The sequence below is a fragment of the Brevibacillus migulae genome (genome assembly GCF_004521915.1).
Lineage (GTDB): Bacteria > Bacillota > Bacilli > Brevibacillales > Brevibacillaceae > Brevibacillus_F > Brevibacillus_F migulae.
This window is the reverse complement of record NZ_SDKD01000007.1, coordinates 56302-113423: the sequence shown is the minus strand read 5'-3', so window position 1 is coordinate 113423 and position 57122 is coordinate 56302. Positions and strand designations below refer to the sequence as shown.

The window sequence follows — 57122 nt, the reverse complement described above, 5'->3', positions numbered from 1 at the left end:
CACGAGGGTTTTGGCTGTATCGTAGGGATATCGCTTTTCACTATCATATACAGATCATTCAAAGGGGTAGAAACCAAAACATGTTGGCACAAGAAATGGGCACGATCCTGACCAAGCACGCGGACTGTATGACCGCAAAGCACTGGACGGAGATTGTCCAGCAGCTGGAGAGCAAAGGGTTGTATGTTGTCATTGAGACAGATACGAATGGCAAGATGATGAGCCCATTCGGCGGATTAATGCCGATGCCTTGCAAGAAAGAGACATTTTCCATTTTGACCGAAGAAGAGTTGGCCGCTAAGGGATTGCCGGTCGGTCACCATATTTTGACCAAAGCAAAGGAAAAAGTGGCAACGCTGTAAGAACAACTAGATGAGGTCCCTTCCAGTGGAATATGGAAGAGGACCTTTTTTCATGAGAACCCGATTACAACGGAGCGCGGCAGGGGCGGAGCCGATGCTCCTCAGCCGTGAGCCGTTTCGCCTTGAAATCAGTAACGCGCCAACCGGCTGCATCATCATTGCGGAAGCGGATGGTCACAAGGTCATAAGGTGGATTGTGAGGTCCTTCAAACGTCTCGACCTCGATCGTGATTTCAAACAGATAGGATAATGAGCGATCATCGCCTGGGTGATCGGAGGAAAAAAGCTGGCGAAAACCAAATCTTCCAGCAGTTGCTCACGGTTCTCTTCGCGGGCCTCTAACCCGCTGGCAGTCAGGGAAAACACGATGAGAAAAGAACAAAGGAGAAACAGCCGCTTCATATCGTCACCTGCTTTTGAGAGATGGGAAGGTTTTCTAGTTATTTTCCCGCAAATACAGGGAATTAATCCTGTGTAAACAGCTGAATGTGAGCGGCAGTCCAAAATCCGGATCATCGAATGGATATCAATGGTAATCAGGAGAAGGTACATAGCCCTAGGGCATTGGCAGTGGAGTCGAAAAATGTCGGAAAAGATGTTTTGTGAAAATAAGAAAATATTACTATAATCATTACTAGTTGAAGTTAATTTCTGCTTAAAAAATTTACAATCACATTACTTTCGACAATGGCAAACCCTTTGAAAATGGGGGGCGCAAAGCTATGGGTCTAAGGTTCCAAGAACTATGACAGCCAGTTTACCGAAAAAGTACCTCGGTGCACTTTTTTATGTGGTATCACTAAGGCTAGTTCCATCTTTCATGGAAGTAGCCTTTTTCTTTTATTTATTTATCGATACTTACTCAAGAAAGAAGGAATGCACACCCATGTTTTATCGAGTAGCCTTTAGTGCGATCAGCAGTATCCTGCTGGTGACCCTGTTTTTCGGGCAGTTTGCCAACGCAGCGGGAACAACTCAAACGGCCGTAACCTACGATATACCCGGAGTGATCCAACGCACTTCACCGAGCGTGGTAGCCATCATCGGAAAACCAACGGGAACGGATTATGAAAAGGAACGGTTTAATCTTGCGCATGGCACCGGAGTGGTTGTCAAAGCAGATGGCTGGATTGTGACGAACGCCCACGTTGTCAAAGATATGGCCAATCTGACTGTCGTTACTTTGGACGGCAGGCAATTCGATGGAAAAGTGACACATATGGATGAAGAAAGCGATCTGGCTTTGGTCAAAATTCAAGCGTATGGCTTGGTGCCAGCCAAATTTGCCGCACCGAACAATTTCAAGCTCGGTGAGACGGTCGTCGCCATTGGAACACCGATCTCCTTCACATTGCGAAATTCTGCATCAGCGGGAATCATCAGCGGGGCAAACCGTTCGGTGAATTCAACCTATCGGCTTTTGCAGACCGATGCAGCCGTAAACCCGGGAAATAGCGGGGGGCCATTGGTCAATCTGAGAGGAGAGGTTGTCGGGATCAACTCGCTCAAGTTCGTATCAGTCGGGATAGACAATCTAAGCTTTGCGATTCCTTCCGACACGGTTCAATACGTAATGCGCCACTTCTTTACCTATGGAAAAGTGAAGCGCCCTTATTTTGGAGCGGATCTGGAAGAAAGCTGGGCTGCTGTGGTAGGGCTGCCCACAAAGGAACCGCTTCGTGTCACGCTTGTAGAGGAAGGGTCACCTGCCGCTCTTGCTGGCATCCAGCCGGGCGATGTCATTTATTCGATCAATAATCAGGCGGTTACCTCTCTCGTCGATTTTAATGAGCTGCTGAAAAAGTATCTGCCCGGTCAGAAAGTGGAGATGGTCACACAATCACAGGGTGATATCGTCAAGAGATCGGTGCAATTCGGTGAAATGAAAAAATAAGAAAAGAGGATTCATGATGACCAAAAAAATATGGAAGAACGCATTGATTGCCAGCTGTATGATCCCAACGCTCGTATTTGGAACACCGGTATTCGCAAATACTTCGGCTGCAGGCCAAGTTGAGGTGAAGGTGAAGATAGGCGTAGCGAATGCGACAGTAAACGGGAGTGCAACCCCGATCGAAAAGCCCTATGCAACCAATACCGCCAAAATGATCCCGCTAAGTCTTCTCACATCGGCATTCGGCGCAAAGCAGCAATGGGACAACCAGACGCAAACCATCACCGTATCGTACGGCGGCAAGTCGATGACGTTAAAAGCAGGCAATAAAAATAGTACGGTAAATGGAAAAGCAGTGGCGCTTCCTGCCGCACCGGAAATCAAGAATGGAAAGACGATGGTGCCTATTGCTGTAGCGACACAATTAGGGATTACGGTTACCGAAAACGCGCAATCCGGTGAAATCATGCTGGTAGGGGCAAGTCAGGAAAGCAACAGCCAAGCGACGACAAAGCTTGATTCCGATTTAGGGAAAACCAAAATCGGCGACAGCTACATGGGCTGGTCCATGAAGTATCCGACCGGCTTGATCAAAAGCTATCAAAGCCATGAAGGAGATCAAATCTCTTTTAAAGACAACAAAGATAGCTACTGGCTGGACATCAGCATCTTCAAAGACCAGCCGGAGAACATGTCCAATGATGGCTTGGTGAAGTGGCTGACGGAGGACGAATATTACACGATATTGTCCAAAGGCTACGTGACAGAAGGAAGCCTGTCTTATGCCAAATCCGTCACCAAGGATGAAGATGGGTATATCAGTGAGAATCGTGCATACAAAATGGGCGACAAGATCTTTCATGTGATGTTAACGGTCAAGGATGAAGCTGATTATAAAAATCCTGCGAAATACAGAAGCTTCAAGGACTTGCTGGACAGCTTTGTTACCAGCTACAATCAAGCGGATCATTCGATCAAAGATTTGTCCAACGTGGAAAATGGTTATCGCTGGTTCGATTACGAAGACTTTGGCTTGCGAGTCAAAGTTCCTGTGGAGTGGATCAAAAACGATCGGAATGATTATGCCCATTTTTACAGTGAAGATCACATGGAGTGGCTTCGAATCAAGGTGAGCTCGTATAACGAAGGGGATACCCTGGACGACTGGGTCGCCAAGCATGAGCAGCTGTACCGGGAGCTTTTTGTGGATAAGTATCTGGAAGTCGACAGCAACATCGAGACGACTACCGTCGCCGGCGTGACAGCGAAAGAAAGAGAGTATGAGACGCCAGATGGTGTCAACATGTATCCGGAGCACGATATCTATTTGTATAAGGGCAAGTACAAGTTTTATATCGAGATTGGCTACAACAAGAACGAAGATCCGGCAAAAATCAAGGCAAGGATCAATACCATCAAAAACTCGCTTTCGATCAATGAAGCGAAAATGAACCCTTCCCTGGGGACGATTCAGGACGATGATCTGTTTAACAGGGAGAATGTGATTACGGTAAAAGACAGCAAATATAAATATTCCATTGATGTTCCTGAATATTGGAAAGAAGACAGAAGTTCCAATGGCGAAGGATTTACAACGTTTGTTTTTGACGGTGGAAATTTCAATGTGTTCCCTACACCGGAGAGTTACTCAGAAGTCCGGGATGGTTTTCTCAAGATACTTCAAGAAGAGAAAAGTGAACATTTTTCAATAGTAAAAAACGAAAGAGTCACGATCCAAGGGGTTGAAGGGACTCATTACGTTTTTCATTTCGAAATAGCAGGCGTCGATATTGTGAGAGAAGGGTATATCTTCCGCAAAGGAAAATATACGTATTTGTTCGGATGGAATGTGAAGGAAGTAATGAATACGGAAGTCCTTAAAAAGAGAATTGAAAACGCACTTAACTCCTTTAAGGTATTGGAATAGTTCAAAACAGCCAGGGGGACTCTTCGTGAAAACGAGGAGTCCTTTTTGACATCCTAACTGCCAGCCAGCCATAGCTTTTCCCCTCTCCTTACGAAGGATTTGGTTGTATTGATAAAGAAAAAAGATATACAGGTCAAGCATCCCATACGAAACCGTAGAGTGAAGAGGAGCTATCATCGTGAAAAACTTTATGATCGGACAATATGGAGGTTTCGATCAGCAAAAATTCCAGCGAGATTTCAAGCGGGGCTTTTACGGGGTTGAAGCCTGTCTCTCCATTCCGAACAAGATATATCTATGAAACGGATTTTTTGGAAAAACCGCTTCGTACCTATGATCGGATCAAGCTTTGCTTGGATACAGCGAGACTCCATTTGCAGGATACAATCGACCTCATTTCGATGCAAAACAGGTGATCAAGAGATATGCCAAGTACACCGAGATCCTTCATTTATCCAATGTCCGTGTACAGGAAAGAGCGGAATTCAATCATCATCCGGTATTGCCCGAATTGCGAGGGGAGGAAGGCTGGGCGCCCATTGAGAGTATCTAACGCTAATTGCCCGTGAAAACAGAGAAGTGAAAATCCTGTTTGAGCATCGTTCTGACTGGATTAGTGATGAGCAGCTGGATCGATTCTACGAGTGGGTATGCAGTTTGTTGCGAAAGGGAGAGGGAGAAAACCATGCTTGAGACGGAACGCCTCTATTTAAAATCATACAAAAAGGAAGACCTCGATTCTGTACTTCCCATCTTGTCTGATCCCCACACCATGAGTTTTTGGCCAGCGCCGTTTACAAGAGAACAGGCGGAGGCTTGGGTAGACAAACAAGTGATGATGAACAAGCAGATTGGCTTTGGCAGATTTGTGGTCATTGAAAAGAAAACCAATCAAATAATCGGTGACTGCGGAATCATGCGAGCGTTCATAAACGGAAAAGAAGAAAACGATCTGGGATATATCATCGACGCGAAAAAGTGGAGACAAGGGTACGGCTACGAGGCTGCAAAGGCAAGTCTGGACTATGCGATTCATCAACTGGGTCTGAGCAGAATATGCGCAAACATGGCGTACAATCATTCAGCGTCGATTCGTCTTGCGGAAAAGCTCGGGATGATAAAAGAAGAGGAGTATAGAAATGAACGAAATCGAAATCTGCTGACGTATGTATATGTTTGGAAAAGATGAAAACGAAACACTTGCAAACTTGCAAAGAAAGGAATATACTCACATAGTGATTGGTCAATCAATAATGAAAAACAAACCAGGCAAGGTGGAGATCAAGAAGCATGAGTAAAGGAAACGCATCCTCCGTCAATCGGCGTACCGAGATCGTATCTGCGGCTATTGAAGTATTTGCGGAGATTGGCTACTATCGGGCGACGACGGCACAAGTCGCGGAGCGGGCATCCATTTCACAGCCATACGTGTACCGCTTCTTCACAAAAGAGTCGCTGCTGGTGGAATCGCTGGAAGTGTCGTGGCAGCGCATTGTGCATGAATTTCAGCGCGTGATTGAAACAACGGTCCCAGAGCAGCTCGAGGCAAGGCTGATCCGTGCCTACGAGGAGATTATGGACTCCCATCGCAATGAAATTCTGCTGCAAATGCAGGCACAGACGATCCGGGACGAACCGATCCGGGAGGCGATGCAACGGGGAATGAAGCAGGTGAAAGAGCTGGTTCAGCAGGCTTTTGAACAGGCAGGCTTTGCCAATGCACATGAGCGGACATCGGATTTTCTGGCGAGAGGCATGCTGTGCAACGTAGCGATGGCCATGGATATGCCGGAATTGATGGCAAAGAAAAAGTAGAGAGAAATTTTTTTTTAAAGAATAGTAATTGATCAATCAATAACTAAAAGAATGGAGTTGGAGAGAATGAAAAAAGCAATCGTATTAGGCGCGACAGGCGGAGTAGGGAAGCCATTGGTGACAGAATTAATCCGACGGGGTGTTGAAACAGTAGCATTTGGCAGATCCGCAGCAAAACTGGAAAGTCTGGCCAGAGAACTCGGGAATCCAACATTGCTGAGGCTTGAAACCGGTGATGCGTTCAAACCCGGAGATATTGTTCGCGCTGCCCGAGGAGCGGAAGTCATGTTTCATAGCGCAAATATCCCTTATCACGAGATGGAGTCGCGGCTGCTGCCGCTCGGAGAGGCTGTCATGCAGGCTGCGGAAAAGCTGGAAATGAAAGTGGTTGTGGTGGATGGCATCTATCCGTACGGAAGAAAGACGGTGGAAAGGGCAACGGAGGACCATCCGAAACGCCCTCATACGCGAAAGGGAAAGGTTCGCTTAGCATATGAGCAGCTGATCTTTCATCCTCGTTGGCAAAAAGCGAAGCCTCTGATCGTACGGCTGCCCGATTACTACGGACCTTCCGCGCAAGCGTCTTATTTAAACGTGACGATGGAAGCCATCGCAGCAGGAAAACCGACTGCGTTTATCGGCAACATGAAGATTCCACGCGAGTATGTGTATCTTCCGGACGCGGCGCATATGATCGCAGAAATCGCTGAACGTCCCGAATCGTATGGACAGAATTGGCACATCCCCGGTCCAGGAGTCATCTCCGGGCATGAACTGGTACGCATCGCGCAGCGGGCAAGCGGAAAAAGAAAGCTGGTTGTTCCTCTTGGACGCATCGGTCTTTCGCTCATCGGTTTGTTCAATCCGGTCATGAAGGAAGTAGTGGAAATGCTTTATCTTACAGAGGAGCCTTTTATCCTGAGCGGAGAAAAGTATGAACGTGAGATTGGACCGATCAAGTGGACCCCGCACGAGCAAGCGATCACCGAAACGATTCACACCTTGATGGAACACAATCAAATCATCAAATAGAAGTAGCGAAGAGCACGGCAAAAGATACGGTTTGCCGTGCTTTTTTTGCATATGTCGCACCTTCATATGAAATTTTGTCAACAAGAGGTGTGACGAATATGCGTTTTCATTTTGTTGAACCTATCATGTAACCGCTTTATATTTAAGCCAGAACAGAAATTTATTCTTATCCTTCATCCTAAATAGATGAAAAGGGAGGTATGGAACACATGGAAATGAAAGCGGACTCTTCCGTACGTGTAGGGATTCAAAAGTTTGGCCGCTTCCTCAGCGGGATGGTGATGCCGAATATCGGGGCGTTCATCGCATGGGGACTCATTACAGCACTCTTTATCCCGACGGGTTGGATCCCGAATGAAAATCTCGCAAAGCTCGTAGGACCGATGATCACTTATCTGCTGCCGCTCTTGATCGGCTATACAGGAGGAAAATTGGTTCACGATGTGAGAGGGGGCGTGGTCGGTGCAGTCGCTACGATGGGGGTCATCGTGGGGACCGACATCCCGATGTTTTTGGGAGCCATGCTCATGGGACCACTCGGCGGTTGGGTTATCAAAAGATTTGACAAAGCCATTGAAGGAAAAGTGCGTTCCGGCTTTGAAATGTTAGTGAACAACTTCTCAGCAGGCATTATCGGGGGACTGCTCACCCTGTTGGCCTTCCTCGCCATCGGACCGGTTGTTGCCGGTTTGAGCAAAGCGCTGGCAGCAGGAGTGCAGGTAATCGTGGATGCAGGGCTGCTTCCACTCGCAAACATCCTCATCGAACCAGCAAAAATCTTGTTCCTGAATAATGCGATCAACCATGGTATTTTAAGCCCGCTGGGTGTAGATCAAGCAGCGCAAACGGGTCAATCGATCTTTTTCATGCTGGAAACGAACCCGGGTCCAGGTCTGGGTATACTAATGGCATATTGGCTGGTCGGCAGAGGCTCTGCGAAGCAATCCGCTCCGGGTGCTGTAATCATTCACTTCCTCGGGGGGATTCACGAGATCTACTTCCCGTACATTTTGATGAATCCACGTTTGCTTTTGGCTGTGATCGCGGGCGGTATGGCCGGTGTATTCACATTCGTACTGTTCGGTGCCGGATTGGTCGCACCACCTTCACCAGGCAGTATCTTCGCCTTGATGGCGATGGCTCCAAAAGGCGGCCTTCTCCCGGTACTCGCTGGTGTGCTCATCGCGGCAGCTGTCTCCTTCGTTGTGGCAGCGCTGCTGTTGAAAACAAGCAAACAGGACGCTGAAGAAGGCGATCTGGAAGAAGCGACAGCGAAAATGAAAGAGCTGAAAGGCAACAAGCAAGAGGTGGCAGCAGCATCTGCAGCAGCACCTGTAAAATCCGCAGCTGAAGTGAAAAAAGTCGTCTTTGCCTGCGATGCGGGAATGGGCTCCAGTGCGATGGGCGCCTCTACGCTGCGCAAAAAATTCAAGGATGCTGGCTTGGATATCACCGTAACGAACACGGCAATCAATGAGATCCCGGCTGATGCGGACATCGTCGTCACACATAAAAACTTAACAGAGCGCGCCAAACAAAAAGTGCCACAGGCTGAACACATTTCCATCGAGAATTTCCTCGGCAGCCCGGAGTATGACAAATTGGTACAGCGCCTGAAATAACATGTCGTGACGCTAGTTTGTGCAAAAACTAGCGTCCACTTTTCATTACCCAAGGGGGAATGTCCGATGCGTTTCTCCTCAAGACAAAAGATGATTTTGGCCAAATTGCTGCAGGAACCTAAAGAGATCACCATCCGTGAGATCGCTGATGAGATCGAGGTGAGCACACGTACGGTTCACCGTGAATTGGATGAACTGGAGCCGGCGCTCGGTGCGTATAAGCTTGCCTTGCGCAAGAAAATCGGGATAGGGGTACAGCTTCATGGAGAGCCTGAAAGCAAGGAAGCGCTCCGCCAGGACCTGTTTCAAACCACCCCTGGCGATTTTTCGCCCCACGAACGGAAAATGGTTCTTTTTTGCACCCTGCTTGGAGCCAATGAGCCTGTCAAGCTGATCTCACTGGCCCATGATTTAAAAGTAACGACGGCCACTGTCAGTCATGACCTGGACGAATTGGAGGAGAAGTTTCATCAGTACGGCCTGCAGCTGGTACGGCGCAGAGGCTATGGGATCGAGCTGCAGGGCAATGAGGCAGCCAAAAGGGTCGCGATCACCAGTCTGATTTCAGAGAATCTCAATGAATATGAAGTGATAGCGGCCATCAAAGATTCCATTCAGCAAAAGACCCATCAACGGATCAATTCGGTATCCGAACGGCTGCTGGGATTGATTGAAAAAGAAAAGCTGATCGTAGTGGAAAAGGCTTTGCGCGATCTGGAACAGGATCTTCCCTACCCGTTGGCGGACAGTGCGTTTATTGGATTGGTGATCCATCTGGCTTTGGCAATCGAACGGGTGGAAAAAGGGGAGAATATTCAATTTCATCAAGAATATTTGAAGCAGCTCGTAGACACACAGGAATACCAGGTCGCCGAAAAGATCCTGCAGCGTTTGGAAACATTGCTGCAATGGGAGATTCCCAAAGACGAGATCGGCTACATTACCATGCATTTGCGCGGTGCCAAGATGCGCAACGCATACGGGGAAACCCATCTTTCCGCCAATGTCGAGCTGATGACGAAAGTCAAGCAGCTCATCACCGTCATGGAGGAAAAACTGCAAGTCGATTTTGCCGATGATCAATCGCTGCTGCAGGGGCTGTTAACCCATATGGAGCCGGCTCTGTTCCGGATTATCCGGGAAATGCGGATCCGCAATCCGTTGGTGGAGCAGATCAAAAAGGACTACGAGGTCGTTTTTGCCGCGTTGACAGAAGCCGTTCAGCAAGTTTTTCCCGAATTTGCGATCCCGGAAGCGGAAATCGGCTACTTGGTGATGCATTTTGGAGCGGCGCTGGAGCGGCTGCATTGGCACAATGAACGCTATCGCGCCTTGATTGTCTGCTCCAGCGGAATCGGCTCGTCGAAAATCCTGGCCAGCCGGATCAAGAAGGAAATTCCCGAGATCACCGCACTGCGCAACATCTCCTTATTCGAGATCAGCCAGGTGCCCCAGCAAGAGTATGATGTGATCATTTCGACCATACCGCTTCCGAATCATCAGGAGGACTATATCTTGGTCAGTCCGCTGCTGGCCAAGGACGATATCCAAAAGATCAAGGGATTCCTAAAAGGAATTCAACGCAAGCTTTCGCCGAAGCGCAGAACGGTCAGAACCGAAACAGCTGCCCAGACTGCCATCCTGCAGCTGAAGGCAGTACACACGTATGTGACAGAAGCGTTAGGCCTGATCGACCGGTTTCATCATGGTGTGGTCAGGGATACCACAGCAGGCTTGGAAGCGACTTTGCGAGAGATCTGCGAAGACGTGCAGGCAACGGGATCGATTGCGGATGCAGCACTCGTGGTCAAACAGCTGCTTGATCGCGAGAAATTGGGTGGACTGGGCATACCGGGCACGTCGCTTGCCTTGTTCCATTGCCGCGGCGATCAGATTGAAGTTCCAGTTTTTGCGGTTTATCAGCTTCCGGGGCCTCTTCGCATTCGTTCCATGGAAAATGATTGGATCGAGATCCGGACGATTCTGCTCCTGCTCGGGCCGCAGAAGATCAACAAAGAAGCATTGGAGCTGATGAGTGAAATCAGCTCGCTGTTTATCGAGGAAGAAGCGATTCGCCTGTTCGGTTCAGGTGAGGAAGCAGAGATGAAAGCCTATATGGCGAAAAGACTCAGAGACTATACGAGTAACAGGATAAGAGTGGAGGAATAAAAACCATGGCACAAAACATACTGTCAACCGATAAAATCGTGCTGAACGCTGCGGTAGCGAATAAAAAGGAAGCCATCGAGCTTGCAGGAAAATTGTTGGTGGATGCGGGTCACGTAGAAGCTGAATATGTAGAAAAAATGCTGGAGCGTGAGCAGCTGTTAACGACGTATCTGGGAAATGGGGTAGCGATTCCGCATGGCACCAACGAATCGAAGCAATGGATCAAGTCCACAGGCATATCCATTGTGCAGGTGCCAGGGGGTGTTGACTTTGGCGAAGGGAACACCGCATATGTGCTGATCGGGATCGCAGGTGTCGGCGACGAGCATCTGGAGATCCTGTCCAACATTGCAGTCGTCTGTTCCGAGGAGGAAAATGTAAAACGACTGATTGAGACGTCCTCGAAAGAACAGATCATCGCGATCCTGGCAGAGGGGGAATAATCATGCGCGCGATTCATTTTGGAGCAGGGAATATCGGCCGGGGCTTCATTGGTCTGTTATTGCAGCAAGCCGGGTATGAGGTCATCTTTGTCGATGTGAATAAAGAGCTGGTGGATGAGATCAATCGCAGGCAGGAATATACGATTCGTCTCGCGGAAGAAGGGGAAAGCTCCTTACGCGTGACAGGGGTTCGGGCTATTCACGGGCAAAACGAAGAGGAGGTGGCCCAAGCAATCAGCCAGGCGGATTTGGTCACGACGGCTGTGGGACCTAACATCTTACCTTACATTGCACCGGTGATCGCCAAAGGCATTGCCCTGCGCTTACAAGAAAATCAGACACCGCTCAATGTGATCGCGTGCGAAAATATGATCGGCGGCAGCACGAAATTGAAATCCCTCGTCTACGAGACGTTGCAGGAAACCGAACGAGACGCCGCCGAGCCGCTGATAGGCTTTCCAGACGCAGCGGTGGACCGCATCGTACCGCTGCAAAAGCATGATGACAAGCTGCTGGTGACGGTCGAGCCTTTCTACGAATGGGTCATCCATCGCGCTCAAATAAAAGGGGCGGTGCCACAGATTGACGGGGCGACCTTTGTCGATGATTTGCATCCGTACATCGAGCGCAAGCTGTTTACGGTCAACACCGGGCACGCCATCATTGCTTACCTTGGCTATTTCTTCGGGATTCCTACAGTGGATCAGGCGATGCGCAATGATTACATCTACCAGATGGTAAAAGGAGCGCTCAACGAATCCGGCGCTTTGCTGGTTGCCAAACACGGCTTTGATCGAGCCGATCATGATCGGTATATTCAAAAAATCCTGAGCCGCTTTCAAAATCCGTATATTTCGGATGACGTGATCCGTGTGGGCCGTTCCCCGCTGCGCAAGCTGTCACCGCAGGACCGGTTGGTCGGACCAGCGAGCCAGGCGCTCCAGCATGGCATCGAACCGATTTCTTTGGCCACAGGCATTGCCGCTGCGCTGCGCTTTGATTTTCAAGAAGATCAGGAGGCACAAGAGCTCCAGTCCAGCATAAAAGGCGAAGGAATCGAAAAAGCGATTACGAAGGCAACCGGTCTTTCAGCAGGCTCGTCGCTGTTCTCCATGATCATGCAGCAAATCGAAGAGCTCGAGAAAAAGAAGAAGGAACAAAATTAGCGCCAACATACGAAAAGATCATCCGCCGATTCGTGGATGATCTTTTTTCCTGTTTTCCTGTATGATAAGGCGAGGAGGATGATCCGTTCGATGAAACGAAAATATGCAGACCGCGCCAATTGGCAGCGAGTAAAGCAGAAAACCTATACGCAAATCGCAATGCACAGTGAAGAATTTGATGGAACCGTTTCGTTGGTCAGCATCCAAGCCGTTCATGAGCCAGCTTACGTCCATACACATCGAGGAAAGCTGTGTGTAGTCGATGACGGCTATAAGTGGCTGCAGCATTTCCCTGCAGATGCCGCTTACACCCTAACCACCATGTTTGATGCAAATGGGCAAATTATCCAATGGTATATCGATATTTGCGACGCGACAGGAGTGGATGAACGGGGAATCCCATGGTACGACGACACGTATCTCGACATCGTGGTTTTACCGAGTGGCGAAGTGGAGTTGATCGATATCGATGAACTCGAAGAAGCGCTGCAGCAGGGTGCAGTCACGGAAAAACAATATGAACAAACTTGGAAAGTAGCAGAGCATTTACTGCAGGAGCTAAAAGAGGGGCGCTTTCGGTTGCTGAAACAATCCCATGCGCATTTGCAAAAACTTCTGATGAACATGCCAGCGGGAGATTAGGAACGCAACGGCTCCCATAACCGTTCAACGGAAAGCAGCTGCTTCTCTTCAAATATCAGCTTGTAAATATCGGGCATGGTCGTGGTTTTCCAGAAATGAAAATCATATCGAGGATCAAAGGCACCCATGATCACGGTCATCAGACTCCCATGAATGCCAATGGCGATCCGCTTTCCGGGATATTCCTCGAGGACACGAAGCAAGGCGGCCACGCCCCGCTGTGCTGCCTCGCGATTAGACTCGCCCCCGGGGTGGGCAAAATCAGGATCAGCAAAAGTAGCACGCAAGGCTTCCTCAAAATCGTCAAAGGTGATACGTTGCGCTGCTAGCGTTCTCTCCCGAAAATCGGGCTGGATCCGGATGGCCACACCCAGCGATTCAGCCAGGTCTTGAACGGTCTGGATAGCCCTTTGATAGTTGCTGGATATGACAACATCAATACCTTCCCGTAGTAAAATTTCGCTAACCCGCTTGGCATCCTTACGTCCTTTTTCCGAAAGTCCGCGTGCTTCTTCCTCCCCTAAAACAAAAGGCGATTCGGCATGGCGTATCAAATAAATCCAGGTTTTCATTCAATCCCCTCACTCCTATCCATTTAGCATTTTTGCATATGAGTGTCCTTAAAAGCTGTAGCATACTTCAAGCCATAACCGAGCATACGGTCCATTCCGATATGAGCGAACCAGATGATGCTGATCGCTGTACACATGGGAGCTTGGGATACGTGTCCGATCATCAGCAGAATAAGCGGAAGGAAGTAGGTATGAAAAAGATTGTAGGAAATGGCGCCCGTGCGATTGTTCACAGCATATCCGATCATCGAGAGATCGGGTGCAAGAAAGAGGATGAGAAATAAAAGCCAGCTAAAATCCAAAAACCAGAAAAAATAAAGACTTGCCACCAAGACAAAAAATCCTTCCACGTGCAAAAGCATTCTTGGCATCTAGGCACCTCCCGCAAATAAACGAAATTATACCATTCGAAAAGAAATATTGGAAGATTCCGGAATTCAATAAAAAAGCCCTCATCACAGAGGGCCGTAAACATCATTCTGTTTTTGCTGCTTGTGTAAACATTCCTTCATAACCGGTGCGAGGAATCTCTACGTTTTGCTTCCCCTCAACCTCATCGATCTTCCCATCATTCGTGCCTTCCATATAGTCGTCACTCACCTGCTCGTGAGTCACAGCCAAGCCTTGTTCAACTGGCTGCTTGCTTGCGTAATCAGAAACGGAGTAAGATTCTTGAGCGATGACATCAGCTGCTTTTTGCAGCTCCTTGTTGTTTGGGCTTTGCTTCATGCGTTCCTCCCACCCCTGAAGAAGTCGTGTTACTCCGAACTAGCTTGGCGTCCATCGCGAAATCCGAGATAACGATGGTAAACAAACTCGGCAACACCTAGTGCAACGACCGTAACCAGAAGCTCTCTCCAGCTCAAGTTCCAGTCGAGCCAGGCAGCCACGGCCCATAAATACACGGCAGCCAAAACAGCGTCACTGAGCGTAGCGATGACATTATTGGTTGCCCGCAATATCATCTGATCACCGATTAAATAAGCGATTACGGTCAGTCCGAGCGCTGTCATGATCGTCGAAAACAGACTTGCCTCCGTAAACCACATAAGAAAAGGGACCAAAATAATCCCGTCCAACACAAGTTTGACCAAGAAACGGCTCATTTCACGTCAGCTCCTTTCGAACTTTCCTAGCGATCGTTGAAGCTTATTTGTTGCATACTGTTATCGTGTCCGAAATCAGCGAAACCATGAGAAAAAGTTCAGTTCAGAAAATATTCCCACCAGCCGACCTGGCTAAGTCCGGAAACACAAAAAAGCCGCTGGGAAAAAACAGCGGCTTGGATTCAACCTTTTACACGGGGGCAAGCTCGGGCCTCTCGACGTGAAGAGGAGGAGGCACCAGCCAGCCTTTTTCTTTGTTCAGTCTGAGCACGCGAAGACCATGAACTGCTTTTCTGCTGTGGAACTTGAGAAACAGAGCGTGAACATCTTCGCGGATCGCCTGCCCGATCACCTGGCTGCAAGCCGTGAGACCAACTGCAACATCGGCAGCAATCGTCGCGGCGATTTCGGGATCCGTCACACGCGCGCCAGCCGGTATGCTTTCCAACGCAGCTTTTGGACGATCAGGAGGAGCTGGAGGAAGGCCAATGCCGTTTGCTTTTAACATTTCCTCCACTTCCGGGATTTCTTTTTTCATATCGATCACCAGGTCTTCGATGAGGTCGCGCAGATCCTTGTCACCAGCGTGGTTTAGCAAAGTTTGATAACCCGCATACATTGCTTTTGTTTTCTGAGCGTAGCTCCATATACCCATTACTTCGCCATAGTGCAAGGGTTCGTTTTTTGGATTTCCACTTAATATGCCCATAGTCCCCTCCAGTGTAGCGTAAAATTGATTTACACTAAGTAGAATGACCAAAGCGGGGGGGATTACGATGGTAAATCATACCCCTGTGCCAAAATGTCCGAAGGGCTTAGCGCTGATCAGAGGTGGATGACGGGAGGACATGCCCTTCTTCATCAATCACAACGTCTACGGAGAGGGATTCAATCCGCTCCCGTAACAGGGTGCCATTTTCTTCGTTCATGGGGACGGCTTGCCCGAGCTCAGCATGGTAGGGGAACATCTGCAGTTGGCATCCGTCCGCTTTGCCACAGGTTGCTTGCAGAATCATCGTTTCCCAGGTTTTGGCCGTCTGGGAGCGTGTAAAAATGAAATTCCCGAGGCTGTAAGCGATCCATTTCCCTTTATACTGTTCAAAGCCTTGCAGCACATGCGGATGTCCGCCAACGACTAAATCCGCACCCGCATCGATATAGGTACGGGCAAGCTGCTGTTGATGATCTACAGGCGCGTCCGTTTTTTCTTTGCCCCAATGAGCGATGACCACGACGAGATCGGCCTTTTCTTTCGCTTTGCCAATGGCTGCCACAGCGAGTGCAGGATCATAGGTCGCGGCGACACCCGGCTTTCCTTTTCCGGCATACCAGCTGACCTCCGGAATAACCCGGCTGAAGCCCAAAAAAGCAATCCGCAAGCCATTGCGCTCGATTACCGTGGGGGCATAGGCCTGCTCCTGGTCAAGACCAGCACCTATATAAGCGATGGCATGTTCTCCCAAATGCTGAAACGTATCCAGCAAGCCCTCTTCCCCTTGATCCATGGAATGGTTATTCGCCAGGTTGACCAAATCAATGCCAGCATCCTTCAATGCCGGTATGGCTTCCGGGGGAGATTTGTACACATATTCCTTATTGTCTGCTGGCGTGCCTCGTCTGGTAACCGGTGTCTCCAGATTGGCGATGGTATAATCATCCTGCTGAAAAATGGTCGCTACGTGCGCGAAAGGAAAGTCGTAGCCCTTTTCTTTCAGCAGCGTTTCGACCCGGCCAGTCATCATAATGTCACCGACAAAGTTGAGGGTGACGCTGGGAGGAGGGGCTTCTTGGCTTTCTTCACGCGGGGCATGAGAGGAGTAGCCAGTTTCATCCGGCTGACCTTTTTGCGTCAGCATATAAGCACCTGCAATTACTGCCGTGAGCAAGAGACCAAATAAGAGGAAGGAATTCCGGTAACGAAGGAATGTGTTCTTACGCTGGACAGCCCAGCGTTCTTTCCGCGAAGGATACATAGCTCACTCCGTTTTCCTGACATAAAATTTATCCATAGTAGTAGACTCATAAAGTTGTGAAAAAGTTACAGGATTCGCTGTATTCTGAACGCTAATGCTGTCATTTGCTGCTGAGGGGGCGGGAATGATGGCAAATGCATACAAACAACAAACCAATAGGTACATTCATTCCCGTCATAGCCAAAAGTAGGAGAAAAATAGTATGGAAAGAACAGGATGTCAATAAAATGGTTCATTAGCTCGCTCTTTTGTCCCAGGAAAGAATCGTCCGAGAGCCACGTTGACTTGTGTGAAAATTCAAAATTATAATCATACCAATATACATAAGAGGAGGGATATTTTGAAAAAGTGGAGACAGTGGAAGCAGATAGGATTAACGATGACTCTCGTCTGTGCGATGTCAACCCCGGCAATGGCAAAAGTACCGGGAGTGCCCGCAGACCAGGAGGGGGCAACGCAAGGGATCGTGGCGGTTTCCCATCCAGCTGCAGCGCAAGTCGGGAAGGAGATCCTGGCCAAAGGGGGCAATGCGGTAGACGCAGCCGCGGGTATCCAATTGGCGCTCAATGTCGTCGAACCGATGATGTCCGGGATCGGCGGCGGCGGGTTCATGATGGTGTATGAAAAAGATACGAACAAAATCTCCGTGCTGGACAGCAGGGAAATGGCGCCAAAAGGCGTAAAAGCAGACATGTTTCTTGGCGAGGACGGCAAACCGATTCCTTTCTATGATCGCCATACCCATGGGAATGCGGTAGGAGTGCCAGGTACGCTTTTAGGCGTAGAAACGGCTCTGGAAAAGTTCGGCACGATGAAGCTGTCTGAGGTCATCGACCCGGCGATCCAATTGGCCGAAAAAGGAGTCAAGGTGAACTGGATCACCGCGGAGTATATCCAGAATGAGACAGAGAAGCTGAAGAAGCATGAGACAGCGGCCAAAGTGTTCGTGCCGGACGGAAAGCCGCTGCAAGAAGGCGACCTGCTGGTTCAGCCGGATTTGGCGAAAACCTTCAAGCTGATCAAGGAAAAAGGAACCGATGCCTTTTACGGAGGAGAGATCGGGGAAGCGATCGTCAAAGAGGTGCAGCGCACAGGCGGTTCGATGACGCTTGACGATTTGAAAAACTACGAAGTGAAAGAGCGCGAACCGGTGCGCGCCGATTTCCGAGGCTATGAGATCGTGTCCATGCCGCCGCCCAGCTCGGGAGGCTTGACCCTGATCCAAATCCTGAAGCTGATGGAAGGCTTTGACAACGCCAAGGATGGACCGCAGTCCGCAGCCTATCTGCACCGTCTGATCGAAGCCAACCATCTGGCCTATGCGGATCGCGCCGCTTACATGGCGGATGAAGATTTTTACCCGGTGCCGAAAAAAGGGCTGATCGATGATACATATATCGCAGAACGCCGGGCTCTGATCCTTCCAGACAAGGTGAATGACAAGGTTGAAAAAGGCGATCCGTGGAAGGCAGAAGGAAAGGCAGCACCACCGGCACAAAAATTGTCCGCACCGAGTGGATCCGCCTATACCACCCATTTTTCCGTCATGGACAAGTGGGGAAATCTGGTCTCGTATACAACCACGATCGAAGACGTGTTTGGAAGCGGTATCATGGTGCCGGGCTATGGCTTTATGCTGAACAACGAGCTGACTGACTTTGATGCGACGCCAGGCGGAGCCAATGAAGTGGAAGCCGGCAAACGCCCCCGCAGCTCCATGACACCGACGATTGTGTTGAAGGACGGCAAACCGTTTATGGCTGTCGGTTCACCGGGCGGCTCCACCATCATTGCTTCTGTATCACAAACGATCTTGAATGTAATCGAGCACAATATGCCGATCCAAGAAGCGATTCTGGCGCCGCGCATCTTCTCGAGCAGCTATCCGGCTGTGACTTGGGAAGCGGGGATCGACCAGGATGTTGTCTTGAAGCTGATGTCGATGGGGCATGCCTTCGAGGAACAACCAAGCGACATCGGCAATGTCCAGGCCGTCGTTTATGATCTGGAAACAGGGAAAATGTACGGAGGAGCAGACAATACACGGGAAGGCACAGTGCTTGGGGTCGATCAGGTCTCCTATACGACGAAAAAGCCGGAAAAAGCGGAAGGTGCTGAAACAGCTCCGTTTACGCTGAAGGTAAATGATCATGCGTATCCTTACACCGCGGAACAACTGAAGGTAGAAAACGGAGTTGCTTACGTGCAAGCCGACAAGCTGCTGCTTGGTTTGACCGGAAAAGCGGAAGGCTTCAAACAGGATGAAGTCCGATTGAATGGCAAAGCATTCCTGCCGGTGAAAAAGGTCGCAGAAGCGCTTGGTTATACCGCGACCTGGGATGAGAAAGGCATCATGTCGCTGGAGAAAAAATAAGAATGGAAAGTGAAATGACATTCAAATCGAAATCGGTTTGAATGTCATTTATTTTTTTATGGTCTCATATTACCATCGCCTGATTTTTTTCATTCCGCACTTGTCAAAGAAAGATATAATGTTTAAGGTAAAATAATCCTGGGTAATTATGCATAGGACTAAATTCTCATTAACCGGAAGGAGAAGAACAGTTGAAGACTTGGCAAAAGAAACATGCAGCGATTTTCATGCTAGCCTTGATCATGCTGGCAACCGTTGGCATCGGGCAAGCATACGCAGAAACAGCAATACTTCGGACAACGTCCAGCCACCTGTTTCAGCCTATCCTGGAAGAGGTAGTTGTTAAGGATGGCAAGCTGATCGGGACCGCGATTGTGGATACCCAGTACAGCGATGATGTGATCTTCACATTTGAAGGGAAAACCGCAAAGGAAGGCTACGGCCAACTGAAGGTGATCGTTTCAGGGGAAGAACAAGATGTGGTGACTAATGTAAAAACGAAGAAACGTGAAATCGTAACGACAACCGAAGGGACCGTTACGATGGAAGTAAAAGAAATCGATTTTTCCATCCCGCTCAGTGAACTTCCGGTATCTTCCGGCAATTACTTTATGCAGGTAGGCGATGGAGCTTCAGACAGCACTCAGCGTCTGTTTTCGCAAGCGATTTCCATTGAGCTCCCCGTGCTTGCAGCGGCTTTCCCTGGAGAGCTAAGTCTGACAAAATCAGGATCTATCCAAATTACCCTCCAGTTCTCATCCATTTATGAAAATGCGAAATTTTATCTGGTTGCGGAAGATTCCAACGAAGAGGTAGCCAAGCGGATCTCCTTTAATCCTAAGAGCCCGAAGATTTCCAGTGATGAACTGGATCTGGAGCCAGGCGTTTACAAGCTCTATCTGATGATGGTGTCGAATGGCGAAAGCGTCCGTTCCAATCAGATTTCCTTCGTCGTACCGGCAACAAGCGTGACGCCAGCTCCCAATGGCAAGTATTTCCCAGGAGAAGTATCGATTGGTGAGGATGGAACCATCCAGTTGACGCTCACGATTACCTCCTTGTATGAAAAAGCGAAATTTTATCTGGTCATTTTGAATGAAGAAGATGAAGTGGTAAAACGAATCAGCATTTCGAAAAGCTCGCGAATATCTGCAGCAAGTCTGAATCTCCAACCAGGAAGCTATCAGATTCTCATCGAGATGGTGCTGAATGGAGAAAAATATTATTCGGAATCCGTAAACTGGAAGCTTCCTGCAGTCACGGCAACCGGTCTGTTCCCGATTCCAAGCGGGCAAAGCTTTCCGGGGGGAATCAAGGTAAACAGCAATGGTACCATCACGATTACACTGGAATGGCAGACTTCTTACTTGGCTTATACGGTGTATCTGGTAGTCCTTGATAATTACGGAAACATCGTTAAACGAGTACCACTCGATTTGAACAAAAAGACTCTGTCCATCAAAGATTTGCAGATGCTGACAGGCGGCTATTATGTCGTGATTGAAATCGCGGATCCAAACAGCGGCCTCTCTGCCCGTTCAGTGCCGACCTTTGTCACGGTGAATACGAGCGGCAAGATTATCATTTTCATCGATGGCCAGCTGCAAGTCTTCCCAAAACCGCCTGTAGAGGTAAACGGCAGAACACTCGTACCGCTGCGCGCGATCTTTGAGGCGCTCGGTGCAAAAGTAGAATGGGATGAAGCGACCCAAACCGTCACGGCAACCAAAGACAACAATACGATCAAGTTGACGATTGGCTCGAAGGTAGCCTATAAAAACGGGGAAAAAATCTTCCTGGACGTTCCGGCCCAATTGTACAACGGGGACACGACCATGGTTCCGATCCGCTTTGTCAGTGAAGCGCTTGGCGCCAAAGTCGGATGGGATGCCTATTCGAATGCAGTGATCATTACCAATCAATAAACAAAAACGGCGCAGGTAACAGTACTGCGCCGTTTTTCATGCGTATCAAACTCAATGCTCGGGATAAGGCTCCTCCGGCAAATGAATGAGCTCGCGGACGGCTTTATACTGCCGCATCCGTAAATGGGAGAAGACGATCGCCAGCTCACCTTCATGCAGGGGCAGGGTATCTCCGGGGGCTTCCAAGGAATAGGGGATTTCCATCGTCTCCAGCGCTCGCGTATAAAGGGAGGCATCATCCCAGTTGGTCACATAGTAAAATAATTTCTGATCCATTGGTTCACACTCCTTGGGAATAGTATGGTCAAAAACCGGGCCCTTCCCTTATTGTTAAAATTCACAGAATTTTAACAATAAACACAACAATAAGTCGCAGTCTAATGATAAACTTTATTCGAAAAGAGAATATGTTGGTTGGGGTGAAGGAAAACCATGAATCTGGTATTAACAGAGAAAACTTGCAAAGTATGTCAAGCCAAGCTCTCGGAGTACGAAGAAAAAAGCAACGATGGCATCTGCATTGATTGCTACAAAGAAAATCAGAATCCGAGCAAATAACCAGCACAGACCGATTCCGCTTCCACGATGGAAATACACAAGATAACGATTGCCCCCTAAGAAAATCCCCTCATATGCAGAGAGGTAGACAGACCCATTGCGGGTCGCTCCCTCTGCTAAGAGGGGATTTCTTTTGTTAATGGACAGGTAGACGACTGATCTGCCAACGTTATTTTCTGGTTCTGGACATATCATTCATCCATGCAGCTGGAAAAGGGAGAGGAATTTTATAAAAATACAGGCAAATAGTGTATAATAGGCAGGTATTCCAAAAAGTGAAAGTGGAGGTTTATCTGAAATGAATGCATGGCCGCAAAAGCCAATGGGTATTGGTCAAATTCTGGACCGGACGTTTAACGTGTATCGCAAGCATTTTGGCAAGTTTTTTTTATTGATGCTGATCTTCTTTGCGCCCTTATACATCGTTCAAGAAATCATGTTGAATGATATTACCTCCATGTCGATGCTGCCGGATACGAGTGTGGAGCCGTTTTCTGAGGAATATTTCGAAAACATGGCTGGCAATCAACCGAATTTTGACAATGTATGGATGGCGGTATTCTTTCTATTGCTGATCATTCCGCTTACGTTTCTGGTCAGCACCCCGATCTCGACGGCGACTGCTGTCTTCATGGTCAAACGAGAAATGGATGGTCATGAAGTCAGTCTGAAGGAAGAAATCAAACGGGCGTTTTCCCGATTTTGGCCACTGGCGGGCAGCATGACCGTCTTCGGCTTGATCACCATCGGCATGTTTTTGGCGATTTTTTTGATCCTTGCCATTGTGGTCGTAGTCATTGTGGCAATCGGTGCCGGTTCTTTCGATGAGTTGGCATTGGACGATTTTCTGTCGAATCCCGCCACCTGGATTATCGGCGGTGTCCTTTATTTTGTCGTGCTGATGGTTATGATGCTGGTTCCCAGCTATTTTTTAGTCCGATGGGCGTTTTTCATGCCAGCTGTCGCCATGGAAGCCGGGGGCATCGGGCTTGCGAAAAGCTGGAATCTGACCAAAGGAAATTTTTGGCGGGTATTCGGGATTTATTTTGTCATCATGCTGATGACGTCGACTTTCATGTTTGCCTTCCAGATGATCGCGATTTTTGCGCTGCAAAACTCGATTACCGGGCTGCTTCTGCAAAATCTGCTTACCTTGCTGATTTCACCATTGGCGTTGATTGCTTACGCGATTACGTACTTCGATCTGGTGCTGCGTAAAGAAGGGACGGATCTGGAAGCGATGCTGTACGGATCATCTGCATTGATCCAGCCGCAAGAGGAGCCGGAAATGAAGCATGAGTAGGGAAGGGTACGTAGAGCAGGATAAACAGCAGCTCCGAGAAATTTTGCAGGGAGAAGAGTTCAGGGTATACCAAGGCGAGGGCAAAAACGTGCTCCAGGATTGGCTGGACGCCTTCCTCAAATGGCTGAGTGAGCTGTTTGATTTGCCAGAAATGCCAGCCAGCACGGGCAACGTAGCTACCTATCTGATTCTTTTTGTGGTGCTGGCGGCCTTGTTGTGGCTGATCATCTGGCTGACGCGAAAGCTGTTCCGCCAGCATCGGGCGAAGGGCTTCATGCTGCAGCCGGGTGAGGAGTCGATCCGGTATGCAGATTATTTGCAATTGGCAAAGCAGCAGGGTGAGTCGGGCAATTGGAACGAAGGCATCCGCTTTGCATTTCTGGCACTGCTCTTTTACTTGCAAGAGCGGGAATGGGTCCAGGTCGAGAAGTGGAAGACCAACTGGGAGTATCAAGACGAATTGAGAGAGCGCAATCGCGAGTGGGTGCCGTTCTTTCGGATGCAAGCGCAGCATTTTGAACGAGTATGGTATGGACGGAGAGAAGCTGACGAAGCCTCCTTCCTGCTCTATTTGCGAGAAACGGAAACCAAGCTGCGAGAGGGGGGAGCCCAATGAATGGACAGCGCAAATTGCTCCTTTCTCTCAGCGTAGCGATCCTGTTGTTTCTCAGCATCGGGTACTGGGGCATCAAGCCTGAGAGGATCGATTATCCTGCGTATCTCTCTTTTTCTCCGGACAAAGACGGGATCAAGGCGTTCCGCCTCCTGCTGGAGAAGAAAGGAAAAGCGGCAAAGGAATGGCGGCAGTCATGGCGCTTTTTGCCTCAGGAGCAGGGGCAAGCGTTACTGGTCATTGAGCCAGGACCTCTGCAGCCGGGGGAGCAGGAGGCCATCATGGATTGGGTGGCGGAGGGAAATGACCTGATTCTTTTCCAGCAGGATCCCGAGCTAACGGAATTGTTTACGATCGAATACACCGCCGAACCCGATACGCTGTGGAGCGATGTCGAAGTGATGGAACCGGAAGATGGGGGTATAGAAAAAGCCTCTGTGGAGACGGACGCTCGCCTGCTTGGGGACGATGATATCACAGCGTTGCTTGCAGACGAGTACGGGATATTGGCTGCACGGAAAGAGGTCGGTGCAGGAAGCGTCACCCTTTTCCTGACGCCGGAGTGGTTGCAAAACGAAAACATCCTGGAGCATGGCCATTTTGAATTGCTGTGGCCGTACTTGCAAGGGGCGTACACAGCGGTTTGGTTCGATGAGTTCCATCATGGTTACCAGCAGCAGCCTGGGCTTTTGGCCGTCTACCCCGAATGGCTGCTATTCATCACCGTCCAGATTGCGCTGGCACTGCTGCTTTGGATCTGGTGGAAAGGCAAGCGATTCGGACCGGTCTATACGCTCCGCGAGTGGGTGGTGCGGCGTGGTGACGAGACGATGCTGGCGGTAGCGGGGTGGTATGAGCGCAGGCGCTTGGCCAAGGATGCTTGCCGCCATCAAGAGCAATACCTGCGCAGATTATTTCAGGAAAAATGGGGGCTGCCGGCAGCTGCCAGCGACCAGGAAGTGGTACGGGCAGCTAAAAACAGATGGGACGATCATGCTGTTTCTCGGCTGGGAGCATTGCTGAAACGACTGCAGGATATTCAGACAGAAAAGCGCTATGGCGGTGCAGAGCTGATCCGAGACAGCAAATGGATCGACGAGATCATCAGCCGCCTGGAAAAGGAGTGAACCTTACATGGAACGATTAATAAAACAGATGGAACAAACCATTTTGGGACAAGAACGCAATATCCGCTACCTGATCACAGCACTCTTGGCTGGCGGGCATGTGCTGTTGGAAGGGGTGCCGGGTGTCGGGAAAACAAAGCTCGTCCGCACACTGGCCTCCTTGGTGGATGGCCAGTATCGACGGGTCCAGTTTACTCCTGATTTGATGCCGAGCGACATTACCGGGAATGTGGTCTTTAACATGAAGGAGCATGAATTTGAAACGATCAAAGGCCCTGTGTTTACAAACCTGCTGCTTGCCGACGAAATCAACCGGACACCTCCGCGCACGCAGGCCGCCTTGCTGGAAGCGATGGAAGAACGTCAGGTGACGATCCATGACCGGACCTATGAGCTGCCGGATCCGTTTTTTGTGATCGCCACACAGAACCCTGTCGAGTATGAGGGGACCTATCCCCTGCCTGAAGCGCAGTTGGATCGCTTTTTATTCAAGCTGCAGCTCTCTTATCCATCCCACGAGCAAGAGGTGCAGGTGCTGAAAGAACATGTCCCGTTCTTTGCGCAGGATCCGCAAGCGCTTAAGGCCGTCATCACGCTGGAAGAGCTGAGTGAGAAGCGGAGACTGCTGGCAGACGTTGTCGTAGAGGATTCGATTTTGGACTATATCACGACGTTGATCCGCAAGACGCGGGAGACGAAGCGTCTGCAGCTTGGGGCGAGTACACGTGCAGGCATTGCGATCCTGATGGCCAGCAAGGCATGGGCGCTTTTGGACGGCAGACAATACGTGACGCCGGATGATGTGAAAGCGGTAGCTGTCCCCGCATTGCGCCATCGCCTGTTAGTCTCCCCGCAGGTGGAATTGGAGGGAGGAACGAGTGACCAGATCATCCAAGAAACGCTCGCCGCTATTCCAGTTCCTCGCTAGGCATTTGTTCCATCACTTCGTACTTCCGACAAAGAAAATGATCGTCCTTGCCTTTGCTGGTGCATTGGCAGTAGCAATCGGTTACGCGCTTGGAGCGGGGACCTATTTGCTGTGGATCACAAATGGCGCGCTGTTTCTGCTGAGCCTGCTGGATTGGATCACGATGCCCAAGCGCAGGGAGATTCAGGTCACTCGAAGCTTGCCGGAAGAGGTGGATATCGGGCAACCGGTCGAAATCGGGATTGAGGTGCATAACGCAAGCGGACAAACGATCTTGATCCGCATCCTGGATGATTTGCCACTGGTTTTTGCCCCGATGGAACCGCTAGTGTCCCGTGTGCAGGGGAAGCGAGCCGCATTGCAGTATCAGACGGTTGGGCAGGAGCGCGGAAAATACGTCTTCGCTTTTTTGTACGTGCGCTTCAGCGGATGGCTTGGGTTGTGGGAAAAGCAGATAAAAATTTCTCAGGAGCAAGCGATCAAGGTCTTGCCGGATCTATCTGCCGTTCGGGGGTATCTGGCCTCCATGCAGGAAAGTCTCGTGTTGGATGGCCAGCGGATTTACAAGCGACAGAACTCAGGTACAGAGTTCCACGCTATTCGTGAATATGTCACGGATGACGATCCGCGCAAAGTGAACTGGTCGGCGACTGCGCGGGCCGGCAAGCTGATGACCAATCTGTATCGTCCCGAGCGGGGGAAAATTGTCACGATCCTGCTTGATTGTGGACGTATGATGGGGGTGGAGCTGGATTCAAGGGTAAAGCTCGATCGGTCTTTGGAGGCGGCTTTGACCTTGGCGGCTGTTGCGCTGCGTCAGGGGGATCAAGTGGCGGTGCTTGCTTACTCAAGTGAAATCAAGGCCTATATACCCCCGAATCGGGGCATCGCGCATCTCCATACCATCATTGAAACGGTCTACGATTTGCGGAGTGATTTTGTCGAATCGAACCATGCCATCGCCTTATCCTATCTGCATCGTTATTTGAAAAAACGGAGCATGCTGGTGCTGTTTTCCGATATGGAAAGCTATCTACTGGAGGATCAGCTGCAGGCATATTTGTTGAGACTGCGCAAAACACATGCGCTGCTGCTTCTATCCCTGCAAGATCCCTTGCTGTTTGCCTGGAGCCGAATTCCGCTGCAAACGAAAAAGGATGCCTATATCAAAAGCATGGCCCGCAAGTTTTTACACGAACGCAACCACTATAAACAAAAAATGATCGCCCAGGGCATCCAGGTGCTGGACGTTCCGGCCGATCAGTTGGCATTATCGGTAGTAAACAGTTATCTTGAGCTCAAATCCAGAGAGGTGCTTTGAGACTTGCGCAGCGTACCGTATAAATAGGCTGCCAGCAAGAGCAGCAGAGTAAGCCCGGCAAAGAGGTATTTTACCTCCAGGGAGAGAGCAGAAGGAGTCACAAACCCTTCGATCACCCCTGCGATGACAAACAAAGGCAGCGTGCCAAGCAAGAGCTGGGCGGATTCCTTCGCAGCCTGGAGAAGCTGATGCTTGCGGGAGAATCTGCCGGGCACGAGCATACGGTAGCCCATATACAAGCCGGCACCGCCTGCGATAAAGATCGCCGTTAATTCAATGATGCCGTGTGGCAGGATATACGCCCAAAATTCGTAGGTTTTGCCTGCATGCAGGAACAAGGCGGCCAGCGCGCCGATAATCAACCCGTTATAAAGCAGCAGATAAAGGGTGAAGAGGCCAAATGTAATGCCGCTGACAAAAGCTAGCATCGCGACCTGCATATTGTTGACCATGATCGTGGTCGAGATGACCGGGCTGTTGATCTGATCATGCCCCTCCCCGAGTCGGTGGGGATCGACGTTCTCCGCAATTTCTGCGGGAAGGATGGCATACAGGTTCAATGGATCGGTATAAACGGAGGCAAACCCGAAAGCTCCGCCAAGCAGGAAGAGCAGCGTCGCGATGCCGATAAATCCAAGCCTCGCTTCGATCAAGCGGATAAAATAGGTCTGGAAAAACTGCCAGAGACGGTTTGGACTGCTGTAGGCCTGCTTGAATGTCACATTATGGGCTTGTGCCGTCAGCTGGTTCAAATACAGGGTGGTTTCATCCTGGGGATAATACGTGCGCATAAAGGCGAGATGAGAAGATACCTTTTTATATAGCGTAGTCATTTGATCGATTTCCTCAGCGGTGACCCGATTGGGATGCTTATGAAAACGTTCGAGCAATCGTTCCAGCTGTGCCCAGGTTGCTCGGTTTTCTTTGAGAAATAGGGTGATTTCCATGCCAGGACTCCTTTCGACACTGCGAAATCCAATGAAATAAGGTGGACAAAATGAACGAACGTCTTGATCGGCTAGCCTCAGTGATGACACCTGAGCAGGTGCGCTTGCAATTCCAGACAGCCGGAGTGGGGAGCAGGGCGGTCGCCTATCTGGTCGACGTAACTCTCCTCACATTGGTTAATGTTACTTTATTTATTCTGGCAAGTATAGTAGTAAGTGGAAGTACGGACGGATTTTTAAATGAACCCAACGGCTATGCTTTCGCCATCGTGCTGCTTGGCCTCTTTCTGCTCAATACCGGCTATTTCACACTGATGGAATATTTTAATGGAGGACAGACTTTGGGAAAACGGCTGATGGGATTGCGCGTGATCCGGGAAAATGGACAGTCCGTCACGTTTCTGGCCGTCTTGATCCGCAATCTGTTTCGCATGATCGATAATTTGCCGTTTGCCTATCTGCTCGGTTCCCTCGTCAGCTTTTTCCATCCGCAGGATAAGCGCATCGGGGACCTGGTAGCGGGTACGATCGTAGTGCGTGAGGGGAAAAGTCGGATGAGCGCAGGCAACAAGCGGGCAGCCAAAGAGTGGGACAGATGGAAGCATGAGCAGGTCATCGTTCATCTGGATCAAGAAGCGAAGGATCGAATGGACCACAAGGATTGGCTGATGCTCTCAGCTTTCCTCGAGCGGCTTCCCCTTTTGTCCGAGGAGAAAAAGAGACAGCTTGGTTTTCAGATCGCGGTCCATTTTTATGAAAAGGGAATCGGTGATAACCGGACCGTCGCTGAGACGAAGTCGATTCCGTTTTTGCTGGCAGTTTATGAGCAAGTTAAGGATGACTGGCGCGTGTAAGTTGTACGACAAGGAATATTCCCGGAAATCCTCTCCAGGTAGACTGTAAGAAGCAGGAGCACTTACAGTTAACCTGGAGGGGATTTTCTCATTGGGTAAAAATTCAGCATATCCAGTAAGCAGTTGTAGAGAGATTCTAAGCTGCACGAGTGATATCCCCGCTATTCATGAATACATGCGCGTTTCCCATAACAACAGATTTCAGGCAAAAAACGAAACAACCTTAGTCCGGTGGAATACCGAACTAAGGCTGCTATTTGAGTGTCAGTTATGATCCTTTCTTTATTTCATCCGCGTATATTCAGATATCTGTCCAAAGACCTCGATTAATCCCAACAGACCTTCCGCCGTTTGAAAAGCGAAAATCGGCAGAGCGATCACAAAAATCAAACTTTCTCCAATCCACTTGCTGATCATTCAAAATTCCTCCCTTTTTCTGAACGTGATTGGCTCACCGTCATTTTCTCAGAAAGCGGGGAGATAAAAGTCAGCATCATCCGTGCGATTTGGTGTTTGCCTCATTCTTGTGAGTCGAAAGGCAAGGTTGAACAAGGTTCCATCCGGATACGACTCCACTTTGACGAGTTCTGGCCGATCATGCTTTCGGCTAACTGATGGCGAGTGTACTTCCGTAAAAAAAGTGAGCGTACGCTGCCGGGTGAACAGAAAAGTAGCAGTTATGCCGGAAAGCAGGTAAAGCACCGGGTAGTAGCTGTCAAAAAGAAGGTCGAGGATTTCAAACATTGTTCATCTACCTCCTTTTTTTCTACACCAATTGTTTGTATGTAAAATCATAGCGCTGGATTAGCAAGAAAGTCAACAGGTATGTATAGTAACTTGTCCCATCGTTTTTCTTGGGTAAAACCGGAAAGGCATGCTCATACTAAGAGCGATTGGTAAAAGGAGGAGGTAGAGCAATGAGTGGGTATCCGCAAAATGGGGACGGAAATGAGTATGACGATGGCACTGCGTGGGAAGGTTTGGCGATCACACAGGAGCAGCTGAATCACGTGTACATGGCTGGGACGATGGATGATCGCTTAAACTTGTCCGGGCTTTCAGCTATGACGAAAGAACATTCATCATAAGGGCAGAACAGGCTGTGGCAGAAAAACCTCTCCGCATGTATCGCTGGAGAGGTTTTTTCTGCAAAAATTTTTTTATTGACTGAACGATTTTGTTTCCGCAAAATGGAAAGTATCGTAGCCTAGTTCTTGCTAAAAAACAGGTAAGGAGTGTTTTTTGTATGATGGACCCGCGCTTACAAAAATTGGCGCATGTATTGGTCAATTATTCGACCCGCGTTCAACCGGGGGAGAACGTTCTGCTGAATGTGGTGGGGCATGTCCCAATGTTCGTAAAAGCGATAATTCGCGAAATTTATGCGGCAGGCGGCAGACCCTTCATCCAGCATGTGCACCCTGAGATTCAAAGAGAGCTGTTGATGGGAGCGGAAAAAGAACAGCTGGACGTGATGCGGGAAGCTGAAATCAGCCTGATGAAACAAATGGATTGCTATATCGGCATCCGCAGCGGGGACAACATCAACGAGCTTGCCGATGTTCCATCGGATCGCCAGCGCCTTTACTCCCAATTGGTCCAGGGTCCTGTCATCGATGTGCGTGTACCAGGGACAAAATGGGTGGTCCTGCGCTATCCGAATGAATCGATGGCGCAGTTGGCCAATATGAGCACGGAAGCATTTGAAGATTTTTATTTCCAGGTATGTACGATGGATTACTCCAAAATGTCAAAAGCGATGGATCATCTCGTAGACTTGATGAATCAGACCGATCAAGTGCGGATTACCGGTCCAGGAACAGATCTGAGCTTCTCGATCAAGGGTATTCCTGCCGTGAAATGCGATGGACAGTTAAATATTCCAGACGGAGAGGTATATACGGCGCCCGTACGTGACTCCGTCAATGGCGTGCTCACCTACAATACCCCCACTCCGTATGAGGGGTATACGTTTGAAAATGTTTCCCTCACATTCAAGGATGGAAAGATCATCGAAGCTACAGCGAATGATACCAAGCGGATCAACGAGATTTTGGATACCGACGAGGGAGCGCGCTATATCGGTGAATTTGCGATAGGGGTCAATCCGTTTATCCAAAATCCGATGAAAGACATCCTGTTTGATGAAAAGATCGATGGCAGCTTCCATTTCACGCCTGGCTCTTGCTATGAGGATGCCTACAACGGAAACAAGTCGTCCGTACACTGGGATATGGTGTGCATCCAGCGCGAAGAATGGGGCGGCGGAGAAATTTACTTCGACGGCAGACTGATCCGCAAAAATGGCCGATTTGTCATACCGGAGCTGGAGTGCCTCAATCCGGAGAATCTTCGTTAAGCGTCGGTTCCACCGCTTGATCCTGCGAGTTCAGCGAATGCAGGGCATGTTCCTCGATGGGGATGCGAATCAGTCCAAGCAGGAGCAGATTGCTCACCGGAAACAGCACGGCCGTGTAAAAAGCGCCAAAGCATAACGGCAAGGCCAGCAGCTCGATCGTGACGACCCAGTAATTGGGGTGCCGCAGGTAACGATACGGCCCGCGTCTGATCGGGGAAGTACCGGGAAGGATCATGATCCTCGTATTCCAATGGCGGCCGAGGGTGCGGATGCACCAATAGCGTCCCGCTTGGGCGAGGAGAAAGACAGCAAACGGCGCCCACCACCATGCCGGAAGCTGTTGACGGGACCCGCCCTCCACCATCAGACAGAGAAAAAACAGGATGTGCAGCAGGACGATGTATTTGTAATGCGACGCTCCAGCTTCGTGCCCCCCTTGCGATAAGATGTAGTCGCGGTTTTGCTTGGCGAGGCGCAGCTCGACAAGCCGCTGCAGGATGACAATCAGGATCACGATGCCAAAAAAGATGCGCAATTGCATTCACTCCTGTTGCAAATAGAGTAATTCACAGCTAAAGCCTGGACCGAGCGCGGCGACCAGTCCCTTTTCACCGGACTGCCAGCTGCGCTCGATTTCTTTTTCCAGCACAAACAGCACCGTGGGAGAAGACATATTACCATAAGCTTGCAGCACCTCATGAGCGGTCTGCAGCCGTCCGGGTTCGATGTCCAGACTGTGCTGATAGGCAGTGAGCACCTTGGCGCCGCCCGGATGCAGCACAAAGCGGCTGATCTGTGGCAAAGTCGTCTGATGCCGGTCCAAGAACTGATCAACAGCCTCTCTCATGCGTAGCTTGACCAGGGTAGGAATATCCCGGGAAAAAATGACCTTCAATCCATCGTCGGTCACATCCCAGCCCATGACATCAAGCGAATCTTTCCAGGTCACGGTGCGCGAGCCGGAAATACGGGGCGCTGTCAGATGACCTGTGTGTCCAGCAGCAAATTCGTCACCAGCGACAAGGACAGCTGCAGCCCCGTCCGCAAAAAGAGAGGTGGCGATCAGATTGCTTTTGGAGCGATCATTATGGACAAATGTAAGGCCGCATAATTCAACCGAGAGCAGCAGCACCAAAGATTGTGGAAAGGCACGTGCATAATCAGCCGCTCGCGAAAGCCCCATGGCTCCGCCCGCACAGCCAAGTCCCCAGAGCGGTATGCGGGTTAGATCCTCGCGCAGGGGAAGCAGATTGATAAGCCGCGCATCAATGCTGGGGGTTGAGATGCCGGTGCTGGAAACTACCAGCAAGCAATCGATGTCTTCTGCGGACAGGTGAGCTTTTTCGAGACAACGGGTAATCGCTTCTCTCCCAAGCTGGCAAGCATGTTCGATATAGAGCTGATTTTTTTCCATGGTGGTGTGCGGGGAGGAAAACCAGGTAAGCGGGACACAAAAATGCCGCTTTTCAACACGGCTGTTGGCAAACACCTGCAGATAACGATCGATATCAGGAAAGGTCTCCTGGAAAAGCTGTTGGGTAAACTGGCGGGAAGCCTCTTGCGAAACGGTATGGGGAGGAACGGCCGTACCAACAGATAGAATGCGAGGCATACCAAACACTCCCGTCCTGGTATTTGTGTTTCAAAGTCTCCCCAAAATGTTCCAATTACATGCGGAGGAAGCCCTTGCATTTTATATGGAATCTCAGTAAGATGCGTAAAGGATAGAAGGACTTGGAGGGGAAAAGAATGAGCGAGCAACCAAAAACGAACATACCGGAATTGGAAGGATTGCTGGAAAAATTCACGGAGCTGCTGACGGGGGAAGCGACTCCTGAGCGAATCGATATGGTAAAAAACTGGTGCATCTACAGCCATATTCAAAAAGTCATGCCTCCGCTGGTCCAGCATTGGGGGAGTGAACCCGAGCATCAACAGGCGAAGGCCGACATTCAAAAAACCATTGATCAATTGAAGCAATGGAATCAGGAAAAGCAAAAGAAGGAGTAGAGGCCAAATAAAAAACTAGCACATGAGCTGTGCTAGTGAAGGCTTCTATTGAGGATTTGCTTACATCACGGCTGAAGTTTCCGGTTGTGCCTGGCTGGCAGGAAGATCTTGTTTGCGCATGGCGGTCGAGACGAGACGGTATTGGAATACTGCGGCCACCAACAAGAGAACGCCAATCATCGAAAACCAGTAGTTGCCGCCAAGCTCGGTAAAACAGAGTGCGCCCAAGGATGGTCCGATCGTGCCGGTGATTCCCCAGTTGGCCCCGAAGATGGAGAAGTAACGCCCGCGATACTCAGGTGGTGCCAGGACCGATACGGCCTTTTGAATTTGCGGACCATTCAGCATTTCGCCAAGCGTAAAGATAATCTCGACCGCAACGAAGATGGCGAAGCTGGGCGCCCAGCCATAGCCGAAACCGACGATCGCAAGCAAGCTGTAGGCGAGAAGAATGACTTTCTGAGCTGGGAACCGTTCCGCATAACGGGCGATCAACAGCTGGGTGCATACGACCATCAGGCCGTTGATGGTCATGAGAGTGGCGAAAACCATGAGATAGTCGGGAAACAAGGTTTTTAGCTGCTGCGGGAGAATGACTTCTACCTGTGAGTAGAGCAGGGAGACTGGAATCGCCGCCAGCGTTATCAGGAAGATGGTCGGATGCTCCCGAATCTTGATTTTCGGCTGTTTCGTTTCCTTTTTGGCGGACGGATTTGCTTCCGCTTGATCACGATTTACGAGTCTCGGCAATGTTTCCGGCACCTTCCAGATGATCAACAGACAATACAGGAAGAGTGCCAACGAACAGATGCCGAATGCGATGCTGGGATTTACCTTGTAGATGGCCACCCCGATCAACGGGCCTGCCGCAGCGCCGATATTCAATGCGGTATGCAGGAGGGCAAACACTTCGCTTCGTTTTTCCTCGGGAACAACATCGGTGACCTGGGCGCTGGCTGCCGGCCAAAACAGCGATGCCCCAACACCGTTCAAAATGGTGAGGAAAGCGAAGGTATAAAGGGAATCGGCCCAGATGTAGCCAAGCATGGAAACGGATTCAATAATAAGTGCAACGATCATCAGGGGCTTTCGTCCGTAACGGTCTGCTAATCCGCCAGAATACAGACTGGAGATGATCCCGGTCAGCGGCTGAAGACCGACGACCACCGCGGACATGATCAGATTTCCTTCCAGCTTGTCAAACAGGTAGATCGCCAGGAAAGGACGAAGCATAAAGCCGGCAAAGGTAGTTAAAATCGTGCCGATCACACGGATCCAAATGGCGGTATCATAACGGGTAATCAAGTTTTGTAACCATGCCATGATGGTGACCCTCCTTTCAAAGTGCGAATAGATGTTCTGTAGTATACAGGAAAAAATTTTCAAATGAAAGAGGGTTGCAAACAGTTATAATTTTCAGTTTTTGACATTTCTTTCACGAAAATCCTATCGATTTAGGAGGCATTTATGGACGCAAAATCTTTTTTGCAGCTGTATCAAGACAGCTTAGGGCATAACCTGCATCGCATCGGGCAGCTGATGCGAGAAGAGACGAGCCGAGTGCTTCAATCGTATGATCTCACACCCGAGCAATGGCAGCTGCTGATAGCCCTCGTCCGCTCCGATGGGGTGACACCGACCGAGCTGGGTACGATGACGTTGCGGGATAAGACAACCATCTCCCGCATCTTGCCGGGATTGTTCCGCAAAGGGTTGATTGTCCGCGCAGTCAATCCACAAGATGCGAGAAGCTATGTCGTCAAGGCAACCGAACCATGCAAAGAAATGGTGGAGAGTTCGCTCTTGGCCATCAAGGATCACTTTGAAGCGGAAGTGCTAGCTCCATTAACAAAAGAGGAGCAAGCGACGCTTCTGGAAATGCTGCACAAATTGAGAAAGGGCTTGGGAGATCTGTAAGCCCAAAACCGAAGCAAATAGTTGTATATGCAACCAAAATGACATATAGTTGTATATACAATCATATTGAGGTGGTTAGGAATGAAACTCACTGTTCGCAAAGCAGAAGGCCCAGGCTGGTTATTGATTGCAGAGATCGTTGAAGAGGGAAAATATAAAATGGTACAGGAGCGATGTGCCAAGGAACCGCAATATGAGCTGATCATGCAATTTATTCATCGCCTTCCGAGGCTGCTGGATCAAGTCGCCGGTGTGGAAGCGGAAGAGGCATACAAGCCTGCTGTCCTGTCTGCGAAAAGAGCGGCACGGCTTGCCAGCAGGGAGATGGAACGTTCGCGAATCCGCCAAGCACCGGGAAAATCGGTCATTCTTAAAGCGGCGGAATGGGAGGATGCTAGCCGAATCATTCGGGAGGTGATTGAGGTGACGGTCTGGATCAAACCCGGGAAAAAACGGACCATGCTGCGGGACATTTCTTCCAATGAAACCTTGGTCATCGATGTAGCGGCTGGTCACTTGGGGAAACAGGCGAACGAAGCGGTGATGAATGTATTGAAGAAACATTACGGTGTGTATGAGCGCGATATCGAGCTATTAGATGGATACAACGGACAGCAGAAACGCTTTCGGATAACCAAAAGAAAACGACTTTGATCGAACCAAATGACTAGGAAGGAAGGACAGGGACAAGCTGATGTCGAGGCTACGGAAAAATGTGAGCACAGCTGGCCAGAATAAGAAATCATGAGACTGTTACCCATTCCTAGAATTGCTAGGAAAGATAGATATATTTATGACCATTATACTTTTTTGGATGGCGGAATGTTGAAGACTTTGACGAAAGTTGACGAATAGATAGTACCTTTAGCATTTTGTCAATCTTTGATGGAAGATGTTAATATCTGGATTATTGATACATCAAAGAAAAATAGAGTGAAGGGATAGGAGAGATTACTGTAGTGGAGAACAAGGGGAAGCACAGAGAATTAGATATGGAATGGGTGGATTTGATTCTCCGGGCGCGTCAACTTGGTCTTACACCAGAAGAAGTCCGAGCTTTTTTAAGGCAGGAAGGGACACAGGCATCTTTTTATTTTGAGAGAAGAGACAGTAGGGAGTACTATTCGGCATTGTAGTGTTGGATTCCCTTTGTAGAGGATTTGTAGAGCAGGTTGCCGTTTTACGTTCACAGATTATGATCCTTTTGGTATAATAGCCAATAAACGTAACTAGGGTGACCTTCTATGATAGGGAATCGCATTCAACGACTGCGCAAAGAAAAAGGCTTGTCACTGTCCGAACTCGCAGAGCGTGCGGGCGTTGCTAAATCATATCTTAGTTCAATAGAACGGGGTATTCAGTCCAATCCTTCCATTCAATTTCTGGAAAAAGTTTCGACCGTGTTGGGGATGACTGTTGAATCCATCATTCATGAAGAGCCGGATATTGATAAAGGCGAGATGGATCCGGAATGGTTGAATCTTGTTCAGGAAGCCATGGCTTCCGGTGTGAGCAAGGAACAATTCCGCGAGTTTCTTGAATTCAACAAATGGCGTATCAAACGCGACAAAGAGTAAACCTGCAAAACTAGTACGATTGTCACAGATAACGTCTGTTTATGGAATCTGTTTTTGAACGGATTGTATGAATGGACGTTTTTTTCTATTATATCGAACAAAATCAAACCTTTAAATTTTGAAATATAGTGCGAAATACATTGGATAAGCAAGGCTAAGTATCATAAAGTAAATGAGAGGATGTTCTTAGTTAAGAACGAATAGGCTTATGAAATTGGTCGGGTGAATGAAATGAAAATACTGCTCTCCGCATACGCGTGTGCACCCGGAAGAGGATCGGAACCGGGCTTTGGATGGAATTGGGCGCTTAGTCTTGCAAGGCAAGGGCATGAGCTATGGGTTTTGACCAGAAATGACTGGAAGGAAGAAGTAGAACGGGAAATTCGCGCAAACCCACTGCAGCATGTACGCTTTATTTTTGTGGATATCCCATTTGACGTGAGGAAAAGAGTGAAAGGCAACAAGGGACTGTTTCTACATTATTACCTATGGCAATGGCATATCTGTAAAACCGCTCGCGCCCTTGATCAAGAAATCGATTTTGATCTGATCCACCATGTGACCTGGGGAAGTCTGCAGGGAGGCTCGTGGCTGTGGAGATTAAAAAAGCCGTTTGTGTTTGGACCGGTAGGCGGGGGGCAAATCGCTGCACAAGCCTTACAGCGATTTTTTGCTGGTCATTGGCGGATGGAAAAATTACGCTCTCTGGTTTTTTCCAGATTGGCGCGATTCAATCCGGTTAGCGTATGGAATGCACGGTATGCCAGCCTTTTGTTGACAACGAACAGGGAAACGTATCTATTGGCGAAAAGACTGGGCGCCAAGCATGTCGAGCTATTTCTTGATACAGCGCTGCCCGCCGTATATGTTCCCCCTGAACCGCCCGTACGGACGAAGCGTGACGAGCTGACGGTATTATGGGTGGGTCGAATCATGCCCAGAAAAGGGTTAAACCTGACATTCGAAGCATTTTCCAGAGTAGACAGACGCCTTCCGATCCGGTTGATCGTAGTGGGCGGTCCTGTCGGGGATGAGATTGAACGATGGATCGATGCTTATCAGATAAGAGATCGGGTAGAATGTGTCGGACAAGTGACCTGGGACAAAGTAAAAGAATATTACCAGACTTGTGATGTATTTCTATTTACGAGTCTACGAGATTCTTTCGGTGCCCAAGTCCTGGAGGCAATGGCGCATGGGATGCCGGTCGTCGCCTTGAATCAAAGCGGGGTAGCTGACTTTGTGCCGAACGAAGCGGCCATAAAGGTGCCGATCCACTCCGCCGATCAAGTAAGCAATGACCTTGCAGCAGCTTTGGAACGAATGTACCATCACCCGGAGGAGAGAGCAGCGAAAGGATACGAGGCCTGGAAGTTTGCTTCCGAACACACATGGGACAAAAGAGGGGGGCAGATGAGCGAACTCTATCGGAAAATCGAGCAGGATGTGAGCCATTTGGATAAAACAAGGAGGATTAGCAGAAGTGTTACGTAGAAAGTGGGTCAGCCTGATATTGGTCTTGTTCAGCTGTGTCGCTCTCATCGCTGCATCACATACGATGTGGTTGCCAACTGCGAAAACAACGGCGTACGCTGACACCAAAAAAATACGGATCGATGGTGATGACGTCGTCACTTTATTACCCTCTTCTCACCCGCGTCTATTATTGTCCGCGCAAGAGTTTGAACAATTAAAGCAGTATTTGCAAACCGATAAGGACTTTATTCGTTACCATAAGGATGTGCAGAGAGCTGCGGATCAAATATTGACCCAGCCTGTCGTTACCTATCAAAAACCGGATGGGCTGCGCTTGTTAGCAACCAGTCAGCTTGTCCTTGACCGAGTCCTGAAATTGTCGATGATGTACAAAATGACCGGCGATGTCAAATACGCCGAGCGTGTATGGAAAGAGCTGAAGACGGTATCAGACAGGCGTTTGTTCCGTGATTGGAACCCTGAGCATTTCTTGGATACCGCTGAAATGGCCACCGCCGTTGCGATCGGGTATGACTGGCTGTACGACTATTGGACCGATGAGCAAAGAGAAGTGATGCGGGAAGCGATCATTCGCAATGGAATGTCCCCAGCGCTTGAGGTATACGAAGGATCACAATACGGCTTGAATTGGTGGAAGACCTCCGAGCATAACTGGAATACCGTAATCAACTCGGGAATCGCTGTCGCTGCGATCGCGATTGCCAAAGAAGATGCGGAATCGACTGGCATCGCGGAAGAAGTTCTGGATCACGCTCTGGAAAACATTCAAGTTTCCTTAAAAACGTTTGCGCCGGACGGAGGCTATGTCGAAGGACCGGGGTATTGGGAATATGCCACAAAATACCTTACCTTTTTGCTGTCTTCCCTGGAGGTCGGGAATGGGACAGATTATGGCTTGAGCGACTTGCCAGGGCTCTCCGAGACAGGGAATTTCCCCATCTATCTGACCGGTCCTACGGGCATGTTTAACCTTGGCGATTCCGACCCGATCAAAAAAGCAAATCCTTCCCATTTAATGTGGATGGCCAAGCGGTACAACAAGCCGGAGTATGCCGACTATGTGCGTGAATATTACGGTGATCCCTTGAAAATGGCTTGGTACCAGCCGAAAAAGGCAAGCAAGCAGCCGCCTTTGGATACGATTTTCCGTGAGCCTTCCACGGGGATCATCTCGATGCGCAGTGACTGGAACGATCCCAATGCCTTGTTTGTTGGCTTCCACACGGGAGACAACTATTTAGCGCACGGAGATTTGGACAATGGCACCTTTATCTTTGATGCCATGGGCGTTCGATGGGCGACCGAGCTTGGCAAGGATGACTATAATCTGGAGGGCTATGGAGACGTCAAGAACGGGCGTTGGCAGTATTACCGTAAACGTGCGGAAGGCCAAAATACGTTGGTCATCAACCCTGGGAAAAAACCGGATCAAGACATACAAGCAAAGGGCGAAATCAAATCGTTTCGCACGAGTGTAGAAGGTTCGTTTGCGATTGCCGATCTTACTGCCGCCTATGAAGATCAAGCAACCTCGGTCAAGCGTGGAATTGCATTGATTGATAATCGCAGCAAACTGCTCGTGCACGATGAGATCAAATTGAAGCGAACGGGTGATATTTGGTGGTTTATGCACACGCCAGCAAGAATCACGTTGAGCGATAAAGGGAAATCAGCGATTTTGCAAGTCGGCGAAAAACGGCTGTGGGCGCATATCATTTCCAATCAGGACGTATCCTTCCGTGTCTATTACCCACAGCCTTTAAAAACCTCCCCCCGCCCGAAGCAGAGTCGCAATGACGGCTATAAGCTGGTGGTCTATGGGAAAAGCAAAGAGCTGCAGTTCTCTGTACTCTTCGTCCCGCTGGAAAAGGGGCAGAACCCGCCAACCAAGCTGCCAGCAGCGAAGTCATTGAAAGACTGGAGTGTATCGGGATACCCTGTTCGATATAACGCTAAATAATGCTGATGGGTAAGCGATATGTGCAGGCGATTCTTACATAAGAATCGCCTTTTTTGTCGTTATACAGGAAAGTGGGCAGGCGAAAGTGTTCGTTATTACATACATTTTTAGTAGCACGACGATCAGCTCTAGGTGAAGGGAGGAAAGGACATGAGTGATAATATTTTGGATGTGAAGGATTTTGGTGCAAAAGGAGATTATAACTTCACCACAAACACAGGTACGGATGATACGACTGCCTTTCGAAATGCGATTGCCCAATTAAGGAGAAATGGCGGGGGCGTGCTGAAAATTCCGGATGGTGTCTATTATTTGCCTACCACCACTCCTTTCCTGATTGATACCAGCAATTCACATATTCAAGGGAGCGGCAACGCCACTCTGTATATGCCCAACATACCGGCTGATATTGCGGGAATCGCGCTTCGTGGCCAAATCGAGCAGGCGATTACGAATGTAACCCAGTCTATCGCACGGGGAAGCAATCAGATTGTCGTAGCGGATGTGACACCCTTTCGACCAGGGGACTTGATTGCCATTCGTTCTGCTGAAAATTTCAACCCGGACCGCAGCTCGATCAGCAAAGGCGAATTTGCCAGAATCAGGTCAATTGATGCGTCAAACAGAAGATTGGTATTAATGGGAAGCATCTTCGACGATTACAACGACGTATACAGCATCTACGTTGACAGGATACTCCCGATCCGAAATGTATCGGTCAGCAACGTGATTGTCCGCATGGGCGGAAGCGGGAAGCGGCAAAATGGGATCCATATCAAATACTTTGACAACGCCAGTGTTCGCCACGTAAGAACGGAAAGAATCGAGCAGACCGGGATCATTTTGGGAATGGGCATCCATTTTGTTGCCCATCAGAATCATGTGCTGGATGCAAACATGCCGGAATTCGGCGTCGGCATTCTGATCAGTGGCTGTGAGCATGGGGAAGTCACGCAAAATCACGGAGAGTACTGTCGTCACACGATCGATATTTCCGGACATGGGACGGATATCATCTCCCGTTTTATCACGGTAGATAACAACACCGCGGAAAACAATTCTTCCGCCGGTATCTCGACACATGGCGGCACGGAGTACATTACCGTATCCACCAATTATGTCGTCAATTGTGGCGGAGGCATTATTATTCGTGGCCGTACCCATACCGTTACAGACAATTACATCACCAATGTATTGAATCCTGCGCAATCGACGGAGGTGTACAACGCCGGTATCTTTTTAGGTGACGATGGTCCCAACCATACCTGGGGGAACGGCTTGGCAGGAACCAATGTGATCATTAAATACAATCAGATCCTGCTAACGACCACGGGACATGGCATCTATTCGACAGCCCCTTTGATCAATGCTTCGATCGAGGGCAACAATATTGTTACGGCGAATGGGAAAAACGGGATGCATTTCAAAGGCAATTACAATGATCGTGTGATGATCCGGAACAACATGATTGACTGTACGAAGCAAACGCCAGGTTCGTATAATTTTGGCATCTTCTTTACGCCAACTACAGGCAGCCAAAAACACAGCGACATCTATATCTTGGACAATCAAATTATCAGACCTGGTTACTCTGGAATCCGCATCGATGCGAGCAGAGTCCAAGCCAATATGAGCGATGATCTGGTCATGCGGGGCAACTTGATCAGGGAGTCAGCCAGAAGAGGCATTGATTTGAGCGTAGGTTTTTTTAAGCGAGTCCGGATCGAGAGCAATGTCATGCTGGACATTGATAAACCGAATACGTATCCGTACGATCTGCCCATCTCCTATACCGCTGGCAGCTTCCCTTTGACGCCTCCGCTCCTCCTTAACAATTATTCGGATTGATTAGCAGGGAGTGGTCGACGCATGAAATGAAAAACTGGTCGCATTGCTGATGCGACCAGTTATTTCAACGGTATTCTTCATACTTTCCGCCGACGATTGCAGCAAGCATGCCGAATCCGCGATACATATGCTTGACTCCATAGGCGTAGACATGCTTTCCGAGAACGGGAGAGCACAGGAATTGGAGGATTCCTTGCACGATCTTACCGGTGCCAAAGACGATGCGTTTGATGCGAATTGCCAAGGAAGGAGACAGATCCAATTCACAAAATGTGATCGTGTTGCCAGTGCGAAAGTCCCGTTTGGCGATCCATTGCAGATTGACCCTTGTTTGAGGTACATACTCGTGCACAACCGCCTGATCAGCCCAGACGATGCGATACCCAAGTTTCACGAGTCTCATGAAAAAGTGAGTGTCTTCTCCGCCTGTTAAGGACAAGCGCTCATCAAAAAAGGCGGGGAGGCTGCGCAAAATGTTTGTCCGGATGAGCACATTTCCGGAAGCCGCAAACCTCATATCCGTTCCGGTGGCATATCGGGGCCTGTCAAAAAATTTGCCCTTGATCACCCAAGCGGGAACTTGTCCTTCAAACACAGAGAGCACCGGTCCGGTTACGACATCGGCTTTGTAATTCATGTATACGGAAAGCAGTTCATCGAGCCACTGCGGCTCTGGAACCTCGTCATCATCAATGAAGGCGAAGCAGTCCGTATCGTCAATGACTGCGGCTATCGCTCGATTGCGTGCATAGGAGATTCCCCGGTTATGCTCGCATACATAGGTGAGGGGCCATCGGTAGGTTTCACTTCGCTTCTGACAGAATGCCTTTTCCCCCTCAGCGGGATCATTATCCACCACCACGACCCGAATGTTTGCAGGTGCACTCTTGGAAAAAGTCAATATCTCTAGTGCATCCAGCAATCGTTTCAAGCCCTCGGGCCTTTTGTACGTAGTGATGCAAATGGCAACGTTCAAGAAATCACCCTCTTTTCGCTGGTGTATATATGACATTATATCTCTTTCTTAATTCTTTATAAAGAACAAAATGTTCTTTTTAAAGTAGTTTGTGAGCGAATGTTGTCGAAAATAATGGATTCATTTTTTAGCTATTTTCGGATATACTCAACTTATGTTGTTCTTTAATAAGAACAAAAATAACATTTTAACGAACGGATGATATCCAGAAACCAAAAAGCTGAGGAGTTTACTGCCAACGTGAATGTCAAACAATGGATCCACAATGGATGGAACAGCGAAATGATGAAAAACACCCTCTGGATGTTTTTGGGCCAGGGGCTGCGAGTCGTCATTCAGGCTGTTTACTTCGTGTTGATTGCGAGGATTTTGGGTGTAGAAGGGTACGGCATGTTCATGGGCGTCGTATCACTGGTTGCCGTGTTAGCGCCATTTTCCAGCTGGGGAACAGGAAATCTCATGATTATGAATGTGGCGAGAGACCGATCAACATTTGCGGAGAATTGGGGAAGAGCATTGGTGATGACTGTGTTAACAGGCTGTCTGTTAACCGTACTTACTTATTTTATCTCGGGTCAGCTTCTTCCCGCTGGCAGCTCACAGCTCGTAATCACGATCGCGCTGTCAGATTTTGTTTTGCTGCGACTTCTCGAGATCAGCAGCCATGCCTTTCAAGCGTTTGATCGATTAAAACGAACCGCTCAGCTGCAAACGCTCCTAAGCTTCACCCGACTGCTTGGCGCTGTCTATTTGCTTTTACTCGCAGGCTCAAAGTCCGCACAAGACTGGGCCGTGATTTATCTGTGTGCGACAGCGGTGAGCGCACTGATCGGAGTCTGGCTTGTTACCAAAGAGTTGGGCCGTCCTCAGCCGAAGTGGTCCCGATTGCTAGAGGGCTGGAAGGATGGATTCTACTTTTCGATCAGCTCGGCTTCGGTTGCTTTGTACAGCGATACTAACAAAATTTTGCTGGTAAAACTGTCAACACTGGACGCTTCAGGCATTTTTGCTGCAGCCAGCAGATTAATCGATGTAGCGTTGACACCGATACGCGCATTAATGAGCGCAATGTACGCCAGCTTTTTTAAAGAAGGAAAAGACGGAATAAACGGCAGCTTGCAGCTGGCAAAACGGTACCTGCCTTTTTCTTCTTTATACGGAATCGTCGCGGGGCTGCTGCTTTTTCTTTTTGCTCCGGTTGTTCCGCACATCCTGGGAGATGAATATGGAAATGCAGTGGAAGCGATCCGGTGGCTGTCTGTCATACCCGTGATCAAAAGTGTGAATAGCTTGATCCAGGATACCTTGACTGGATCCGGTTTCCAAGGAGTGCGCAGCGGGATTCAAATGACAGTGGCATTGCTCAATGTCGCGATGAATTATCTGCTTATCCCGTTATATTCCTGGAAGGGTGCCGCTATGGCCAGCATCCTTTCCGATCTCTTACTGACCGTCGGGTATTGGATAGCGATTCAATATCTGCAGCAACGGCAGGTTCAACGAGCGGCAAGTGGCAATTAGGGGGTGAAACGAGATGGCGATCTCAATCGAATCAAGCGAGATACAAGAAAAACGCTGGAAGGTAGACTTCCTGTTATTGGGCAGGAAAGTGGAAAAATGCGTTATCCTTGCCTCTCTTTTGCTTTTTTCCGGCGGCATCATGCAGCTGCTCACCCAACAGAGCGGGACGGTGATCGATCCGACGGAGGGCAATCCGCTGATGCAGGCTTGCTGGTTTGGCATCTATGCGGTTTCCTTTTTTCTGATCCTGCTACGCTGGAAGCGTGTACTGCAGGTGATGAAAAGAGATAAGTGGCTAGTGCTGTTGCTGTTCTTTACAACCTGCTCGCTTTTTTGGTCGTATGCGCCTGAGGTCACGCTTCGACGCATTGTCGCTCTGTTTGGTACCACTGCTTTTGGCATCTATCTGGCAGCCCGTTACAGCATGAAGGAGCAATTGCGTCTGGTTGCTTTCATGCTTGGTGCAGCAATCGTGCTAAGCGTGATCTTTGCCTGGGTTCTCCCTGGTTATGGAATTTACAGTGAGGATCGCGGAGAGGCCTGGCGCGGGATTTTCGTTCATAAAAACATTTTGGGCAGGTTAATGGCACTGAGCAGCCTAGTCTTTCTGCTGCTATGCATGGCACAACGACAGAGGAGGTCGCTATACGCAGGTTTTTTAGGCTTATCGCTTTGCTTGTTGATTTTATCTAATTCGAAAACAGCGCTTATCATCTTTCTTTTTCAGCTTATCGTTTTTACGATGATGCCTATGCTCAGGATGAAAAACAAGCTGCTTGCCGTATTCTTGGGGATCGTCTTGATATTGGCAGGGTCTCTTACGTTTCTCGCTGTGGATATCGGGACAGTCGCAGAGGCGTCTTTGGAAAGTATGGATCGAGATGTGACACTGACGGGGAGAACCGATCTGTGGATGGCGTTGTTCGACAGGGTCAAAGAGCACCCGTATCTGGGGTACGGCTACAGCGGATTTTGGCTGGGGAATGCGGGAGAATCGTATCAAATCCTGCTTGATACCGGATGGATGCCGGTTCACTCCCATAATGGCCTGCTCGACATTCTCATTGATCTGGGAGTCGTCGGTTTGATCCTCTTTTTCGTTACTTTTTCCGCGGGGATGGCCAGGGGAGTCAGGCTGATTCAGACGACTCGATCGATCGAAAGCTATTGGCCGTTATTGTGCTTTACCTTTTTGTTTCTTTACATGTTTCCTGAGGATTCGCTTTTCAAGCAGAACAATGTGTTCTGGATTCTGTTCGTGTCCACCACCCTGCGTGTAGCGGGAAAACGATCAGGATCAAGCGGTTAAGAAAAAGCAAGGATTGGGACCTAGTATGTGGGGGTTAGGAAAATGCAGATGGCAGAGGAACAATTATTGTTTCGCAGGCAATACATAGCAGGGCCGCGTTACATCGATACATTGCCAGGATGGCAAAAAATCGCCATCAGCGATGAATGGGTTGTGACAGCTCATCCTGATTTGGAAGTCACACAGGTGTGTAAAGAGGAGCTTCAGCTTACTTTGCTTGGTTTTTTCATTGATCCTTACCACCCTGAGCATAACAATCAAGAAGTATTGGAGCATCTGGGCAAACGGGCCCATACATTTACGGACATCGCAGCCCTTACAGAGAATCTGGGAGGAAGATGGGTTTTAATCTGCAAGGAAGGAGAGTCCGTTAAAATTTTTCACGATATGTGTGGCCTCCGGCAAATCTTCTATACCATCCACATGCAGGAGCAATGGTTTTCTTCGCAGCCTTCGCTGCTGTTGGAGTTTGTAGAGCATTCTTTTCCTCTTGATCAGTGGTCGATGAGTTTCATGAATTCGCCGCAGTTCGAGTATACGGAACGATCATGGCCGGGTGATGCGACGCCCTATCAGCATATCAAGCATTTATTGCCGAATCACTACTTGGACCTGCAGGAAAGAAAGGTGGTGCGGTACTGGCCAACGAAAAGCTTGCCGGTGATGCGGATTGATGAGGTCGTGGAAGAGGCTGCTGTGATTTTGAAAGGACTGCTGGAAGGAGCTGCACGTAGGTATTCGCTGATGCTTCCCGTATCGGCGGGATGGGATAGCCGAACCTTGCTGGCAGCCAGTAAAGCGATCAAGGAAGAGATGTTTTTTTATGTCAGCAAGCATGGCAGATTGACAGACGAGAGTCCGGACATTGATGTGCCGCGCAGATTGTTTCCCAGGCTGGGCTTGCCCTTTCATGTGCTGGATTGCAGAGAAACGATGGATGAGTCGTTTAAGCAGCTGTTTGAAAGAAACGTAACCTTGGCCCGAAATATTCCGAAAGCGCTGACGATCTATCACCATTTCAAATATTCGCAGGGCATGGTCAATGTCTGCGGCAATGGCAGCGAAATTGCCCGGAAATGCGTCTACACCTACTATGATGTGAAAACGATAACACCGAAATTTCTTGCCAAAATCTCGTTTTACAAAAACAATGAGTTTGCGATCTACCAATACGACAGATGGCTGCAGGAAGTAAAGCATTATCCGGAGGAGTATCGGATCAACCTGCTCGATCTTCATTACTGGGAGCAACGAATGGGGAATTGGGGCGCGATGTACCCGGCCGAGCAGGATATTGCGGTGGAGGAATTCAGCCCTTTCAACCACAAGCGTTTGATCACGGTCTTGATGTCTGTGGATGAAAAATACCGCAGACCGCCGCACTATCTGCTTTATCACGAGCTCATCCGCAAGCTCTGGGGAGATGTGCTGATTGAACCGATCAATCCGCAGCCGATTATCAAGGCGATCAAGGGGTCTTTGCGTCAGAAGCTGGTACCGTATTTGTTGTGAGCGGACAAAAGAAGAACTGCCAGGCGCGGCAGTTCTTCTTTTGTCTCCATTGCCGCTTACCGATAAGTCTTGCGAGTGGCAAGTATCTGGGCTTTTTCGTAGACTTCCATTAACATTTGATAATTACGTTGCGCCGTATATTTCTGTTCATATTCGCTTCTTGCTTGTGCACGCATATGCTTTAGCTCATCGGGATGAGTTTGGGCCCAATCGATCTTGGCTGCAAGGTCGTCCGCATCCCCGGGTATAAAATGAAGCCCGGTTCGGCCATGATCCACGATTTCCGCAATCGCACCGATATTCGCAGCGATGACTGGCGTTCCTTTGGCAAAGGCTTCAATCGCCACTCGGCCAAAAGTTTCATACCATTCAGACGGAAACAGCAGGAATTTCGCATTCCCCATGAGCTCATACACTTCGCTTACCGGTTTTTTTCCTATGTATTCTATAAGCGCAGAGGATCGTGCAGCTTGGGCGACTTGATCTGCCAACGGTCCTTCCCCAATGATTTTCAAAGGAAGCTTATGCTGTGCTTTTTGCCAAGCTGCCAGCACGGTATGGATGCCTTTTTCCTCTGTCAGCCTTCCGACAAACAGGGCATAGTCGCCGTTTCCTTTTCCCAAGCCCGGGTCGGGAAAGACAAAGTTTGGCTTAACCACGATCCGGTCCTCAGGAAATCCCGCTTCAATAAATTTATGGCGAGCAAAATGGGTCAATGTGACAAACAGGTCGACCTGTTTATTCCACGTTTTCAGCAGACGATGGGTAGCGATCATGGAAGAGACGGTAGCACTGGCGGGGAAGCTGTCCCGGTAACAGCGATTGATGACCCCGCTGATCGGGAAGGACTGCCCCAGACAATCCTCGCAGACCTTTCCGTTTCGGAAAAACAGCGCATTGGGACAAAGCAGCCGATAGTTTCGCAATGTCTGGATTACCGGGATGCCGGTTTTTTTGGCTGCGTAGTAGACGGATGGAGAGATTAATGGAAATGTATTTTGACAATCAAGGATGTCAAACTGTCCGGCGCTAATTTTATCCCGAATCTTGCGGGAAGATTCAACCGACCAGATCGTACGCAGTGCTGTGCGGGCGCTGCCGAGTTCTGCCACGCGCTCATTTGATTCTTCAAACAGCTCGGTGTAATGGCCGTTTTCCTTCAGCAATCGCTGATGGGAGTCTACGCTCTCATCCTCACCGCCGCGAATTAAATAACGATTATGTACGGTCAACACTTTTACCTTCATCTGAAATATCCCCATTTTCGTCGTTATTTTTGGAATTGAGCCTACATGAAGAGAATTATACAATTGTTCTCTTTAAAGAACAACATGTTCTTTTCGGTGAAATGATGAAAATGAGAGATATGATGAGATAATGAATGATTTTTTTTCAAAAACCAAGGGTTATTCAAAGAAATAGGCTATTTACTTGTGTTCGTTTTGTCGTATATACTCAGGTTGATTATTCGTTTTAAAGAACTAAATGCGTTCTGCATAATGAACGAATAAACAAGAAAAGGGGTTATTCTATCTATGAATCTGCTATTGGATATTTGGAAAAGTGTTCGGAAACGCCTCGTACTTGTTTTGGCGATTCCAATCCTTGCGGGAATTGCAACAGCAGCGATCAGTTTCTATTTCGTAACCCCGCTTTACCAGGCTCAAGCCACGATTCTCGTACAACCCCAAAATGCCGACACCGCGAACATGTATACGAGTGTCTTGGGAAATCAGCAAATGCTGAAAACGTACGCGGAACTGATCAAAAGCCACCGCATCGCGGCAGAGGTTGCCAGCAACGTGGGCGCTTCGGAATCAGTGAATCAGCTATTGGATAAGGTGGAAGTCAACATTAAGAACGGCACCTTATTGCTAGGCATAGCAGTAACAGATCAGGACCCTGCTGCTTCTGTCAAATATGCGAATGAGTTTGCACGCGTCATTTCTGCGCATTCAAAGGAATTGGTCAACGCGGAGAATATCCTGATCGTTGATGAGGCGCAAGCGAGTGAACACCCGGTTCCGGTCAGTCCCCAGCCCTATCAAAGTACGGGTGTGGCGGTAGTCTTAGGGCTGCTCGGGGGAGTCGCTCTGGCGCTTTTCGCGGAACTCGTTCAAAGGAACAAACAGCAGCAGCTGCGTGTGCATTCGATGCAGGGCTGAGGCAAGCGGGATCCAATATAACAGATAGAATAGGGGAGTAGGAGAATATGTCAGTTGTAGTGATTACAGGCTCTGCCGGACTCATCGGTTCGGAGGCCGCAGCCTTTTATGCAGGATTGGGATATAAAGTCATTGGCATCGACAACAATATGCGGCAAGTCTTCTTTGGTGACGAAGGCTCTACGCTGTGGAACCGCAATCGCCTGGAACAAACCTATCAGCAAAAATATGAGCATCAGCATGTCGACATCCGGGATAAGGACAGTATTAACCGCATTTTTGCCAAGTATGGCACGGATATCTCCCTGATCATCCATACGGCGGCACAACCATCCCATGATTGGGCTGCACGTGATCCGATCACGGATTTTGGAGTCAACGCAAATGGTACCCTCAACATGCTGGAAGCGATGCGGCATCACTGCCCGGAAGCCGTCTTCCTTTTTACCTCCACAAACAAGGTTTATGGGGACAGCCCCAACCGGCTGCCGTTGATCGAGCTGGAGACGCGCTGGGAGATTGCTCCAGATCATGCATACAGCGATGGCATTCGCGAGGATTTGAGTGTCGATCAAAATATGCACTCGCTCTTTGGTGCTTCCAAGCTGGCTGCAGACATATTGGTACAGGAATATGGCCGCTATTTCAACTTTAAAACCGCGGTATTTCGCGGGGGTGTGTTGAGTGGGGCACGCCAGTCCGGCGTACAGCTGCATGGATTTATCAACTATCTGATGAAATGCGCCATGAGCCGCACGCCTTACACCATTTTTGGTTACAAAGGAAAGCAAGTGCGCGATGTGATTCATTCCAACGATGTGATCGCTGCTTTCCATACTTTCTATCAGCAGCCGCGAGCAGGCGGCGAAGTGTACAATCTGGGCGGAGGCAGAACCTCCAATATCTCCATGCTGGAAGCGATCCGGCTGGCGGAGGAAATAACCGGGGAAAAGATGAATGTGACCTATTCGGAGCAGCATCGAGCCGGTGACCATATCTGGTATGTCAGCAGTCTGGAGCGATTTATTTCCCACTATCCACAATGGAGCGTCCGCTATGATGTAAAGAAGATCATGGAAGAAATCTATGCCGAAAATAAGGCGAGATGGGGCGTTCCGCAATGATCTATCATGGAAAGTTCCCGATTTTGGGAGTAGTCATATCAGCGGTTGATTATGAGTATGCGGTACATATGATCACAACGCATGCAAAGCGTCAACAACCATATGCAGTTTCCGCTTTGGCCGTACATGGAGTCATGACCGGTTTCATGGATAAGGTCCATCAGAGAAGGCTGAATGGATTGGACTTGATCGTCCCGGATGGCCAACCGGTGCGCTGGGGACTGAGGCTGCTACATAATATTTCCCTGCCGGACCGGGTATACGGTCCGGAGCTTACGCTGAGAGTGGCAAAGGCGGCGGCAGAGGAGCAGCTGCCAATCTATTTGTATGGAAGCAAGCAGGAAACGATTGATTTGTTCGAAGATAATCTGAAAAAGAAGTTTCCATCGATCATCATAGCAGGCAAGGAACCTTCCAAGTTTCGCCGGCTAGACGAACAAGAGAAGCAGGAAGTGATCCAGCGAATCAAGGACAGTGGAGCAAAACTAGTATTCGTAGGCTTGGGTTGTCCCCGCCAAGAGGTGTGGATCTATGAATACCGAGACTATTTGCCGATGCCTTTGCTAGCGGTGGGAGCGGCATTCGATTTCCATGCAGGCACACTGCCGCAAGCGCCTGCGTGGATGCAGGCAAGAGGCTTGGAATGGCTGTTTCGGTTGATGCAGGAGCCAAAGCGTCTATGGAAACGCTATGTGGTGTTAAATCCGCTATATTTGTTTCACCTGTTCGCTGAGCGAGCGGGAATGAAGAGGATACCAGTGGTCTATCCGGATCGTCGGGAAAAGGAAGAGTCCTTTGGATGATGGATTCGTTGATTTTTGACCATGTGTTCTTTATAAAGAACGAAGGTATGCGATAAAAAGAAGATGGGGTGGATGAGGATGAGCAAAAGAGTGCGAAAAGCTGTCATTCCTGCCGCGGGGTTAGGGACAAGATTTCTCCCGGCGACAAAAGCAATGCCGAAGGAAATGCTTCCCATCGTAGATAAACCGACGATTCAATACATCGTCGAGGAAGCTGTCGCATCCGGAATTCGCGACATCATTATCGTGACGGGACGCAGCAAACGAGCGATTGAGGACCATTTTGATAAAAACTATGAACTCGAAACCAATCTGCTGGAAAAACAGAAGAATGAACTCTATGAAATCATCAATGGCATTACGAATCTGGTAGATATCCATTATGTTCGCCAGAAAGAAGCATTGGGCTTGGGGCATGCCGTGTGGTGCGCACGCAAATTCATCGGGGAAGAGCCTTTTGCCGTCTTGCTGGGAGATATGGTCATCCAGAGCAAGACACCTTGCCTGAAGCAGATGATCGACATCTATGACGAGAAAAAAGGCAACATTATTGCTGTGGAGGCTGTTCCTTGGAGTCAAGTGAGCAATTACGGCGTGATTGATGGCAGCAAAATCGATGAGCGGCTGACGCTCATTCACAATCTGGTGGAAAAACCAAAACAGAATCCGCCTTCCAACCTGGCGATCATTGGCCGCTATATTCTGGAGCCGGAAATTTTCCAGATTCTCGAAAATAGCAAGCCTGGCGTTGGCGGTGAAATTCAGTTGACCGATGCTTTGCAAATCCTTGCCGAGCAGCAGCCAATGTATTCCTACAAATTTGACGGAAGACTGTATGACGTGGGCAGCAAAATCGGCTTCCTGAAAGCAACCGTCGAATTTGCGTTGACGAATGAAGAGCTGTACGAGGATTTCAGCGAGTATTTGTTTGATCTGAAGGCACAACATTATCCCGTGAAAGTAAAGGTAGGATCGTAATCACAATCATGGAACTGATGCCGCAATACCAGCAGGAACCAAAAGTCATACAACAAGTCCATCCCAAGGGAAACCTGTACGCACGGTACGGGAAACGAACGCTCGATCTCATGATGTGCGTTCTGCTTATCATCCCTTGTCTGTGCCTGTTTCCAGTGATCTCCCTGCTGATCATTCTGGAATCTCGTGGGCCCGTATTCTTTCTGCAGCCGCGGATTGGCTGGAGAGGCAAAGAATTTCAGATCATCAAGTTTCGGACCATGTATGCGGATGTTCCCAACCAAGGACGTTCACCGCATGAAGACGGTGATCCGCGTATCACAAAAGTTGGGCGTATCTTGCGGAAAACGAGTCTGGATGAATTGCCGCAGATCATCAACATCCTAAAAGGGGAGATGAGCTTTATCGGTCCCCGACCCGAACAAAAAATGATTGTGGAGCAGGTTTATACCGGTTATGAGCGACTGCGGTTTTTGGTGAAGCCGGGCATCACCGGCTTGTGGCAGGTAAGCCCAGACCGCACCAAGCCGATCCATGAAAACCTGCACCATGACCTCTACTACATTCAAAACATTTCATTTGCCCTTGATCTGAAGATCGTATGGAAAACGATCCTGGTGATGTTCAAGAGCAATACGCATTAATTCAAGTGCAACAGCAAAAAGGAGGATCCGAATTGACAACGATCATTACGGGTGTAGCCGGTTTTCTCGGTTCTCATCTCGCCAAAGAATTGCTGGCAAAGGGAAAACATGTAGTGGGAGTGGATAACTTCTCCACAGGAACCCAGAGAAATATTGAACCATTGCTTGCCCATCCACAATTTACGTTTATCCAATACGACGTATCTGAACCCACTGTCGTAGATCTGCCAGAGTTGCAGCTGGCTACGGAGATCTACCATCTTGCTTCACCGGCCTCGCCGAAATTCTATCAGGCAACCCCGTTTGCAACCATCGCGGTGAATACGATCGGGACTCGCAACATGCTTGAGCTGGCCAGACGCACGAATGCCAAACTGCTGTACACAAGCACGAGCGAAATCTATGGTGATCCCGAATTGCATCCCCAGCCGGAATCGTACCGGGGGAATGTCAACACTTGGGGGCCGCGTGCTTGCTATGACGAGGCGAAACGTCTTGGCGAGGTATATTGCTACGAATATTATCGCAACTATGGCGTGCCAGTACGAGTCGCCAGGATCTTCAATACATACTCGGACGGCTTGCGCAATGATGACGGCCGAGTGATTTCCAACTTTGTCACGCAGGCGATCACGGGAGAGGACATTACGGTGTACGGAGATGGCTCGCAGACGCGCTCCTTCTGCTATGTGAGCGACAACATCCGCGCCCTGCAGCTGATGATGGAAAAAGAGGAAGCAGTGGGTCAGGTCATCAATGTCGGGAATGCCCGGGAATATCCGATTATCGAAGTGGCGCACATGGTGAAAATACTGGCTGAATCGACTAGCCGCATTACCTTCCATCCACTGCCTGCTGACGATCCGAAAGTACGCCGTCCCGTGTTGGACAAAGCGAAGGAGCTGCTGGGGTGGGAGCCCGAGGTAAGCTTGGAAGAAGGGCTGAGACGAACCATTGCGGCTTACCGCGATCATTTGGCCCTGCAGAGACAATGAGTGAATGAGTGGAGGAGGAATCAGCGATGAATGTGGTATGCATTGGATCAGGATACGTAGGAAGTGTGACCGCCGCGGCTTTCGCTGCCTTGGGACATAAAACCACGGTGATTGATATTGATCAGAAAAAGGTAGACACCCTGCTGGCGAAAAAAAGTCCGATTTATGAGCCGGGCCTCGATAATCTGATCGCCGAATACATGGGGCAGACGTTGTTTGCCACCACCGATTATGAGCCGGTACGGCAAGCGGAGGTCGTGTTCATTTGCGTGGGCACTCCCTCCAACGCCGATGGCTCCGCCGATCTGACCTACATTAAAAAAGCAGCGGAAAACATCGCGCAACACCTCGACCCGAAAAGGTTTACCGTCATTGTCAATAAATCGACGGTGCCAGTGGGTACTGCCGATCTGGTTTCTTCGATTGTCGAGCAAGTTTCCGGTCTGCGCCAGGAATCCCATTTCGCAGTAGTCAGCAATCCGGAATTCCTGCGGGAAGGCTATGCGGTAGAAGATGTGTTCTACCCGGATCGCATCGTGATCGGGACGAATAATGAGCAAGCGCGCTATACCATCAAAATGCTCTACCATAACTTGCTGCAGCGCAATCATTATGAAGCCATCTCGAAGCTGTTCCCGTTTCCGGAGAAAACAGATGCTCCCAAGGCTACGTATTTTGAAACCGATACGAAAAGCGCAGAGATGATCAAGTACGCTTCCAACGCATTTCTGGCCGTGAAAATCAGCTACATCAATGAAGTGGCGCGGCTGTGCGAGACCTTGGGCGCCAATGTGCTCGATGTCGCCAAAGGAATCGGGATGGACTCGCGCATCGGGGAAAAGTTCTTGCAAGTGTCTAGCGGCTGGAGCGGCAGTTGTTTCCCAAAAGATACGGCAGAAATTTTGACCACCAGCCAAAAATACGGAAGCGAGCTGCTTGTTGTCAAGGCAGCGGTGGAGTCCAACCAAAAAATGCATTTGTATGTGGTTGAAAAAATTCAAAGACGTTTAAAAACGCTCAACGGAAAAAATATCGGGGTGCTGGGTCTGACCTTCAAGCCGAATACGGACGATGCGCGGAAAACGCAAGCGTCGATTATCATTCAGCAGCTGATCGAGCTTGGCGCACATGTCAGCGTGCATGATCCGCAGGGTATGGAGATGTTTCGGGCATTGAATCCGGATGTGCCGGTTCGCTATTGCGAATCTCCTTTGCAAGCGGCAGAATTGGCCGATGCGGTCGTACTTCTTACCCACTGGGAGGACTACTTGTCGCTGAACTGGGCGTTGATGCAAACCAAAATGCGCAGTCCGTATATTTTGGATACGCGCAATTTTCTGCCGAAAGATTTCCTGATCGATATCGGATTTTCCTATGAAGGGCTGGGAATTGATGCAAATGCATTCCGACGTGAGCCGATCGAGCTGGCTCGATAAGCGAATGTGTAACCAAACGTGGCGGTGATCGAAGTGACCAAAGTGGAAACGCAGGCAAGGACCAACTATCGTGAAAGATATGAACAATGGTTACATTATCAAGGCTTGGAAGAGGAACTCTTGCAGGAATTGAACAGCATCTCCGGGCAGCCGCAGGAGATTGAGGAGCGATTTTATAAAGACCTGGAATTCGGTACAGGCGGGATGAGGGGCATCATGGGAGCCGGTACGAATCGGCTGAATGTTTACACCGTACGGAAAGCGGCTCTTGCCCTGGCCGGCTATATCAAACAGCAAGGGCAGGAAGCGATGCAGATGGGTGTGGTGATCGCCTATGATACGCGCCAGCATTCCACCCTTTTCGCCGAGGCTGCAGCGGACGTATTAACGAGCCAAAGCATCAATGTCTTTTTGTTCGCGGTAATCGCACCGACTCCTCTGCTTTCCTACGCTGTGCGTTATTATCAGGCATATGCCGGGATCATGCTGACCGCGAGCCATAATCCGCCGCAATACCACGGCTTGAAAGTGTACAATCGCCTTGGCGCTCAGATGACGGAAGAGACCGCGCAATTGATCTTGCAGGAGATGGAAAAGGTGGGCAATCCGCTTGCCATATCGCTGTCACCTGGGCAAAGGGAAGCAAATCGAAAAGTGTATGTGGGCAAAGAGGTCAGAGAAGCCTACATGGATGAAATCAGGCACCTGCTGCACCAACCGGATCTTATTGAAGCGCACGGTGATCAAATCTCGCTCGTATACACTCCCTTGCATGGCACGGGTCTTCAGCCTGTGACGAATATGCTGCAGCGGGCCGGCTTCCAGCATGTCCATGTCGTCGCGCAGCAAACGCTGCCAGATCCATCCTTTTCAACAGTAACATCTCCGAATCCGGAGGAAATGGCTGCTTTTCAGCTTGCCATGGAACTGGCTTTGCAAGTGAATGCTGACCTGGTCATGGCTACAGATCCTGATGCAGACAGGATTGGTGTACTGGTAAAGGATGGCGACGAATATCACAAACTGACCGGGAATCAACTGGGGGTGCTGCTGCTTCATTACGTGCTGGAGCGAAGACAGGAAAAAGGAGCCTTGCCAACGAATGGAGCGATCGTCAAAACGATTGTCAGCACCGATCTGGCCAGCAAAATAGCAGAGACCTACGGCGTAGCAACGGAGCAAACCCTGACAGGCTTCAAGTATATCGCTGAAAAAATCGCAGGGTATGAGACCGATGGAACCCGCAGCTTTCTCTTTGGGTTCGAAGAGAGCTATGGTTACTTGCTTGGTGATTTTGTCAGGGATAAGGACGCTGTACAGACGGCTGTGATCGTCGCTGAGATGGGGCTGTATTACAAGCTGCAGCATAAAAGCTTGCTGCAGGTCTTGGAAGAGATTTATCAGCAGCATGGCTATTACCATGAAGATCTCGTATCGCTCACGCTAAAGGGGATCGAAGGGCTGCAGGAAATGAAACAGATGATGTCCGCGTTGCGTGCCCAGCCCCCGCAAGCTGTAGCGAATCTGCCTGTAGAGGTCCTGGAAGATTACCAGACTGGGCTGAGGGTTCGAAAAGACGGCAGCAGCGAAAGGCTTTCTCTCCCACAGTCCGACGTATGCAAATTGATTCTGGCAGATGGGTCATGGATCGCCGTGCGCCCTTCAGGGACAGAGCCAAAGATGAAAATTTACGTAGCGTCAAAGGCAGCAACACGGGATGAAGCAGAAATGAAAACAGCAGCGCTGAAAGCTTCCTTTTTGCAATTCCTAGGCGTTCAACGTTAACGGAGACCAGCAGAGCTCGGCCAAAGCAGGCTA

The 57122-nt window shown here is 49.3% G+C and carries 57 protein-coding genes and 1 riboswitch; of the genes, 41 read left to right on the top strand and 16 right to left on the bottom strand.

The features are described 5' to 3' along the window. Positions 1 to 80: 80 nt before the first annotated feature. Complete coding sequence (locus EIZ37_RS10130) at positions 81 to 362, top strand: hypothetical protein (protein WP_134684483.1); 282 nt, start codon at positions 81 to 83, stop codon at positions 360 to 362. Positions 363 to 426: 64 nt separating this feature from the next. Here the strand turns inward: EIZ37_RS10130 and EIZ37_RS26725 are convergent, their stop codons facing one another. Continuing rightward, positions 427 to 588, bottom strand: a complete 162-nt coding sequence (locus EIZ37_RS26725; RefSeq protein ID WP_407921134.1) for a hypothetical protein — start codon at positions 586 to 588, stop codon at positions 427 to 429. Positions 589 to 1041: 453 nt separating this feature from the next. Next, positions 1042 to 1127: riboswitch (cyclic di-GMP riboswitch) on the top strand. 121 nt (positions 1128 to 1248) lie between these two features. On the opposite strand from EIZ37_RS26725, the gene EIZ37_RS10120 reads away from it, so the two are divergent. From EIZ37_RS10120 to EIZ37_RS10070, 11 genes are all read left to right on the top strand, one after another. Further along, positions 1249 to 2256: a S1C family serine protease gene (locus tag EIZ37_RS10120; RefSeq protein WP_205683816.1), complete on the top strand. Its 1008-nt coding sequence runs from the start codon at positions 1249 to 1251 to the stop codon at positions 2254 to 2256. Positions 2257 to 2269: 13 nt separating this feature from the next. Then, positions 2270 to 4183, top strand: coding sequence for a stalk domain-containing protein (locus EIZ37_RS10115; RefSeq protein WP_134684481.1), 1914 nt, complete (start codon positions 2270 to 2272; stop codon positions 4181 to 4183). Between the two features lie 412 nt (positions 4184 to 4595). Continuing rightward, positions 4596 to 4736: a hypothetical protein gene (locus tag EIZ37_RS26365; protein ID WP_235827945.1), complete on the top strand. Its 141-nt coding sequence runs from the start codon at positions 4596 to 4598 to the stop codon at positions 4734 to 4736. A gap of 132 nt (positions 4737 to 4868) precedes the next feature. Beyond that, positions 4869 to 5372, top strand: coding sequence for a GNAT family N-acetyltransferase (locus EIZ37_RS10105; protein WP_167568784.1), 504 nt, complete (start codon positions 4869 to 4871; stop codon positions 5370 to 5372). A 101-nt stretch (positions 5373 to 5473) separates the two neighbouring features. Beyond that, on the top strand, positions 5474 to 5998 hold the full coding sequence (locus EIZ37_RS10100) for a TetR/AcrR family transcriptional regulator (RefSeq protein WP_134684479.1): 525 nt from the start codon (positions 5474 to 5476) through the stop codon (positions 5996 to 5998). 66 nt (positions 5999 to 6064) lie between these two features. Next, a complete protein-coding gene (locus EIZ37_RS10095) occupies positions 6065 to 7030 on the top strand; it encodes an NAD-dependent epimerase/dehydratase family protein (protein WP_134684478.1) in 966 nt (321 codons plus the stop codon). Between the two features lie 200 nt (positions 7031 to 7230). Continuing rightward, positions 7231 to 8652, top strand: coding sequence for a PTS mannitol transporter subunit IICB (locus EIZ37_RS10090; protein ID WP_134684477.1), 1422 nt, complete (start codon positions 7231 to 7233; stop codon positions 8650 to 8652). A 66-nt stretch (positions 8653 to 8718) separates the two neighbouring features. Then, positions 8719 to 10821 (top strand): BglG family transcription antiterminator, encoded by a 2103-nt coding sequence (locus EIZ37_RS10085; protein WP_134684476.1) that lies wholly within the window; start codon positions 8719 to 8721, stop codon positions 10819 to 10821. A gap of 5 nt (positions 10822 to 10826) precedes the next feature. Further along, the gene (locus EIZ37_RS10080; protein ID WP_134684475.1) at positions 10827 to 11264 is read left to right on the top strand and encodes a PTS sugar transporter subunit IIA; all 438 of its coding nucleotides are present in this window, start codon (positions 10827 to 10829) and stop codon (positions 11262 to 11264) included. A 2-nt stretch (positions 11265 to 11266) separates the two neighbouring features. Next, complete coding sequence (locus tag EIZ37_RS10075) at positions 11267 to 12430, top strand: mannitol-1-phosphate 5-dehydrogenase (protein WP_134684474.1); 1164 nt, start codon at positions 11267 to 11269, stop codon at positions 12428 to 12430. Positions 12431 to 12520: 90 nt separating this feature from the next. Continuing rightward, positions 12521 to 13072 (top strand): DUF402 domain-containing protein, encoded by a 552-nt coding sequence (locus tag EIZ37_RS10070; protein WP_167568783.1) that lies wholly within the window; start codon positions 12521 to 12523, stop codon positions 13070 to 13072. Here EIZ37_RS10070 and EIZ37_RS10065 read toward each other — a convergent pair. From EIZ37_RS10065 to EIZ37_RS10040, 6 genes are all read right to left on the bottom strand, one after another. After that, complete coding sequence (locus tag EIZ37_RS10065; protein WP_134684472.1) at positions 13069 to 13644, bottom strand: histidine phosphatase family protein; 576 nt, start codon at positions 13642 to 13644, stop codon at positions 13069 to 13071. The genes EIZ37_RS10070 and EIZ37_RS10065 overlap by 4 nt on opposite strands. Before the next feature lie 23 nt (positions 13645 to 13667). After that, entirely contained in the window at positions 13668 to 14015 is a 348-nt protein-coding gene (locus EIZ37_RS10060; RefSeq protein ID WP_134684471.1) for a DUF4260 domain-containing protein, read from the bottom strand. Between the two features lie 103 nt (positions 14016 to 14118). Continuing rightward, a complete protein-coding gene (locus EIZ37_RS10055; RefSeq protein ID WP_134684470.1) occupies positions 14119 to 14373 on the bottom strand; it encodes a YozQ family protein in 255 nt (84 codons plus the stop codon). A gap of 29 nt (positions 14374 to 14402) precedes the next feature. Beyond that, a complete protein-coding gene (locus EIZ37_RS10050) occupies positions 14403 to 14750 on the bottom strand; it encodes a DUF2512 family protein (protein ID WP_134684469.1) in 348 nt (115 codons plus the stop codon). Positions 14751 to 14940: 190 nt separating this feature from the next. After that, positions 14941 to 15459 (bottom strand): DUF3231 family protein, encoded by a 519-nt coding sequence (locus tag EIZ37_RS10045; protein ID WP_134684468.1) that lies wholly within the window; start codon positions 15457 to 15459, stop codon positions 14941 to 14943. A 106-nt stretch (positions 15460 to 15565) separates the two neighbouring features. Continuing rightward, the gene (locus tag EIZ37_RS10040; protein WP_134684467.1) at positions 15566 to 16723 is read right to left on the bottom strand and encodes a CapA family protein; all 1158 of its coding nucleotides are present in this window, start codon (positions 16721 to 16723) and stop codon (positions 15566 to 15568) included. Between the two features lie 379 nt (positions 16724 to 17102). On the opposite strand from EIZ37_RS10040, the gene ggt reads away from it, so the two are divergent. Together ggt and EIZ37_RS10030 are read left to right on the top strand one after the other, a co-directional pair. Then, positions 17103 to 19097, top strand: a complete 1995-nt coding sequence (ggt, locus tag EIZ37_RS10035) for a gamma-glutamyltransferase (protein ID WP_134684594.1) — start codon at positions 17103 to 17105, stop codon at positions 19095 to 19097. 191 nt (positions 19098 to 19288) lie between these two features. After that, positions 19289 to 21022, top strand: coding sequence for a copper amine oxidase N-terminal domain-containing protein (locus EIZ37_RS10030; protein WP_134684466.1), 1734 nt, complete (start codon positions 19289 to 19291; stop codon positions 21020 to 21022). Positions 21023 to 21073: 51 nt separating this feature from the next. Here the strand turns inward: EIZ37_RS10030 and EIZ37_RS10025 are convergent, their stop codons facing one another. Beyond that, on the bottom strand, positions 21074 to 21298 hold the full coding sequence (locus EIZ37_RS10025; protein ID WP_134684465.1) for a hypothetical protein: 225 nt from the start codon (positions 21296 to 21298) through the stop codon (positions 21074 to 21076). Positions 21299 to 21878: 580 nt separating this feature from the next. On the opposite strand from EIZ37_RS10025, the gene EIZ37_RS10020 reads away from it, so the two are divergent. Genes EIZ37_RS10020 through EIZ37_RS10000 form a run of 5 tightly spaced genes read left to right on the top strand, consistent with a single transcriptional unit; the run spans position 21879 to position 26872 of the window. Continuing rightward, positions 21879 to 22883, top strand: a complete 1005-nt coding sequence (locus tag EIZ37_RS10020) for a glycerophosphoryl diester phosphodiesterase membrane domain-containing protein (protein WP_134684464.1) — start codon at positions 21879 to 21881, stop codon at positions 22881 to 22883. Beyond that, complete coding sequence (locus EIZ37_RS10015; protein WP_134684463.1) at positions 22876 to 23499, top strand: DUF4129 domain-containing protein; 624 nt, start codon at positions 22876 to 22878, stop codon at positions 23497 to 23499. The genes EIZ37_RS10020 and EIZ37_RS10015 overlap by 8 nt, the downstream gene beginning before the upstream one ends. Beyond that, on the top strand, positions 23496 to 24623 hold the full coding sequence (locus tag EIZ37_RS10010; protein WP_134684462.1) for a DUF4350 domain-containing protein: 1128 nt from the start codon (positions 23496 to 23498) through the stop codon (positions 24621 to 24623). Before EIZ37_RS10015 ends, EIZ37_RS10010 begins: the two co-directional genes overlap by 4 nt. Positions 24624 to 24630: 7 nt before the next feature. Continuing rightward, the gene (locus EIZ37_RS10005) at positions 24631 to 25551 is read left to right on the top strand and encodes an AAA family ATPase (RefSeq protein ID WP_134684461.1); all 921 of its coding nucleotides are present in this window, start codon (positions 24631 to 24633) and stop codon (positions 25549 to 25551) included. Further along, positions 25502 to 26872, top strand: coding sequence for a DUF58 domain-containing protein (locus EIZ37_RS10000; protein ID WP_134684460.1), 1371 nt, complete (start codon positions 25502 to 25504; stop codon positions 26870 to 26872). Before EIZ37_RS10005 ends, EIZ37_RS10000 begins: the two co-directional genes overlap by 50 nt. Here EIZ37_RS10000 and EIZ37_RS09995 read toward each other — a convergent pair. After that, on the bottom strand, positions 26839 to 27819 hold the full coding sequence (locus tag EIZ37_RS09995; protein WP_134684459.1) for a stage II sporulation protein M: 981 nt from the start codon (positions 27817 to 27819) through the stop codon (positions 26839 to 26841). The two genes, EIZ37_RS10000 and EIZ37_RS09995, sit on opposite strands and share 34 nt — an antisense overlap. Positions 27820 to 27869: 50 nt before the next feature. Here EIZ37_RS09995 and EIZ37_RS09990 point away from each other — a divergent pair, with 50 nt between their 5' ends. After that, entirely contained in the window at positions 27870 to 28673 is an 804-nt protein-coding gene (locus tag EIZ37_RS09990; RefSeq protein ID WP_134684458.1) for an RDD family protein, read from the top strand. 282 nt (positions 28674 to 28955) lie between these two features. Here EIZ37_RS09990 and EIZ37_RS26540 read toward each other — a convergent pair whose 3' ends face one another. Both EIZ37_RS26540 and EIZ37_RS09985 read right to left on the bottom strand, forming a co-directional pair. Then, on the bottom strand, positions 28956 to 29090 hold the full coding sequence (locus tag EIZ37_RS26540; RefSeq protein ID WP_268898743.1) for a hypothetical protein: 135 nt from the start codon (positions 29088 to 29090) through the stop codon (positions 28956 to 28958). A gap of 48 nt (positions 29091 to 29138) precedes the next feature. Beyond that, positions 29139 to 29417, bottom strand: a complete 279-nt coding sequence (locus tag EIZ37_RS09985) for a hypothetical protein (RefSeq protein ID WP_134684457.1) — start codon at positions 29415 to 29417, stop codon at positions 29139 to 29141. A gap of 173 nt (positions 29418 to 29590) precedes the next feature. Here EIZ37_RS09985 and EIZ37_RS25905 point away from each other — a divergent pair, with 173 nt between their 5' ends. Together EIZ37_RS25905 and EIZ37_RS09980 are read left to right on the top strand one after the other, a co-directional pair. After that, positions 29591 to 29761, top strand: coding sequence for a hypothetical protein (locus tag EIZ37_RS25905; protein WP_167568781.1), 171 nt, complete (start codon positions 29591 to 29593; stop codon positions 29759 to 29761). A gap of 158 nt (positions 29762 to 29919) precedes the next feature. Further along, positions 29920 to 31032: an aminopeptidase gene (locus tag EIZ37_RS09980; RefSeq protein WP_134684456.1), complete on the top strand. Its 1113-nt coding sequence runs from the start codon at positions 29920 to 29922 to the stop codon at positions 31030 to 31032. Here EIZ37_RS09980 and EIZ37_RS09975 read toward each other — a convergent pair. Both EIZ37_RS09975 and EIZ37_RS09970 read right to left on the bottom strand, forming a co-directional pair. Further along, a complete protein-coding gene (locus EIZ37_RS09975) occupies positions 31010 to 31567 on the bottom strand; it encodes an isoprenylcysteine carboxyl methyltransferase family protein (protein ID WP_134684455.1) in 558 nt (185 codons plus the stop codon). The two genes, EIZ37_RS09980 and EIZ37_RS09975, sit on opposite strands and share 23 nt — an antisense overlap. A gap of 6 nt (positions 31568 to 31573) precedes the next feature. Then, positions 31574 to 32644 (bottom strand): type III polyketide synthase, encoded by a 1071-nt coding sequence (locus EIZ37_RS09970; RefSeq protein ID WP_134684454.1) that lies wholly within the window; start codon positions 32642 to 32644, stop codon positions 31574 to 31576. Positions 32645 to 32781: 137 nt separating this feature from the next. Here EIZ37_RS09970 and EIZ37_RS09965 point away from each other — a divergent pair, with 137 nt between their 5' ends. Then, positions 32782 to 33042, top strand: a complete 261-nt coding sequence (locus tag EIZ37_RS09965) for a DUF2573 family protein (protein ID WP_134684453.1) — start codon at positions 32782 to 32784, stop codon at positions 33040 to 33042. A 60-nt stretch (positions 33043 to 33102) separates the two neighbouring features. Here EIZ37_RS09965 and EIZ37_RS09960 read toward each other — a convergent pair whose 3' ends face one another. Next, the gene (locus tag EIZ37_RS09960) at positions 33103 to 34365 is read right to left on the bottom strand and encodes an MDR family MFS transporter (RefSeq protein WP_134684452.1); all 1263 of its coding nucleotides are present in this window, start codon (positions 34363 to 34365) and stop codon (positions 33103 to 33105) included. 144 nt (positions 34366 to 34509) lie between these two features. Here EIZ37_RS09960 and EIZ37_RS09955 point away from each other — a divergent pair, with 144 nt between their 5' ends. The 7 genes from EIZ37_RS09955 (at position 34510) to EIZ37_RS09925 (ending at position 41841) form a co-directional block, all read left to right on the top strand. Then, on the top strand, positions 34510 to 34959 hold the full coding sequence (locus EIZ37_RS09955; RefSeq protein ID WP_134684451.1) for a MarR family winged helix-turn-helix transcriptional regulator: 450 nt from the start codon (positions 34510 to 34512) through the stop codon (positions 34957 to 34959). A gap of 81 nt (positions 34960 to 35040) precedes the next feature. Beyond that, the gene (locus EIZ37_RS09950; RefSeq protein WP_134684450.1) at positions 35041 to 35613 is read left to right on the top strand and encodes a DUF167 family protein; all 573 of its coding nucleotides are present in this window, start codon (positions 35041 to 35043) and stop codon (positions 35611 to 35613) included. Between the two features lie 338 nt (positions 35614 to 35951). Continuing rightward, on the top strand, positions 35952 to 36095 hold the full coding sequence (locus EIZ37_RS26535; RefSeq protein WP_134684593.1) for an anti-repressor SinI family protein: 144 nt from the start codon (positions 35952 to 35954) through the stop codon (positions 36093 to 36095). Between the two features lie 108 nt (positions 36096 to 36203). Then, positions 36204 to 36536, top strand: a complete 333-nt coding sequence (locus EIZ37_RS09940; protein WP_134684449.1) for a helix-turn-helix domain-containing protein — start codon at positions 36204 to 36206, stop codon at positions 36534 to 36536. A 342-nt stretch (positions 36537 to 36878) separates the two neighbouring features. Beyond that, positions 36879 to 38030, top strand: coding sequence for a glycosyltransferase family 4 protein (locus tag EIZ37_RS09935; protein WP_235827944.1), 1152 nt, complete (start codon positions 36879 to 36881; stop codon positions 38028 to 38030). Beyond that, positions 38020 to 39993 (top strand): DUF4962 domain-containing protein, encoded by a 1974-nt coding sequence (locus EIZ37_RS09930; RefSeq protein WP_134684447.1) that lies wholly within the window; start codon positions 38020 to 38022, stop codon positions 39991 to 39993. The genes EIZ37_RS09935 and EIZ37_RS09930 overlap by 11 nt, the downstream gene beginning before the upstream one ends. A 150-nt stretch (positions 39994 to 40143) precedes the next feature. After that, positions 40144 to 41841 carry a right-handed parallel beta-helix repeat-containing protein gene (locus tag EIZ37_RS09925; RefSeq protein WP_134684446.1) on the top strand — a complete coding sequence of 566 codons (1698 nt, stop codon included), beginning with the start codon at positions 40144 to 40146 and terminating at the stop codon, positions 41839 to 41841. A 64-nt stretch (positions 41842 to 41905) separates the two neighbouring features. On the opposite strand, the gene EIZ37_RS09920 is transcribed toward EIZ37_RS09925, so the two are convergent. Next, positions 41906 to 42817, bottom strand: coding sequence for a glycosyltransferase family 2 protein (locus tag EIZ37_RS09920; RefSeq protein ID WP_167568779.1), 912 nt, complete (start codon positions 42815 to 42817; stop codon positions 41906 to 41908). Between the two features lie 240 nt (positions 42818 to 43057). Here EIZ37_RS09920 and EIZ37_RS09915 point away from each other — a divergent pair, with 240 nt between their 5' ends. The 3 genes from EIZ37_RS09915 to EIZ37_RS09905 are packed head-to-tail and all read left to right on the top strand — an operon-like array spanning position 43058 to position 47159. Then, entirely contained in the window at positions 43058 to 44338 is a 1281-nt protein-coding gene (locus EIZ37_RS09915; RefSeq protein ID WP_167568777.1) for a flippase, read from the top strand. Positions 44339 to 44351: 13 nt separating this feature from the next. Next, positions 44352 to 45647 (top strand): O-antigen ligase family protein, encoded by a 1296-nt coding sequence (locus tag EIZ37_RS09910; RefSeq protein ID WP_134684443.1) that lies wholly within the window; start codon positions 44352 to 44354, stop codon positions 45645 to 45647. A 42-nt stretch (positions 45648 to 45689) separates the two neighbouring features. Beyond that, the gene (locus tag EIZ37_RS09905) at positions 45690 to 47159 is read left to right on the top strand and encodes a hypothetical protein (RefSeq protein WP_134684442.1); all 1470 of its coding nucleotides are present in this window, start codon (positions 45690 to 45692) and stop codon (positions 47157 to 47159) included. Between the two features lie 56 nt (positions 47160 to 47215). On the opposite strand, the gene EIZ37_RS09900 is transcribed toward EIZ37_RS09905, so the two are convergent. Further along, positions 47216 to 48406: a glycosyltransferase gene (locus EIZ37_RS09900; protein ID WP_134684441.1), complete on the bottom strand. Its 1191-nt coding sequence runs from the start codon at positions 48404 to 48406 to the stop codon at positions 47216 to 47218. A gap of 288 nt (positions 48407 to 48694) precedes the next feature. Between EIZ37_RS09900 and EIZ37_RS09895 the strand changes: the two genes are divergently transcribed. The 8 genes from EIZ37_RS09895 to EIZ37_RS09860 all read left to right on the top strand — a co-directional run bounded on the left by EIZ37_RS09895 (position 48695) and on the right by EIZ37_RS09860 (position 57089). After that, complete coding sequence (locus EIZ37_RS09895; RefSeq protein WP_134684440.1) at positions 48695 to 49324, top strand: YveK family protein; 630 nt, start codon at positions 48695 to 48697, stop codon at positions 49322 to 49324. Positions 49325 to 49371: 47 nt separating this feature from the next. Beyond that, the gene (locus EIZ37_RS09890) at positions 49372 to 50448 is read left to right on the top strand and encodes an NAD-dependent epimerase/dehydratase family protein (protein WP_134684439.1); all 1077 of its coding nucleotides are present in this window, start codon (positions 49372 to 49374) and stop codon (positions 50446 to 50448) included. Further along, positions 50445 to 51251: a WecB/TagA/CpsF family glycosyltransferase gene (locus EIZ37_RS09885; RefSeq protein ID WP_134684438.1), complete on the top strand. Its 807-nt coding sequence runs from the start codon at positions 50445 to 50447 to the stop codon at positions 51249 to 51251. Before EIZ37_RS09890 ends, EIZ37_RS09885 begins: the two co-directional genes overlap by 4 nt. Before the next feature lie 78 nt (positions 51252 to 51329). Next, entirely contained in the window at positions 51330 to 52229 is a 900-nt protein-coding gene (galU, locus tag EIZ37_RS09880) for a UTP--glucose-1-phosphate uridylyltransferase GalU (protein ID WP_134684437.1), read from the top strand. A gap of 8 nt (positions 52230 to 52237) precedes the next feature. Next, the gene (locus EIZ37_RS09875) at positions 52238 to 52873 is read left to right on the top strand and encodes a sugar transferase (protein ID WP_134684436.1); all 636 of its coding nucleotides are present in this window, start codon (positions 52238 to 52240) and stop codon (positions 52871 to 52873) included. 32 nt (positions 52874 to 52905) lie between these two features. After that, a complete protein-coding gene (locus EIZ37_RS09870) occupies positions 52906 to 53868 on the top strand; it encodes a UDP-glucuronic acid decarboxylase family protein (protein ID WP_235827943.1) in 963 nt (320 codons plus the stop codon). 26 nt (positions 53869 to 53894) lie between these two features. Continuing rightward, positions 53895 to 55304, top strand: coding sequence for a UDP-glucose dehydrogenase family protein (locus EIZ37_RS09865; protein ID WP_134684434.1), 1410 nt, complete (start codon positions 53895 to 53897; stop codon positions 55302 to 55304). A gap of 18 nt (positions 55305 to 55322) precedes the next feature. Continuing rightward, positions 55323 to 57089 carry a phospho-sugar mutase gene (locus EIZ37_RS09860; RefSeq protein WP_235827942.1) on the top strand — a complete coding sequence of 589 codons (1767 nt, stop codon included), beginning with the start codon at positions 55323 to 55325 and terminating at the stop codon, positions 57087 to 57089. Positions 57090 to 57122: the final 33 nt, after the last annotated feature.

Bases quoted from the DNA above. Each gene is read 5' to 3' on its own strand.
- EIZ37_RS10130 (WP_134684483.1), top strand. From the start codon at position 81: ATGTTGGCACAAGAAATGGGCACGATCCTGACCAAGCACGCGGACTGT.
- EIZ37_RS10120 (WP_205683816.1), top strand. From the start codon at position 1,249: ATGTTTTATCGAGTAGCCTTTAGTGCGATCAGCAGTATCCTGCTGGTG.
- EIZ37_RS10115 (WP_134684481.1), top strand. From the start codon at position 2,270: ATGATGACCAAAAAAATATGGAAGAACGCATTGATTGCCAGCTGTATG.
- EIZ37_RS10105 (WP_167568784.1), top strand. From the start codon at position 4,869: ATGCTTGAGACGGAACGCCTCTATTTAAAATCATACAAAAAGGAAGAC.
- EIZ37_RS10100 (WP_134684479.1), top strand. From the start codon at position 5,474: ATGAGTAAAGGAAACGCATCCTCCGTCAATCGGCGTACCGAGATCGTA.
- EIZ37_RS10095 (WP_134684478.1), top strand. From the start codon at position 6,065: ATGAAAAAAGCAATCGTATTAGGCGCGACAGGCGGAGTAGGGAAGCCA.
- EIZ37_RS10090 (WP_134684477.1), top strand. From the start codon at position 7,231: ATGGAACACATGGAAATGAAAGCGGACTCTTCCGTACGTGTAGGGATT.
- EIZ37_RS10085 (WP_134684476.1), top strand. From the start codon at position 8,719: ATGCGTTTCTCCTCAAGACAAAAGATGATTTTGGCCAAATTGCTGCAG.
- EIZ37_RS10080 (WP_134684475.1), top strand. From the start codon at position 10,827: ATGGCACAAAACATACTGTCAACCGATAAAATCGTGCTGAACGCTGCG.
- EIZ37_RS10075 (WP_134684474.1), top strand. From the start codon at position 11,267: ATGCGCGCGATTCATTTTGGAGCAGGGAATATCGGCCGGGGCTTCATT.
- EIZ37_RS10070 (WP_167568783.1), top strand. From the start codon at position 12,521: ATGAAACGAAAATATGCAGACCGCGCCAATTGGCAGCGAGTAAAGCAG.
- EIZ37_RS10065 (WP_134684472.1), bottom strand. From the start codon at position 13,644: ATGAAAACCTGGATTTATTTGATACGCCATGCCGAATCGCCTTTTGTT.
- EIZ37_RS10060 (WP_134684471.1), bottom strand. From the start codon at position 14,015: ATGCCAAGAATGCTTTTGCACGTGGAAGGATTTTTTGTCTTGGTGGCA.
- EIZ37_RS10055 (WP_134684470.1), bottom strand. From the start codon at position 14,373: ATGAAGCAAAGCCCAAACAACAAGGAGCTGCAAAAAGCAGCTGATGTC.
- EIZ37_RS10050 (WP_134684469.1), bottom strand. From the start codon at position 14,750: ATGAGCCGTTTCTTGGTCAAACTTGTGTTGGACGGGATTATTTTGGTC.
- EIZ37_RS10045 (WP_134684468.1), bottom strand. From the start codon at position 15,459: ATGGGCATATTAAGTGGAAATCCAAAAAACGAACCCTTGCACTATGGC.
- EIZ37_RS10040 (WP_134684467.1), bottom strand. From the start codon at position 16,723: ATGTATCCTTCGCGGAAAGAACGCTGGGCTGTCCAGCGTAAGAACACA.
- ggt (WP_134684594.1), top strand. From the start codon at position 17,103: ATGACTCTCGTCTGTGCGATGTCAACCCCGGCAATGGCAAAAGTACCG.
- EIZ37_RS10025 (WP_134684465.1), bottom strand. From the start codon at position 21,298: ATGGATCAGAAATTATTTTACTATGTGACCAACTGGGATGATGCCTCC.
- EIZ37_RS10020 (WP_134684464.1), top strand. From the start codon at position 21,879: ATGAATGCATGGCCGCAAAAGCCAATGGGTATTGGTCAAATTCTGGAC.
- EIZ37_RS10015 (WP_134684463.1), top strand. From the start codon at position 22,876: ATGAGTAGGGAAGGGTACGTAGAGCAGGATAAACAGCAGCTCCGAGAA.
- EIZ37_RS10010 (WP_134684462.1), top strand. From the start codon at position 23,496: ATGAATGGACAGCGCAAATTGCTCCTTTCTCTCAGCGTAGCGATCCTG.
- EIZ37_RS10005 (WP_134684461.1), top strand. From the start codon at position 24,631: ATGGAACGATTAATAAAACAGATGGAACAAACCATTTTGGGACAAGAA.
- EIZ37_RS09995 (WP_134684459.1), bottom strand. From the start codon at position 27,819: ATGGAAATCACCCTATTTCTCAAAGAAAACCGAGCAACCTGGGCACAG.
- EIZ37_RS09990 (WP_134684458.1), top strand. From the start codon at position 27,870: ATGAACGAACGTCTTGATCGGCTAGCCTCAGTGATGACACCTGAGCAG.
- EIZ37_RS26540 (WP_268898743.1), bottom strand. From the start codon at position 29,090: ATGATCAGCAAGTGGATTGGAGAAAGTTTGATTTTTGTGATCGCTCTG.
- EIZ37_RS09985 (WP_134684457.1), bottom strand. From the start codon at position 29,417: ATGTTTGAAATCCTCGACCTTCTTTTTGACAGCTACTACCCGGTGCTT.
- EIZ37_RS25905 (WP_167568781.1), top strand. From the start codon at position 29,591: ATGAGTGGGTATCCGCAAAATGGGGACGGAAATGAGTATGACGATGGC.
- EIZ37_RS09980 (WP_134684456.1), top strand. From the start codon at position 29,920: ATGATGGACCCGCGCTTACAAAAATTGGCGCATGTATTGGTCAATTAT.
- EIZ37_RS09970 (WP_134684454.1), bottom strand. From the start codon at position 32,644: ATGCCTCGCATTCTATCTGTTGGTACGGCCGTTCCTCCCCATACCGTT.
- EIZ37_RS09965 (WP_134684453.1), top strand. From the start codon at position 32,782: ATGAGCGAGCAACCAAAAACGAACATACCGGAATTGGAAGGATTGCTG.
- EIZ37_RS09960 (WP_134684452.1), bottom strand. From the start codon at position 34,365: ATGGCATGGTTACAAAACTTGATTACCCGTTATGATACCGCCATTTGG.
- EIZ37_RS09955 (WP_134684451.1), top strand. From the start codon at position 34,510: ATGGACGCAAAATCTTTTTTGCAGCTGTATCAAGACAGCTTAGGGCAT.
- EIZ37_RS09950 (WP_134684450.1), top strand. From the start codon at position 35,041: ATGAAACTCACTGTTCGCAAAGCAGAAGGCCCAGGCTGGTTATTGATT.
- EIZ37_RS26535 (WP_134684593.1), top strand. From the start codon at position 35,952: ATGGAATGGGTGGATTTGATTCTCCGGGCGCGTCAACTTGGTCTTACA.
- EIZ37_RS09940 (WP_134684449.1), top strand. From the start codon at position 36,204: ATGATAGGGAATCGCATTCAACGACTGCGCAAAGAAAAAGGCTTGTCA.
- EIZ37_RS09925 (WP_134684446.1), top strand. From the start codon at position 40,144: ATGAGTGATAATATTTTGGATGTGAAGGATTTTGGTGCAAAAGGAGAT.
- EIZ37_RS09910 (WP_134684443.1), top strand. From the start codon at position 44,352: ATGGCGATCTCAATCGAATCAAGCGAGATACAAGAAAAACGCTGGAAG.
- EIZ37_RS09905 (WP_134684442.1), top strand. From the start codon at position 45,690: ATGCAGATGGCAGAGGAACAATTATTGTTTCGCAGGCAATACATAGCA.
- EIZ37_RS09900 (WP_134684441.1), bottom strand. From the start codon at position 48,406: ATGAAGGTAAAAGTGTTGACCGTACATAATCGTTATTTAATTCGCGGC.
- EIZ37_RS09895 (WP_134684440.1), top strand. From the start codon at position 48,695: ATGAATCTGCTATTGGATATTTGGAAAAGTGTTCGGAAACGCCTCGTA.
- EIZ37_RS09890 (WP_134684439.1), top strand. From the start codon at position 49,372: ATGTCAGTTGTAGTGATTACAGGCTCTGCCGGACTCATCGGTTCGGAG.
- EIZ37_RS09885 (WP_134684438.1), top strand. From the start codon at position 50,445: ATGATCTATCATGGAAAGTTCCCGATTTTGGGAGTAGTCATATCAGCG.
- galU (WP_134684437.1), top strand. From the start codon at position 51,330: ATGAGCAAAAGAGTGCGAAAAGCTGTCATTCCTGCCGCGGGGTTAGGG.
- EIZ37_RS09875 (WP_134684436.1), top strand. From the start codon at position 52,238: ATGGAACTGATGCCGCAATACCAGCAGGAACCAAAAGTCATACAACAA.
- EIZ37_RS09865 (WP_134684434.1), top strand. From the start codon at position 53,895: ATGAATGTGGTATGCATTGGATCAGGATACGTAGGAAGTGTGACCGCC.